The sequence below is a fragment of the Acidobacteriota bacterium genome (assembly GCA_016208495.1).
Taxonomy (GTDB): Bacteria; Acidobacteriota; Blastocatellia; order Chloracidobacteriales; family Chloracidobacteriaceae; genus JACQXX01.
Genome location: JACQXX010000048.1, coordinates 1 through 57,671, shown reverse-complemented (window position 1 = coordinate 57,671; position 57,671 = coordinate 1). Strand labels below are relative to the sequence as shown.

At 50.3% G+C, this 57,671-nt stretch carries 36 protein-coding genes and 1 pseudogene (1 of these 37 running past the window's edge); 23 read left to right on the top strand and 14 right to left on the bottom strand.

Going from position 1 to position 57,671, the window contains the following annotated elements; translation table 11 throughout:
- The 4 genes from HY774_08280 to HY774_08265 form a co-directional block, all read right to left on the bottom strand.
- Positions 1–151 carry the 5' end (the start) of an EAL domain-containing protein gene (locus tag HY774_08280; GenBank protein MBI4748473.1) on the bottom strand. 674 nt of this gene lie to the left of the window's left edge, so only the first 151 of its 825 coding nucleotides appear in the window; it begins with the start codon at positions 149–151; the stop codon falls past the left edge of the window.
- The gene (locus HY774_08275; protein MBI4748472.1) at positions 129–527 is read right to left on the bottom strand and encodes a response regulator; all 399 of its coding nucleotides are present in this window, start codon (positions 525–527) and stop codon (positions 129–131) included. The genes HY774_08280 and HY774_08275 overlap by 23 nt, the downstream gene beginning before the upstream one ends.
- 554 nt (positions 528–1,081) lie before the next feature.
- Positions 1,082–2,428: a sigma-54-dependent Fis family transcriptional regulator gene (locus tag HY774_08270; protein MBI4748471.1), complete on the bottom strand. Its 1,347-nt coding sequence runs from the start codon at positions 2,426–2,428 to the stop codon at positions 1,082–1,084.
- A 535-nt stretch (positions 2,429–2,963) separates the two neighbouring features.
- Positions 2,964–6,566 carry a PAS domain S-box protein gene (locus HY774_08265; protein MBI4748470.1) on the bottom strand — a complete coding sequence of 1,201 codons (3,603 nt, stop codon included), beginning with the start codon at positions 6,564–6,566 and terminating at the stop codon, positions 2,964–2,966.
- Between the two features lie 316 nt (positions 6,567–6,882).
- Between HY774_08265 and HY774_08260 the strand changes: the two genes are divergently transcribed.
- The 3 genes and pseudogenes from HY774_08260 (at position 6,883) to HY774_08250 (ending at position 11,547) form a co-directional block, all read left to right on the top strand.
- The gene (locus tag HY774_08260; protein ID MBI4748469.1) at positions 6,883–9,954 is read left to right on the top strand and encodes a hypothetical protein; all 3,072 of its coding nucleotides are present in this window, start codon (positions 6,883–6,885) and stop codon (positions 9,952–9,954) included.
- A gap of 209 nt (positions 9,955–10,163) precedes the next feature.
- Positions 10,164–10,862, top strand: a complete 699-nt coding sequence (locus HY774_08255) for a hypothetical protein (GenBank protein ID MBI4748468.1) — start codon at positions 10,164–10,166, stop codon at positions 10,860–10,862.
- A gap of 361 nt (positions 10,863–11,223) precedes the next feature.
- Positions 11,224–11,547 (top strand): annotated as a pseudogene (locus HY774_08250) (ankyrin repeat domain-containing protein).
- Positions 11,548–11,656: 109 nt separating this feature from the next.
- Here HY774_08250 and HY774_08245 read toward each other — a convergent pair.
- Together HY774_08245 and HY774_08240 are read right to left on the bottom strand one after the other, a co-directional pair.
- Positions 11,657–12,499: a hypothetical protein gene (locus tag HY774_08245; GenBank protein MBI4748467.1), complete on the bottom strand. Its 843-nt coding sequence runs from the start codon at positions 12,497–12,499 to the stop codon at positions 11,657–11,659.
- Positions 12,500–12,665: 166 nt separating this feature from the next.
- Entirely contained in the window at positions 12,666–13,469 is an 804-nt protein-coding gene (locus HY774_08240; GenBank protein ID MBI4748466.1) for a hypothetical protein, read from the bottom strand.
- A gap of 296 nt (positions 13,470–13,765) precedes the next feature.
- Between HY774_08240 and HY774_08235 the strand changes: the two genes are divergently transcribed.
- The 5 genes from HY774_08235 (at position 13,766) to HY774_08215 (ending at position 20,919) form a co-directional block, all read left to right on the top strand.
- The gene (locus tag HY774_08235; protein MBI4748465.1) at positions 13,766–14,191 is read left to right on the top strand and encodes a PTS sugar transporter subunit IIA; all 426 of its coding nucleotides are present in this window, start codon (positions 13,766–13,768) and stop codon (positions 14,189–14,191) included.
- Between the two features lie 260 nt (positions 14,192–14,451).
- Positions 14,452–14,739, top strand: coding sequence for an HPr family phosphocarrier protein (locus tag HY774_08230; GenBank protein ID MBI4748464.1), 288 nt, complete (start codon positions 14,452–14,454; stop codon positions 14,737–14,739).
- Positions 14,729–16,507: a phosphoenolpyruvate--protein phosphotransferase gene (ptsP, locus tag HY774_08225; GenBank protein ID MBI4748463.1), complete on the top strand. Its 1,779-nt coding sequence runs from the start codon at positions 14,729–14,731 to the stop codon at positions 16,505–16,507. The genes HY774_08230 and ptsP overlap by 11 nt, the downstream gene beginning before the upstream one ends.
- A 488-nt stretch (positions 16,508–16,995) precedes the next feature.
- A complete protein-coding gene (locus tag HY774_08220; protein MBI4748462.1) occupies positions 16,996–18,087 on the top strand; it encodes a phytase in 1,092 nt (363 codons plus the stop codon).
- A 132-nt stretch (positions 18,088–18,219) separates the two neighbouring features.
- Positions 18,220–20,919 (top strand): TonB-dependent receptor, encoded by a 2,700-nt coding sequence (locus tag HY774_08215; protein MBI4748461.1) that lies wholly within the window; start codon positions 18,220–18,222, stop codon positions 20,917–20,919.
- Here the strand turns inward: HY774_08215 and HY774_08210 are convergent.
- The 3 genes from HY774_08210 to HY774_08200 form a co-directional block, all read right to left on the bottom strand.
- Positions 20,903–21,337, bottom strand: a complete 435-nt coding sequence (locus HY774_08210) for a YraN family protein (protein ID MBI4748460.1) — start codon at positions 21,335–21,337, stop codon at positions 20,903–20,905. The two genes, HY774_08215 and HY774_08210, sit on opposite strands and share 17 nt — an antisense overlap.
- A gap of 93 nt (positions 21,338–21,430) precedes the next feature.
- Complete coding sequence (locus HY774_08205) at positions 21,431–22,102, bottom strand: DUF4276 family protein (GenBank protein ID MBI4748459.1); 672 nt, start codon at positions 22,100–22,102, stop codon at positions 21,431–21,433.
- Positions 22,099–23,490: an AAA family ATPase gene (locus tag HY774_08200; GenBank protein MBI4748458.1), complete on the bottom strand. Its 1,392-nt coding sequence runs from the start codon at positions 23,488–23,490 to the stop codon at positions 22,099–22,101. Before HY774_08200 ends, HY774_08205 begins: the two co-directional genes overlap by 4 nt.
- Positions 23,491–23,719: 229 nt before the next feature.
- Here HY774_08200 and HY774_08195 point away from each other — a divergent pair, with 229 nt between their 5' ends.
- The 7 genes from HY774_08195 (at position 23,720) to HY774_08165 (ending at position 30,499) form a co-directional block, all read left to right on the top strand.
- Positions 23,720–24,385, top strand: coding sequence for a 1-acyl-sn-glycerol-3-phosphate acyltransferase (locus HY774_08195; GenBank protein MBI4748457.1), 666 nt, complete (start codon positions 23,720–23,722; stop codon positions 24,383–24,385).
- A 152-nt stretch (positions 24,386–24,537) separates the two neighbouring features.
- Complete coding sequence (locus HY774_08190; GenBank protein ID MBI4748456.1) at positions 24,538–24,972, top strand: cytidine deaminase; 435 nt, start codon at positions 24,538–24,540, stop codon at positions 24,970–24,972.
- Positions 24,973–25,264: 292 nt separating this feature from the next.
- Positions 25,265–25,723: an acyl-CoA thioesterase gene (locus HY774_08185; protein MBI4748455.1), complete on the top strand. Its 459-nt coding sequence runs from the start codon at positions 25,265–25,267 to the stop codon at positions 25,721–25,723.
- A gap of 130 nt (positions 25,724–25,853) precedes the next feature.
- On the top strand, positions 25,854–26,363 hold the full coding sequence (locus tag HY774_08180; GenBank protein MBI4748454.1) for an HNH endonuclease: 510 nt from the start codon (positions 25,854–25,856) through the stop codon (positions 26,361–26,363).
- A 58-nt stretch (positions 26,364–26,421) separates the two neighbouring features.
- Positions 26,422–26,613: a hypothetical protein gene (locus tag HY774_08175; GenBank protein MBI4748453.1), complete on the top strand. Its 192-nt coding sequence runs from the start codon at positions 26,422–26,424 to the stop codon at positions 26,611–26,613.
- An 84-nt stretch (positions 26,614–26,697) separates the two neighbouring features.
- Positions 26,698–27,198 carry a DUF4126 domain-containing protein gene (locus HY774_08170; protein MBI4748452.1) on the top strand — a complete coding sequence of 167 codons (501 nt, stop codon included), beginning with the start codon at positions 26,698–26,700 and terminating at the stop codon, positions 27,196–27,198.
- 379 nt (positions 27,199–27,577) lie between these two features.
- Positions 27,578–30,499, top strand: coding sequence for a CHAT domain-containing protein (locus tag HY774_08165; GenBank protein ID MBI4748451.1), 2,922 nt, complete (start codon positions 27,578–27,580; stop codon positions 30,497–30,499).
- An 81-nt stretch (positions 30,500–30,580) separates the two neighbouring features.
- Here HY774_08165 and HY774_08160 read toward each other — a convergent pair whose 3' ends face one another.
- A complete protein-coding gene (locus tag HY774_08160; protein MBI4748450.1) occupies positions 30,581–31,297 on the bottom strand; it encodes a hypothetical protein in 717 nt (238 codons plus the stop codon).
- An 846-nt stretch (positions 31,298–32,143) separates the two neighbouring features.
- Between HY774_08160 and HY774_08155 the strand changes: the two genes are divergently transcribed.
- The 3 genes from HY774_08155 to HY774_08145 all read left to right on the top strand — a co-directional run bounded on the left by HY774_08155 (position 32,144) and on the right by HY774_08145 (position 39,312).
- Entirely contained in the window at positions 32,144–32,704 is a 561-nt protein-coding gene (locus HY774_08155; GenBank protein ID MBI4748449.1) for a non-canonical purine NTP pyrophosphatase, read from the top strand.
- Positions 32,705–33,011: 307 nt separating this feature from the next.
- Complete coding sequence (locus HY774_08150) at positions 33,012–35,825, top strand: M48 family metalloprotease (GenBank protein ID MBI4748448.1); 2,814 nt, start codon at positions 33,012–33,014, stop codon at positions 35,823–35,825.
- Positions 35,826–36,411: 586 nt separating this feature from the next.
- Positions 36,412–39,312 (top strand): caspase family protein, encoded by a 2,901-nt coding sequence (locus HY774_08145; protein ID MBI4748447.1) that lies wholly within the window; start codon positions 36,412–36,414, stop codon positions 39,310–39,312.
- Between the two features lie 408 nt (positions 39,313–39,720).
- On the opposite strand, the gene HY774_08140 is transcribed toward HY774_08145, so the two are convergent.
- Both HY774_08140 and HY774_08135 read right to left on the bottom strand, forming a co-directional pair.
- Positions 39,721–40,257, bottom strand: a complete 537-nt coding sequence (locus tag HY774_08140) for a hypothetical protein (GenBank protein ID MBI4748446.1) — start codon at positions 40,255–40,257, stop codon at positions 39,721–39,723.
- 173 nt (positions 40,258–40,430) lie between these two features.
- Positions 40,431–40,667 (bottom strand): hypothetical protein, encoded by a 237-nt coding sequence (locus HY774_08135; protein MBI4748445.1) that lies wholly within the window; start codon positions 40,665–40,667, stop codon positions 40,431–40,433.
- Positions 40,668–40,829: 162 nt separating this feature from the next.
- Here HY774_08135 and HY774_08130 point away from each other — a divergent pair, with 162 nt between their 5' ends.
- Positions 40,830–44,189, top strand: coding sequence for a CHAT domain-containing protein (locus HY774_08130; GenBank protein MBI4748444.1), 3,360 nt, complete (start codon positions 40,830–40,832; stop codon positions 44,187–44,189).
- A gap of 132 nt (positions 44,190–44,321) precedes the next feature.
- On the opposite strand, the gene HY774_08125 is transcribed toward HY774_08130, so the two are convergent.
- Positions 44,322–46,235: a hypothetical protein gene (locus HY774_08125; protein ID MBI4748443.1), complete on the bottom strand. Its 1,914-nt coding sequence runs from the start codon at positions 46,233–46,235 to the stop codon at positions 44,322–44,324.
- A gap of 195 nt (positions 46,236–46,430) precedes the next feature.
- Between HY774_08125 and HY774_08120 the strand changes: the two genes are divergently transcribed.
- The 3 genes from HY774_08120 (at position 46,431) to HY774_08110 (ending at position 53,041) form a co-directional block, all read left to right on the top strand.
- Entirely contained in the window at positions 46,431–50,963 is a 4,533-nt protein-coding gene (locus HY774_08120; GenBank protein ID MBI4748442.1) for a choice-of-anchor D domain-containing protein, read from the top strand.
- 379 nt (positions 50,964–51,342) lie between these two features.
- Complete coding sequence (locus HY774_08115) at positions 51,343–51,951, top strand: hypothetical protein (protein ID MBI4748441.1); 609 nt, start codon at positions 51,343–51,345, stop codon at positions 51,949–51,951.
- 304 nt (positions 51,952–52,255) lie between these two features.
- On the top strand, positions 52,256–53,041 hold the full coding sequence (locus HY774_08110) for a hypothetical protein (protein MBI4748440.1): 786 nt from the start codon (positions 52,256–52,258) through the stop codon (positions 53,039–53,041).
- 411 nt (positions 53,042–53,452) lie between these two features.
- Here the strand turns inward: HY774_08110 and HY774_08105 are convergent, their stop codons facing one another.
- On the bottom strand, positions 53,453–54,001 hold the full coding sequence (locus tag HY774_08105; protein MBI4748439.1) for a hypothetical protein: 549 nt from the start codon (positions 53,999–54,001) through the stop codon (positions 53,453–53,455).
- A gap of 240 nt (positions 54,002–54,241) precedes the next feature.
- Here HY774_08105 and HY774_08100 point away from each other — a divergent pair, with 240 nt between their 5' ends.
- Positions 54,242–57,646 carry a CHAT domain-containing protein gene (locus HY774_08100; protein ID MBI4748438.1) on the top strand — a complete coding sequence of 1,135 codons (3,405 nt, stop codon included), beginning with the start codon at positions 54,242–54,244 and terminating at the stop codon, positions 57,644–57,646.
- Positions 57,647–57,671 lie beyond the last annotated feature (25 nt).

Here is a 57,671-nt window from a genome sequence, read left to right as displayed (position 1 = left end):
CCAGATTGGTACCCGGGGGACCATAACTGAAGCACTCAAGTGAGTGGATCTGTGGAAGCTTGGTCTCTAGTTGAACCTCAAAGATCCCATCAACCGCGAGCGAAAGCCCGCCGGGACATAGAATTGAGTCAAAGAGTGACGGGGTTCCCATTGGTATCTCCAAGGAGTGCGATCACAGACTGTAAAATCTCGGCCAGTGGTTTGGGTTTGTGCAAAAAGAGGTTGACGCCACGTTTGAGCGCTTCCAGTTCAAGTTCTGGCGACCCATACCCGGTCATCACGAGAATCCGCATCCAGGGGCAGTTTTCGCGGGTGAACCGGATGAGTTCCAGACCTTCCAGCCCCTGGGCCCCAGTCAGGCATAAATCAGTCACCAGAACCGAATAAGAGCCTGTGATCAACAGGGCTTCGGCTTCTTCCAGTTCCTGAGCGTAATCCACCTGAATCCCGCAGGTTTCAAAGTAGTTACTCACAGCAAACAGGATGGTTTCTTCATCGTCCACAACAAGGATTTTATTTGAACCCATGAGTTTATTCTGGAACGAGAACAGGTCTCAAAAGTGGGTATCGAAAGGGATGATCTTCAGGAGTGCCGTTTCGTCGTGACTTTCTCAAAGGCAAGCTGTGTGCCACAATGACCAGACTGGCCGCTTTGAGTCTTAAGATCTTTAAATATACTACCAGTTTGGAGTCAGTAGTCAGTGGTCAGTAGTTCGCTAAGCTCATTTGATTGAGTTACTTGATTGTTTCCTAACACAAGGTGTTCCTTGCAAAATAGTATAAGGATTTGTCGGGGTTGGATCCGTTGAGATCATCCTTGATGCTCAGGCCGTATTTCCGATTTCCGGAGAGCCGAGTTCGATTTCCGGAGAAGGACCAGGAAGAATGAAGAAACCATTTAGTGATTAGTGGTTAGTGGTTAGTGGTTAGTGGTTAGTGGTTAGTGGTTAGTGGTTAGAAATCAACACTTTCGAATTGGTCGAATTTCTTCAGCCCGATGTCTTCAGCCCCGAGCTTGCGAGTCTTCAGCCCGATATCTTCAGCCCGATATCTTCAGCCCGATATCTTCAGCCCAACGTCTTCAGTTTTGATATTTCTTAATCTTTTCATAGAGGGTGCTCTTGGAAATGCCAAGCCGTTTGGCGGCTGAGTCAATCCGGTTATTTTCAAGCTGGAGAATCTTCTCAATGTAGCGTTGCTCCAGTTCGTGCAGGGTCAGATGGGTATCCAGAAAGAAAGGTGATGGGTCCTCGTCATCAACGAGCGACATGGTGAAATGCAAATCTTTTCGATCAAGGGTTGAACTGGTACTGAGCAGGACCGCCCGTTCCAGCACATTGCGCAACTCGCGCACATTCCCAGGCCAACGATATTCCTTGAGGGCCTTCATGGCGTCTGGTGTTAATTCAACTGGTCGCCGGCCAAGATCCCCGACAATTTTTTCAAGCAGATACTGAACCAGCAATGGAATATCCTCGACCCGTTCGTGTAGCGGCGGTACGGTCAGAACAATGGTGCTGATGCGAAAGAAAAGGTCGCTCCGAAACTGTTTTTCCCGGACGGAAACAGCCAGGTTCTGGTGGGTTGCGGCGATCAGTCGAATATCAATCTGGCGGTCGCGTACGTCGCCCAGCCGCCGGAACCGCTTTTCTTCGAGTACTTTGAGCAATTTAGGCTGGATTTGCAGGTCCAAATCACCCATTTCATCCAAAAAGACCGTGCCCTGATGCGCTATTTCAAAGAGGCCAGTTTTGTTGGCGATGGCGCCGGTAAAGGCGCCTTTTTGATGTCCAAACAGTTCGGATTCAAGCAGGTCTTTCGAAAGGCCAGCACAATTCAAATCCACGAAAGCTTCCTCGGAGCGAGGGCCGTTCTGGTGCAACCATTTGGCCAGAACTCCTTTTCCAACACCGGTTTCACCCTGGATCAGAACCGGGCTATCCGTGACTAAAACCCTGTGAGCCTGATCGGCCAGGTTTTGAATCGCTGGACTGTCACCCAAAAATGGGTTGACCGCATCCCGTGCCTGGCGGGATTTGCCCGCCGCCTGTTTGCGCCGTAACCGCAGATCATCCAGCAGGCGTTGAATGATAATGAGTAAGGCTGGAAGCTCAATCGGCTTGGTTAAAAACTGTTCCGCCCCTTCTTTGATGGCTCGAACCGCCGATGCAATCGAACCATGGGCCGTAAGAATCAAAATCGGCACTGAGGGGTCAATTTCCTTCAAGCGCGGCAGAAGCTCAAGCGCATCGCCATCAGGAAGTAAATAATCGAGAATAACCACATCTGGCCGAATTGCCTGAAAGATCTCCTGGGCTGCCTGACAACTATCGGCTTCTTCGACCTGGAAGCGGTTAAGTTCCAGGAAATCGCGAATTCCAAATCGAATCTCTGGTTCATCATCAACAATCAATACTTTGCTTTTCATTTTTTATCTCTCGATAGAAAGGATAAAAAGGACGTCAAGGCGCCTGGGGTTTGGTGCTTGGTTAGTGGTTAGTGGTTAGTGGTTAGTGGTTAGTGGTTAGTGGTTAGAAATCAATACTTTCGAAGTAGAACCACTAAGGGACTGTAAAAAATCAACTTCCCGTTTTCGTTTGGGAATCAGGCATTTGGATTGAGCATCCTGAAAGGCTGCCGTTCGGATAGCCGGTGGTTGCGAGGCTTTGTGAGCTACCACCGGGAACAGGTTCGTCATCTCCAGTGCTCTCCCGCTTCGCCCGCGCCCCGCAGGGGCGCGGGCGAAGCGGGAGAGCAACAAGGGGTGGTCTTTGGATCCGGTGGTAGGCCCAAAGCGGCCAACCGACCGGCTATCCGAACGGCAACGCTTCGCGGTGCAAAACCAAAACCTGCACGTGGCAGAACGTGCCCCAGGAACTTATTTTTTAACGCTCCCTAACCACTAACCACTAACCACTAACCACTAACCACTAACCACTAACCACTTTCTTCACTCTTCATTCTCAATTCTTCAAGAGCGGAATTCTGACTTTCATGGCGCCGCCGCCGTGAACACGGTTGCTGGCCAGAACTTTTCCGCCATGATCTTCAACGATCCGCTGCACAATGGAAAGCCCAAGTCCGGTTCCACCCCGCCGGCGAGTAAAAAAAGGATCAAAGAGTTTCGGCAGGTCTTCAGAACGAAACCCCGGTCCCCGGTCCTTGATGACACATTCGAGCCAGGGAAGATCGTTGAGGTGGATTTTTTTTGCTTCGACCAGGACGACACTCCCGGCGGGAGCGTGCTGGATGGCGTTTTCGATCAGGTTATGAAAGACCTGGGCCAGTCGTCTGCGGTCCAATCGAAAGGCCGGAAAATCAGCGTCTACAGTAACTTGAAGTTCGATTTTCAACGTTTCAGCCGTCGGTTTGCAGGACTGGATGGCCTGGGTCAGGACATCCTGAATCGCACATTCGGCAAACGTGAGGTTGGTTGGCCGGCCAAATTCAAGCAGTTCTTCCATCAAATTGATCATGCGGGTGAGTTCTTTGCGCAGCGATTGGATATAGCGCTGGTATTCTTCGCGCACGCCAAATCGAGCTTCGAAGGCGTCGAGGACGGCTGTGATGCTAAAGAGCGGGTTCCGCACTTCGTGAGCGACGCCGCCAACAACCGCCCCCATTTTTGACATGATCTCACTTCGGCGGAGCGATTCCTGTAACTCAACCAGATGCGTGATATTACGGAGAATCAGAATCACCATTGGATGAAACTCTTCATTTCCAGGCGAGGTTGTGACGGGGTTAACGGTCAGATCCCAGGTTTGGCCAGTTTGTTCAGTGTGGACCTGAGATGCGGTCGGGGAAGTGGTCTGGGCAGCAGTTTTGACCAGGGAAACTGCTTTTTTCCAGAGCTGACCGGTCGCAATCTGTTCGAGAACGGACCCGAGAGCGGCTTCAACGCTGATTTCCAAAAGAACCTGGGCTGCCTGGTTCAAACGGGTGACGCGGCCTTCCATATCCAGAATGACAATTGGAAACTCAATGGTATTAAACGTCAGTTGCCATTGTTGCGCGACCTGATTGACCGTGGTTTGGAGGCGGCGTTGGGCTTCGGCAATCCGTTCGCGCTCGGTAATATCACGCGAATTGATAATGACCCCAGGCATGGCCATATCATCCAGCTTTCGATTGGAGATGGCTTCCAGTGTCCGCCAGGACCCGTCCTGGTGTTGATGGCGATAGTGGAAGGTCACCGGGGTCGTCTCTCCGGTGTCCTGGGCCGGTTCATCGTAAAAGAGCAGGTAGAAAACTTCTTCAGCATCATCGGGGTGAAACACCTGGCTGATCTTTTTACCGAGCAAGTCCTGAGGTTTAAAGCCCAAAACCCGTTCAACCGCCGGGCTTTCATACACAATCGTTCCATCAGGGCTCAGAACCGTAATCACATCCAGCGCATTTTCAATCAATGATCGGAAGTGCTGTTCGTTGTGGCGGAGGATATCGTCTGTCCGCTTGCGTTCGACCGCAATGCCGATCAAATACGATGCCACTTCCAGCAGGTGTAACTCATAGGTGCCAGGGCTGCGGTGCTCGTGAAAGTACAGCGTCACCGTACCGAGTACCTCCTGGGTCGAGGAAAGTACGGGAACCGACCAGCAGGCTTTAATCTCATTGCGAAATGCCAGTTCGGAAAAATCCTCCCACAGTGGGCTGCGAGAAATATCTGACACGATGACCGTCTTTTTATGAAATGCAGCGGTGCCGCACGATTGCGCATTGGGCCCGATACGGATGTTATCCCCAGAGACCATATAGTCCTGCGGTAGCCGGGGAGTTCCTGCAAAGCATAACCGGTTGCCTTTTTCCAGAAACTGAATCGTACCAATGGCACCATCAACCTGGGTTTCAACAATCTGAGTAATGGTATCAAGGATTTTGGAAAGCTGGGTGCCTTTGGCAATCAATTCCAACACCAGCTTTTCACCAGCCAGAAAGGTATCAGCTCGTTTTCGCTGGGTGATATCCGTCGCAATGATAACCGTGCCGTTCATCTCGCCTCCGGCATTATGGAGCGCGGCGACGGAAATGCTCAAATCAATCGAGGATCCGTCCTTTCGTTGTCCAAGGGATTCCACACCCCGGAGCGACTGGGCCAGCAGCGGTTGCCCTTGTTTGATTTCTCGTTTGAGCGGTTGATTGTGGGGAATGATTGGATTGGGAGACCCTAAAACCTCTTCTTCGCCCCAGCCAAACATGTACTTTGCCGAGCGATTCCACAGTTTCACTTTGTCTTCCAGATCGAGGGCGATGATGGCCAGTGGGGAAGCCTGTATCAGCGCCATCAGGTTTTGGTGAGTTTCACGCAAGGCGTCTTCCGCCTGTTTGCGCTGGATGATCGTTCCAAGCTGGGCGGCAATGCTGGAAATCAGTTCAATCAATCGTCGGTCTTGTTCGCGGGGTTCAAAGGCAAAAAAGAGAAAAATAGCCACGACATCCTGATCAACCAGGATTGGGACTCCAAAGCCAGCTTTCAATCCTGGATCCTCCGGCCCAAAACAACCCGAAAAGTGAGCGTCTTGTGAAATATCCTCGAACCAGACGGGTTGTTTCGTCGCCCAAATCTGCCCCGGCAGACCTTCACCGGGGAGAAACTGGCGGTTCTGACATTTTTGGCGGAGCGGTTCGAGGCTGGATTCACTTCCATACCAGGCTGGGCTACAGGTGAGTGTTCCTCGATTGTGGTCTGGTATCCATGCCTCCCCGAGCGCCCAGCCAGTAACGACACAAATTAAACACAGCGTCTCACCCATCAATGAATTGAGGTCCTGGACTTCGAGGGCGACACGGGTGACAGATTGGAGGAGGTGGCTTTCTTCTTCGGCTCGTTTGCGTTTGGTGATGTCCCGCACAATGACCGTAAAGCCTGGCTGATGGTTGGCGACAAATTCACTCAGGGAAAATTCCACCGGAAAGGTCTCGCCGTTTTTTCGAGCGCCGCTGGTTTCTCCCTGGAGGAGTTTGATACCTTCATCGAGAAAGGCGCCAATCGGCATAATCACGTCAATTGACTGGCCGATAATGTCGGCTGCCGAATAACCGAAAATACGTTCTGCCGCCGGGTTAAACCCGTCAATGTTTTTATGCTGGTCAAATGTAATGATCGCATCCAGGGCATATCGAACGAGCGATTCCATCCGGGCTTCAGTTGTGTTCAGAGCATTTTCAACCTGGCTGGCCTGGAGCAAATAGCGGATCCGTTTTTGCAAAACCGTATAATTAAATGGTTTTGTAATAAAATCAGTGGCGCCGACGGCAAAGGCGTCATCAATTGCCTGCTGGTCATTCATCGTTGTTATAATTAAGACGGGAATTTGCTCGCCACCGGGCATTTGTCGCAGTCTCGAACAGGTCTGAAACCCATCAAGCACTGGCATCATCAGATCTAACAGCACCATATCAGGCCGGTGTGCTTCAAATATTTCGAGTGCTTCCTGGCCATGCCGCGCTTCGAGTACGCCATAGCCCTCACGTTTCAGAAAGGACTTGAGCATAAACCGAATTAAATTATCGTCTTCGACAATCAAAATCGAAGGAGCGGATGAAGGATGCGGTATATGTGCCATGCAGATGTCGGTGAAGAAAGAGGAAAGTTCAGATTGGCGTGACGCTGACGCATTTTATCGGAAATCGGTCAAAAACACAGAACGTCATTTCCTTTTTCCATCTGGAGTCATTCTGAGGCAAATCACATTGACGGGTGAACTGGTTCTGTCTTCCAATGCCACATTGAGCTGATTGGCTGATTTTTCATCCGTTTTCTCTCATTCTTCCCTTTAGGGCTGATACCATTTTACAATGAATCCCTCGTGTAAAGAAATTATTAAATATCTGAAACTAATGGATTTAACTCATTTTTCATTGGTATTCCCTGGTTTTCCGATGCGCATATTTTTTCTGATGATCTGTTGTAGTCTGGTTGGGAATATTTTGATGGCCGGCAGACCCGTGCAGGCTCAGTCTCCGCCTGAACCGCTGTCTATCTCGTCACTCAACCAGCATCAGTGGGGAGCGGTGGCACTCTTTCACGGGTTGCCTTCCGATCAGGTGCGGGCGATTGCCCAGGATCAGGAAGGCGTGTTGTGGTTTGGGACCGACAACGGACTGGCCCGGTTTGATGGACGGCGAACCCAGAAAATTACGGCTTCGGGCGTTCCTACGTCACGCGTGTCCTGTTTGCAACCAGATCCGGACGGGAGCCTGTGGATTGGCAGTGAATCCGGGGTGTATTGGTTTCAGGAAGACCGCTGCGAACTGGTGGCCAGATCGGCTGGTTTGACGATTCGTGCGATTCGTCTGCTGAAAAACGGTCAGGTGGCGGTGGCCTGTGAGCAGGGCACGCTCCTGCAGATTGGCAAGCGAGGGAATTCCGAATTTGAAGTGACCTCATTTTCGGCCACGACCCATCCGCTCCTGCATCGGGAACGCGATCCACATTCCCCATTGCCGTTGACTTCACTTGGCGAAGTGGAGGGAAAGCTGGTCATCGGCACTGGTGGGCGAGGGGTACTGCTGGTGTCAGGAACGCAATTGCAACCGCTGACCAATCAGCCGCGGGCGTATTTTGTCAACGCGGTTGGTCAGGATTTATCTGGGGTTTGCTGGTTTGGCGGCGAGTCGCCGGCACGGGACAGCGGGCTGCTGGAAGGACCGGATTTTAAACAGGCGCAACGGGTTCCGCTCCAAACCGGGCCCGTGACCTCACTGGCTTTTGGAGCGACCGGGGAAACCTGGGTTGGAACGGAAACTCAGGGAGTCTTTCACCTGAGAGGCCGCGACCTGATCGAACACCTCACCTTTGAAAACACCGCCGGGGGACTGCGGTCCAATCGTGTCAATGCGGTGTTTATTGACCGTGAAGGCGTGGCCTGGTTTGGAACTGACCGTGGCATTTGCCGCTATGATCGGTTTAGCCCGGCGGTTGAGGCGATTTCAAGCGACCCGGAAAGCAACTTTATTCGCGTCGTTTTGCAGGCTACGGATGGCCGGGTCTGGTGCGGCACCAATCGCGGCCTGTTTGTGCGCCGTCCGGATCAGACCACCTGGCAATCGGTTGAAGCCTGCCGAAATCGGGCCATTCATGCCCTGTCACAAGACTCGCCCAGGGTGATACTGGTCGGGACATCGTCAGGGTTGTTTCAGTTTGATGCCCAGTCGCTGGCATTGATTCCGGTTGAAGCCGTTCGTGACGAATTGCCTGCCGTTCCGGGAACTGAAAGTTGCCGTGCCATGGGCCGATTTCGTGGAAAGCTGTACCTTGCGATGTATGGTCGAGGTGTGGAACTCATCGAAGACACTCATCGAAGACTCATTTGGCCCAGGCCAGGCGACTCCGAAGCCTTTCGAAAAGTGACCAGCCTGCTGGTTGATAGCGAGGAGCGACTCCTGATTGGAACGGCTGAATCCGGGATGTTTGAATATGACGGCACTGCTGTCAAACCCCTGACCAATGCGAAATCTTTGCTGGGAAAAGCAATCTGGGAACTGATACGGGACCGGCGGGGAATCTTATGGGCGGCAACCGAAAAAGGGCTGTTTGTGGCTGGGGATTCCGAATTTCTCCGGGTCGGAGCGGAAATTGACGTTCGCAGCATGATTGCGGATCCAGCCGGGTTGGGTCTGTGGTGTGCCACGGTCGGGAGCGGCGTGTTGTACTGGAAAAAGAAGACCGCAGGAGAGGTGGTTTACTCTCCGCTGGATCGTGAACGCGGCCTGCCTTCAGACAACGTATTTGCACTGCATTTGGCCCGGCAACCGGATGGAACCCAACTGATCTGGGTCGGAACCAACCGGGGGCTGGCACGCTATACGCCGCTTGACCAGTCACCGGTGCTGCGGGTCGTCAGGGCATTGGGAGCGAAAACCTACACGGCGAGCGAAGTCCTGGCCGGAATCAAGCTGGAATACCCGCAAAACAGTCTGTTAATTGAGGTTGGAGCTTCAAGCAGCCGGACGTTTCCTGAGCAGTTTCAGTATGAATTTGTCGCCCGTGATGCCGCCGGGCGGGTGATTCAAACCGGCCAGTCTTCAGATGGGCAACTCTCGCTGGTCAATCTGACCCCAGGAAAATATTCCCTCGACGTGGTGGCCATTGGCAATGACCGGGTGGCGTCGGGGCCGTTCCCGCTGGCATTTGAAGTGATGAAAGCGCCGTTTCCGCTGGTGACGGTTTCGCTTGGCATTTTGTTATTGCTCTCGATTGGAGCGCTCTGGTGGGGTTATCGCCAAAACCGGCAACTGGTCCAAACCAACCAGGCCGTGGCCAATGCCAACCAGCAACTGGCGGAAACCCGGCTGCAGCTTGTGACCGAAACCGAAGCCGAACGCCGCCGGATTGCGCGTGATTTGCACGACCAAACCCTGGCTGATTTGCGCCGGCTGCAGTTGATGACTGATAAATTGCCGGTACCCGCCCAGGAAACTGGTGATGAACAGGTGGTTCCACGGATGTTCCGCCACGAGATCGAATCCATTTCAATGGAAATCCGCCGGATTTGCGAAGATTTGAGCCCGTCGGTGTTGAGCAATGTCGGGCTGGCTGCCGCACTGGAGTGGGCGTTGGGAAACGCAGCGGCCCAACTCCCGGAAAATGCACGCTTTCGATATGAGTTTCACTGCCCAGAAGATTTGGAAGATCATCTGCACCTGGATGCAAATGTTCAGATTCAGATTTACCGGATTGTTCAGGAAGGGCTGAATAACATCTGCCGCCATGCCCAGGCCAAAAATGTAGCCCTGACGGTTGAACTGGCGCCAGGCCATCAGCAGCTTGTGATTCGGCTGGAAGATGATGGCCTCGGGTTTGACCCGGAGCCAGCCCGTCACCAAACCGGACGCGGCCTGGCCAATATCCGTTCCCGCGCCAGTTTGATTTCAGCCCAGGTTGCCTGGACGCAAAAAGAGCCGGGAGGAACGGTGGTTGAGTTCAAGATGAATCAAAATCACACAATCTGAGGTTTGGGTAGTTAAGAATTTGGAAATAAAGAGTTTGATTGACAGATCCATAAGAATTTGAAGCTGGATCCTGGAACGATATTGTCAACAGCTATGAGAACCGGCTAAAAAGAATCAGCACAATTGTTCAACCGGTTTCATCAACAAATCAATATTGGAATGAGGAACAGATAGTCTGGCTACCTGAACCTGAATCAAAGGAAGAAGTTATGCTTAAAATGGTATGGCTGGTGTATGCTTCCTGGCTTGCTTTTGTGATGTTGAATCCAACCTTCCTGATGCTCAAATTCGCCACACGAACAGCAGCCCAGGAAATAAAAAGTGAGTCTGCAGACTCAAAACCGAATCTAAAAGAACTACTTTCAGCTCAACCTGATTTCCATGGGTGTTTGGTGATTGATGAGGGCGTAGCGTTTTTACTGGTTTATGAATGGGCGCGGAAAGGTGAGAAATCAAGAGTCGGGCGAATCAAGTGTGCCATTCAACCTGACTGCAAGCTTGAAAATCTCCCGTCTCCGGAACGTGTAGAAATCCGCCTTCCAACTGAACCATTGATTGAGCTTTGGCCAGAATCAAAAGAATTTTTGAAACATACGAATCAAAGAAAGACGGCCTTTCCCACGTGGGAAGCGCCGTATAGGGAGATGGATTTCATCGAAACCAGAACAGAGGACAGATTCTTTGAGAATCACAACTGTACCGTGATCACTGCGCTCAATAAAAGAACCCACACTCCGTTTACTTTTTATTTTGCAAATGATCTCAATGGGTTACTTATTCGGGTTGAACGGAAATCGCCAAAAAGTACGGCGGTCTATTCCCTACAACTGGTTTCACTGGATGTTTCTGATCGCCTTTTTGAAGTTCCCTCGGACTACAAGGAGTTGAAACCAAAACGGAAAAGATGAGGTCGCCGGGTCTCAAAAACAGGACTTCAATGATTGAAATTGGGATTGAGCCTGCTGATGTGTGGCATTTTCCATCGTAATTTTGAGTTTTAAAACTGAAGAAAGAAATGAAATCAATATCACTATTAAATCAAGTGAAAATCTTGGTAGTAACTATCATCTTTGCATTTGGAATATTTCTGCTTCTACCGGATTTTGTGTTGGGCCAGGCTGGTGTTGGAAATAAAGGACTTGTCAGTACCACCTGCGTGAGCGGGTGGGGATGGAAGCAAGCCGGCCCACCCACTGACGCGGGTGGTACTGACTCAGTGGTTTCGGTTGACTCGTCTCCAACACAAAATCCGGTAGAAGCAGGAATACCCAGTGTGATGATGGAGCTTCTGTTTTAAATCATGCTGCTTTCGGTAAACCTGAGATTGTTAAAATCTTGCTGGCCGCTAGAGCAAATCCAAACCTAAAAAGAACAAGGCCATCTGTTGATTGGGTAGGTGATACGGCTTTAATTACAGCCGTTCGGCAGGGGCGCGGTGAAAGTGTTAAGTTGCTCCTCCAGGCAGGTGCTGACCCCGCAATTCTTTCAAATGAAGGAAAATCCATTTTCCAATATGTAAAAGAGAGAGGAAATCCAAGAATAGATGCGATTTTAAAGCCGATTGAAGAAAAATGGACACCAGAAAAGCCTTAAAATAGCGTGATTGGGAAATAAACCGCCCTGCTGAGTTCAGGAAACCCCAATCGTTCCAAAAGTTAACCGCTCACTTGAAAAAGAACTGGTCTCAAGCTGGCTTGTTTTTTTAGGACTTTTCTGATGAACCTGAATCTGAATGGTCGAGCAACTTCTTCAAATAGGCTTGAATGTCCCCAACCGACAATCGCTTCAAGAGTTCATCTGATGGTAAGCCTTTGAGCCGTTCTTCAGGTGGCAACCCTTTGAGGCGTTCTTCAGCCGGTAAGCCTTTGAGGCGTTCTTCAGGTGTCAGACTCTTGAGAAATTCTTCTTTCGCATCGCGTTTGAAATCCTCCATCGTGTACGGCATGGGTAATCCCTCCATTTGGTAATACCGGAACAACTGGTTGAGAATTGTGCTGGCTTCGCCATATCTGGCTTGAAATTCCTGGGCGGCGACCTGGATGTGGTCCGGCCTGGTGCTGAACAACTCCCAGATTCGATTTTGCCTGGCATCCTGAATCTCGCTCAACACAATCAGCCGAATCCGGTCCGATCCCCGATAAATGTCATAAACGCCACCCAGCACCCGATACATATCAACCTGACCGGTGAGATGGCTGGGAAACCGGGTACAGATGCCGTAGAGCCGAAATTGGTCCTCTGGCAACAGGTCATTGAGTGATGGACTGACCTGCTTGCGGTAGTTGACGTAGTGCCCGGTCAATTCCTTGAGTGTCCAATCATCGAATGGTTCCCGCAACGACTTGTAGCTAATCAGGTTATGATCCGCCAGGTTGTCAAATCCATCCGGTAACGGATGATCCCACTGACCCTCAGTCCGGCGAATGATGACGATATCGAGCAACTGCTTTTTCTGGGACAGGTCTTTTTCCAGTTCGACCACAAAGGGCGAACCGTTGAAGAATTCCGTCAAGGCAATGCCGAAGAGCCGATGCCAGTTGATCATCCAGGGGAACTCCTTCAAGCAGTGATCGGTCAATTTGTAGCTTTGAGGCGGAATTGTACTTCACCTGGATCACGGTATCCAGATTGAACCAAATCCTCTTTCGGAGTGCGGCCCACTTGACGCCGCTTTCATACCGAAAAGCGGTGTCAAGCCACCGCACTCCACACTATCTTGAAAGAGCTTCGATCAAGGCTTCAATCTCTGCCCGGAGTGGCTCGTTTGATTTCTGCTTGAGCGCCTGGTTCAAAAAGGGAAGGCTGGATTTTTCTTTCAGGAAGGCAAGCGCCGGCAATACCGTGTATCTTCTGTCAGAAGCTCCCGTTTTTGGATTGACCAGCGCGGCTCCGTAATAGCTGCCCAGGTCGTTCAGTTTTGGGTCAAGCGGCGTAACCTGGCCGGTTTTTAAGTCCATCCGGAACTTTTTCAGCTTCAACAAGGCAAGTTCCGAGGGCGCTATCAGTGCATGTTCTCCTTGAACCCGCCGATGCATGGCCCAATCGCTTTCAAAATACAGGAATGACTGATCGAGCGACGTGACATAGACTCCACCGGGATAGGGGTTGATTTCCTGCACCACGACATATTTGGACTCATCTGCCAGGAGTGCTTGCAAATCCAGCACATAGAGCCAGAGGTGGCCTTCGCCGTGATGGGTGACCGCCAGGTATTTCCCATCGGGTGAAATATCAAGCGCGTCAACTGAAGAAGATGGATGCACTTCGGAAGCCGTGATAGCTTTCGAGTTGAGGTATGAACCCCCAGTCAAAAACCAGTAGGCGCCCTCATTGGTGTTGATGGCACACAGCGAAGTGCCAGGTTCAATGGCGACACAACACGTTGTGTCGTGGAGAGGTTTGAACGGATCCGGCTTCTTTTTTTGAATGGAGTGGTGTCCGAAACTGAGTGAATCCAATCCGAACATCATCAGCAAAAACACTCCGCAGAGACAGCAAAAAGTGGGGAAGCGCATAAAGTGGGAAATTCCTTTGTGATGGTGAATATATGCGGCGTGGACCGAGAGTCCTGATGGCGGCGATAAGATCAAAATTCTGAAGAAGGCGTTGGTTGTTCTATATTTAGAATGAATTTGCTGAATTGAAAAAGAAAAATTCAGCCAGAGAAACGATTGGTCCAGAGGTGGCGAAAAAATCATGGCGAAAACGGTTGATGCCCAGAAAGGGCGGCTAGCATTCTTCGGCGAAGTTATGATATTGGTTCAGTTTGATCACACACGATTTACATATTAGAAAAGGGAGCTATGCCACTATGCCACATGTTGGAGGTGTTGTTGTGACGCACGGTCAGTTGGCCAATGAATTGCTGAGTGCGGCTGAAATGGTGGTTGGGGAAATCAACCATATTCAGGCGGTCTCAATTGGCTGGCATGACGATGTGGAACAGGCCCGAAGCACGATTGCGAAGGCTGTTGATGACACCAATCGTGGGGCTGGCGTTGTAGTTTTAACCGATATGTTTGGCGGAACGCCAACCAATTTGGTGATGACTTACAGCGGGTCAACCCCCATCGAAATCATTACCGGCGTGAATTTGCCGATGGTTATCAAGCTGGCGGCGCAAGAAGGGGACGAGTCCCTGGTTGATATCGCCCGCAAAGTGCGTGACCAGGGGCAAAAAAACATCTACCTGGCCAGTGAACTGATGGGAAAAAAGACGGCTGAAAAAGAAAAATAGTCACCCTTCATCCTTTTGTCGCCATTAAGTGGTGGCGGCGTCCAGATGACTTTCTTTGAAATATTAACCAATGTCCGAGCGGAATCATGACTGAAGCATGAAGCAGTATGACCTGAAGCCATTTGAGAACAAATGAAATGGCATCTGGTCGGATCATTCATCATCCATCATTCCCATCGGCGGTTGTCTCAAGGGGAACCACCCGGATGTGCTGGAGCGAAAACTTTTTGTAGCTTTGGTGCCGGCTGGCTAAAGAAACCGTGTCAAAAGAACTTCGAGTGCTCATTGTCAATCGACTTGGGCTGCACGCCCGCGCGGCTGCCCGACTTGTCAACCTCGCCAACCAGTTCAAGAGTGCAATTACCGTGACCCGGACCGATACCGGAAATAGTGCCGACGGTAAAAGTATCCTGAGCGTCATTTTCTTAGCGGCTCCCATGGGAACTGAGCTGTCAATCACGGCGTCAGGCGAAGATGAAGCCGTGGCGGTGCATGCTCTGGCCAAACTCGTGTGGGATAAGTTTGGAGAAGAAACCGATGTCTACTAGCCGCCCGGAGCAAATCGAACAGCGTGTTCAGGGACTGGGTGTTTCGGTTGGCATCGCGATTGGGACAGCCGTGCGGATGGATGCCCATGGGCGGCAGGCGCTCTTTGTCCGAATTCTTCCCAATCGGATCCCTCACGAAATCAAGCGGTTGCATCGCGCCGTCCAGGTAGCCCGCCATCATCTGGAACGGATCAAACAGCGCATGCAGCGTGAGTTTGGCGTCAGTCACGGCTACATCCTCGACCCGCATATTCTCATGCTTGAAGATCCACTCCTGGTCAAAAGCATCGAGGAACAAATCAACGAAAATCAGGTCAACGCCGAGTGGGGCGTCAAACTGGCGGTCTCAAAGTGGCTTTCGGCCTATGAGTCAATCCAGGATGAATACCTGCGCGAGCGTACCAGCGATATCGAAGACGTCGCCAATCGGCTGATTGATGTCCTCTCTGGTCGTCGCACCAGCAACCTGCACCTGACTCAGCCGTCGGTGGTGGTGGCCGAAGATTTGCTGCCGACTGTGCTTGCCGAACTTGATTTGACCAATGTGCTGGGGATTGCGACCGATGCCGGAGGCTGGACGTCACACACGGCGATCATTGCCCGCAGCCTCGGCGTTCCGTCAGTGCTTGGATTGGGGAGTTTTGCCGCCCAGGTACACACTGGCGACCCGATCATTGTGGATGGCACCCACGATTGCGTTATTTTGAATCCGACAGATGCCACGCACCGCCATTATCAAAACCGATTGGATCAGGATGAGCGACAAAAACGGGATGCGCTCGAACATGCCGGCTTGCCGGCGGTGACGCTTGATAGTGAAACCTGTGTGTTACGGGCTAACCTGGAACTGGTCTCAGAGTTACCTTCGCTGCAAAAGTCTGGCGCGCATGGCATCGGGTTATTTCGATCCGAGTTTATCTTTTTGAATGAACTTCCCCGGTTGATTTCCGAAGAGGAACAGTTTCAGGTTTACCGCCAACTGGTTGAATCAACTGGACCCGAAGGGGTTGTCATTCGAACCATTGACCTGGGGAGCGACAAAATCAAAGCCAGTGATTTGTTTGGAGACGAACGCAATCCGGCGTTGGGGCTGCAGGGCATTCGGTTTACACTGAAATCCCAGGATATTTTTCGCGATCAGTTGCGGGCCATTTACCGTGCCGGGGCCTTTGGTCGGTTGAGTGTGATGTTGCCGAAGGTTTCCTGTGTGAGTGAAGTTCGGGCTGCGCGCCAGTTGATTGCCCAGGTGAAAGCCGAACTGGAACAGGCGCGAATCCCCCACGCGGCGCACCTCCCGGTTGGCGTGATGGTTGAAATTCCCTCGGCGGTCATGATTATTGACCTGCTGGCTCGGGAAGCCGATTTTCTCAGTATCGGCAGCAATGACCTGATTCAACATACGCTGGCGGTTGATCGTGCCAATCCACAAGTCGCCCACCTCTATGAACCACTCCACCCGGCGGTCATTCGCAGCCTGAAACAGGTGGTTGACGCTGGAAAAGTTGCCGGAACGCTGGTGCAAATCTGCGGTGAAATGGCTGCTAACCCGACCTGTGCCGTGGTGTTGCTGGGCCTGGGGTTGCGCAATTTCAGCATGTCGCCGTCAGCGATTCCGAATATCAAGCGGCTGGTACGCAGCGTTCGAATTTCAGAGGTCGAACGACTGGTCACTCGGGTGATGGAACTCGATACCCCGCGGGCCATCGAACTCTTTCTGGAAGGGGAGCTTTCAAAATCGGTGCCGCATTTTTTCCCGAATTCCCACTGATGTGAGCCCAGAACTGGGCGGCTGGCCAGGCGGGGAAAAGGTGGGGAATGACCCGCATCCGGTGGTGGCGCGTCCAAAGCGACGCTGACCACCGGCTAACCTGGCTCCATCCCAACGGGGATGAGGACCAACAACCACTCCAACCCTTCATTCGCATTCTTGACTACTGACTACTCACTACTGACTACAAACTGGCATGACTTGTTACTTTCTTGTAACTCTCCTGTAACTTTGTAATGGAATGATGCTCCCCCATTAACCTCATTATACCATTTTGGAATGAAGTGATCGTATTAGAGAACAGTCAAGTAATTCAATCAATTGAAGTTAGTGAACTACTGACTACGATCTACTGACTACAAACTGGTATTACTTTTTGATCCTGCTCATTTTCTCCTCCTTGGAAATACCTGATCTGATTGCAGTAATAGACTGATTTTACCTTCAAGGACAGTAAAATTGGGCTGGAATGTTATAGGAGTATAATAATGTTTCGTTCTGTAAACTGGCCCAGATTCCCGCGCACGGGAATGTGGGCCGTGGTTGGAATGCTGATGTTCGGTGGGCCGATCTGGGCCCAGAATGCTGCATCTTCACCCGGTGTGAACCTACCCAAAGACCCGATCCACGAGGTTTTAGCCACGGTCGAGACCGCACCAATTCAGAAGGCTGGGGATTCGGCTGACGATCCGGCGATTTGGGTCAACCCTCACGATGCTGCCCAAAGTTTAGTGATCGGCACCAATAAAAAAGGCGGACTGGTGGTGTATGACCTGTCCGGCAAAGAGTTGCAGTACCTCAAAGATGGGCGGATGAACAATGTTGATGTCCGGTCCGGGTTCAAGCTTGGGACTGAAACCGTAGCGCTGGTGACCGCCGGAAATCGCTCAAACGATTCAATTGCCATCTATGTGATTGACTCCGCCACCCGACGGCTGAAATCGGTTGCCGCCCGAAAGATCCAGACCCATACCGTATACGGCTCCTGTATGTATCGCAGTGCCAGAACCGGTAAGTTTTACTATATCTTAACCTGCAAAGACGGCCTGGTTGAGCAATATGAACTGCTCGATACCGGCAAAGGAAAAGTAGACGCCAGACTGGTTCGCCGGTTTGACGTGGGTACGGTTGCCGAAGGCTGCGTGGCCGACGATGAACTCGGGAATCTCTATATTTCTGAAGAAAATGTCGGCATCTGGAAGTATGGTGCCGAACCCAATGCTGGTATTGACCGGATACTGGTTGATAAATCAGATGGCAGTGGTCACCTGATGGCTGACGTCGAAGGGGTGACACTCGCCTGTGGTCCGGATGGCAGCGGGTATTTGATCGCCTCAAGTCAAGGCAACAATACCTATGTAATGTATCGGCGTGACGGCCAAAACGCCTACGTCAAGACATTTCGAATTGTGGCTGGAAACGGCATTGATGAGACCTCGGAAACCGATGGAATCGATGTTTCAACCGCCAATTTGGGACCCCAGTTTCCCAATGGTTTGTTTGTTGCCCAGGATGGAACCAACGATCAGGGGAATCAGAACTTCAAGTTTGTGCCGTGGCACCTGATTGATCGGAAATAGGTTCCGGATTCCGGAATTGCGATTTGAAAAACACCTCGCCGCAATCTGTTCCAGGGCTGATGAGGGCGCTTCAGGTTGAGCATCGCAATTCTTCATTCTTCATTCTGCATTCTTCATTCATTTGGGGGACTTATGTTTTCTCAACGTGGGGTGTGGCGGCTGGTACAGGTTGCACTCATCGTCATTTTATTCAGTTTGTATACCCAGGCTCAGTCTGGGCAAACCGGTGTGATTACCGGGAAGGTCATTGACGAAACGACCTTGAACCCGTTACCCAACACCAAAGTGGTGGTTTCTGGCACCTCAATCGGCGGCGTAACCGACCGAACAGGTGCTTTTCGAATTGAGCGAGTGCCAGCGGGCACCCAAACACTGGAGTTTTCCTATCTTGGGTATGACCTGTTGAACCGGGAAGTGACCGTACCGGAAGGCAATTCGCTGGTGCTCGAAATCTCGTTGAAACAAAGCGTGCAGGAAGTGATTACCGTCTATGGTGAACCCATCTTGCAGGGGCAGGCGAGGGCGCTCAACCAGCAGAAAAACGCTGAGACCATCCAAAATGTCGTTTCGGCGGACCAGATTGGCCGGTTTCCCGATCCCAATGCGGCTGAGGCGACGCAACGCATTCCCGGTATCACGATCCAGCGCGACCAGGGTGAAGGGCGCTATGTGCTGGTGCGTGGGACGGAAGCCCGGCTCAATGCCATGATGATCAACGGCCAGCGGGTTCCATCTCCGGAGGGCGATATCCGTCAGGTGGCGCTGGATGTCATTCCGGCTGATTTGCTTGAAACCATCGAAGTGACCAAAGCCCTGACCCCGGATATGGATGCCGATTCGATTGGCGGGTCCGTCAATCTGGTCACCAAACAGGCACCGGAACGCCGAATCTTTTCAATTACTTATGGTGCCGGATTGAACAACATCGTTCAGGGGGCCATTCAAAACGGAAACGTGACTTTTGGCCAGCGGTTTTTTGAGAACAAGCTGGGGCTGGTGGCATCCGGCAGTTTCTTTAACACGAACCGGGGCTCGCAGAATTTTGAAACTTCATATGATGACGGTGAAATCGAGGATTTTGAGTTGCGGGATTATTCGATCAATCGCAAACGCAACGCCACCAATCTGGCGCTGGATTATAAGCCCAACGCCAACCATACCTTCTTTTTCAATGGCATTTACAATTACTACAGCGACCAGGAATATCGTCGCCGGGTTACCAACAAGGTCCAGGACAATGAAATCGAGCGCGAACTCAAGGACCGGTTCGAAGTCCAGCGGATTGCTCAGTTTTCAATCGGCGGGAAACATTTTCTCCCTCACAACTGGCAGGTGGACTATCGGTTTAGCTATGGCTATGCCGAAGAAGATGAACCCAACGCGCTCAATACGGTTTTCTTACAGGAAGATATTGAATTCAGGCCAAATGTGACGCCGACTTCGATTGACCCGGACAATATTCGGGTCAATGTGCTCAATGAAGATGTGAGCAAGTTTGTGCTTGATGAAATTTCCAATGATTTCAATTTCACCTCGGATCGTGATGTGTCGTTTTGGGGCAACATCGCGCATGCGTTTCTGGTGAGCGATGGCATCAGCGGGTCATTCAAAGCCGGAGGAAAATTCTGGCGCAAACGCAAGTTTCGCAACAACGAAACCACCATTTTCAAACCGGAAGATGATGTCTTCTTAAAGGACAATCTGGACCGGCAGTTTTTTGCCCAGAAAAGCATCATTGATGGCCGCTATGTGATTGGTCAGCATGTGAATGCCGCCGCCGCCCGAGCCTTTCTTACCTCACTGAATTTGGAACGAGAAACTGATTTCGAAGCCGACGCGGCTGATTTCCTGGCGACTGAGCGGATTGGGGCCGGCTATGCCATGGCGACATTTTACTTTGGCCAGCGCTTCAGTCTGCTGCCGGGTTTCCGCTATGAGCATACTTCATATGATTACAAAGGGTTTGATGTTCTTTTCAACCCTGATGGGGACTATGTTTCGACCACACCCGTCACCGGAAAGAGTTCAACCGGAATCTTTCTGCCGGCGCTTCATGCCAAATATCGGCTCGGAGAAAACACCAATGTGAGAGCGGCCTTTACGCGTTCGCTCGCCCGTCCCAACTATGTTGATTTGGTGCCAACCCAGCTCATCATTGAAGAGGACGAAGAAATCACCCGTGGAAACCCCAATCTGGAATTGACCCGCTCCTGGAATGTGGATGTGCTGGCCGAACACTATTTCAACACAGTCGGTGTGGTGTCAGGCGGGTTTTTCTACAAGAAAATTGATGATTTCATCTTCCCATTCCAGTTTCGCGAGCAGCGCAACGGTGATTCCTTTGATGTCACCCAACCCCAGAATGGAAAGAGTGCCGATCTGTACGGGCTGGAGTTTGCCTTTCAAAATAAATTGCGATTTCTGCCCGGACCATTGGATGGATTTGGGCTGTACTTCAATTACACCTACACCAATTCCAGCGCCAAACTCCAGGATGGTCGAGTGATCACCCTGCCCGGACAGAACAAGCACACCGGGAACGCCTCGATCAATTATGAAAAGAAAGGTTTTTCCGGAAGTCTTTCGTGGAACTACCAGGGGAAATACCTGAACGAAGTCGGCGCCGAACCCAATCGGGATATTTTCCTCGATGACCGGTTGCAGCTTGATTTATCAGTCAGTCAGGCGATTACGCCGAAAATTCGCGTGTTTGGCCAGTTAATCAACCTGACCAATTCACCCTTCCGTCGGTTTGAGGGCATCAACGTGCGACCGGTTCAGGAAGAGTACTATTCATTCTGGGGAACGTTTGGCGTCAAGTTTGATTTTTAACCGAATCTTGAAAGAAGTCTTTGAGCAGTCGAATTTGGGGTTCATTTTGACCTGAAGCCACGATACTGACGACATCAAAGCGATACGGCATGTCAACTGGCCCGATCAGCCGGCGATAGCGTCTGGCGGTTCGGGCCAGTTTGCGTTGTTTGGCAGGAGTGACGGCGGCTTCCGGGAGCGCAAGTTCGTCTGACGAGCGGGTTTTGACTTCGACAAACACCAGGGTCTGACCATCGAGGGCAACGATGTCGAGTTCACCGGTGATGGGTTTTCCCTCTGGTGTCCGACCTAGTGGAAGCGTGACGTTGCGGGCGATAATCTGGTAACCATGCTGTTTGAGGTGGCTGGTCGCTAGTTGTTCTCCGTAAGCGCCTAATTCTAAAAAGGTCATTAACCCTGGTGATGGTGGACGATTCATAATTCTTCTCAGCCTTTATTTAAATTCAATTCAATAACAGACTGGAGAGCAAAACCTATGCACAAGTCATATTTCAATAAGTTTTGAGTGGAGTTACCACATGTAATTGAGTTGCTGAAATACCTCTCGAATGGCATCCCTAAACTTTTGAAATGACGATAGCTGAGAGAGTTTTTCCAGGCTGATTCGTTGACCTACAGGTTGATACAGGTCAGAGATATGAACCTGATAGCGTCTTTGCCTGCGTCCGACGTGGTCAGTTGCAATTCGAATTGCCTGCGCAATAACATCTTTGGGGTCAGCGATTGACTCTGGTGGTTTGTGAATTCCAAGCTCGAAATCAGTTTTGGTCGTGTTGAGTTCTTTTTTGAAGAGTTCTGTATCGGCAAGCATCCAGGCTTCAGTCATTTGAACGGGAACGATTGCGACTGGGAGTTTACACGCTTCCTCAGTTGATTGGTGAATTCGTTCAAAAGCTGGCTGGATCTTAGATTGAAAAGCGCGGTGGTCATTTTCGGCATCAGCATCCGTGTGGACGCACAAAACAGTTACTCCACGTTGCTGAGCCTGACGGGCAGCCGCAAGGACTTTTTCAGCGAAAGTGTGAGGAACGTGAAGATCATCAATCACCTCGGGTTCGAGAATGTCAATTTGCTGGCGGCACGTCCAGGCCACTTCCTCAAAGGTGCGTTTGACAACTGGCGGGAGAAACCGGTTGTCGGTTGGCCCTTCGGCAAAAATACCAATCTTGATCAGTGGACTCATATGGCACCAAGGTGATGAAGTGTTTTTTCAAAATTCGCGGATTTGAGATAGTCAATGGCCTGGCTCAATGACAGTTTTTCTTCAGCCGGTGAGTGAAACAAATTCGGTTGGTGTACTTTGGCCACAGGCAAAACATAGGTGATATTCAATTTTTGTCTTCTCCCACCAATCTCATCTATGCGGGTGACAAGTTGCGAAAACCAGCAGGAAGCAAAAGGACTCTCAAGTTTAAAGACTTCATCAAAAATGATTGGAGAATGCGTGTTCGCAATAATTTGTCGCAATGGCAGGTCTGGTTCCTGGAAATCAGTGGTCAAATCTTTGAGGAGATTGACCATCGCTTTCATTCGATAGGGGTGGATTCCATTCTCAGGTTCTTCAAAACAAATCACTCCGCGAAACAGGTCGTCATATTCCAGAATACACAGCGTCAGCAGGCGGAGTGTTCCTTCGGAAAGGACCCGCGAGGTGAACTCTCGGCCATCCTCACTGCGCATGGTCAGAATATATTGTTGACCAGGTTTATCATCATAAACATCCACTGTAATGAAGTGAGGAAGGAGATTTGATAATTTTCGCGAAATAAATTGAAGCGACCCTGGGTCCTGAGTTTTGATCCGGTGAAGGGCTGCCGCCAGATTCGCACCCTCTGGTGTAATCACATCCCTGGCCAGATACGGGCTTGGTTTGCGCAACGCTTCCGGGCTAAGTTGGAGAAAACGCCAGCTTCGCATTTCTTCTTTCACTGCAAATGCATGGGGAAAGTCTACCGAATTGATACCGCTGAGCACTGTCTGAGCAACCGCATTCGCTGGAGTTTCTTTTCCACCGCGCCTTCCATCCTGCGGAAGCTTGATCGTGGGAATGCCATTTTCGTCTTGGGTATAAATGAATGGCTTGGATCTTCCTGCTTTCACAATGGGTTGCCAGTTATGCGTTGTATCTGCTGGAAGATACCTTTTTACCCATTCATCACTGGCGCGTTTGATTGGTTCTAAGTGCTCATATTTGACAAGCAAATTTTCCAACCCTTTTTCATTCTCTACCCGCTGGAGAATCAATTTATATCGGAGTCGGGTAAACTTGAGTGTTGCTGCACCACCCCAGTTATCCCGAACCTCTTTGTCTACCAGCATTTCAACGGTGAGCGTGATTTCATTGGCATACGTGCCGTCACTGTATTGGGTAAAGAGTTCGATTGCTTCACCCCGCTGATTGCTGAAGGCAGTTTTCAGGTCGAATTCTGCCAGGCGTGACAAGAGTTGAAACGCATCAAACAGATTACTTTTCCCAGACGCATTCGTTCCGGCGATAACTGTCAGCGGAGTAAACTCCATCTGGAAGTTGGAAAAGGTTTTAAATCCATTAAGTTCAATTTTGGTGATCATATCTTGCCTGTTCCGCAAAAGCTGAAATGAATCCTGGGTCATTTGAAGCCACTATGGTGGTTCATCTTCATTGAGAGAACAAGTTTTTTTCTCCAGGAGGCGGTCAACCTTGATTGGAGCAAGGGGGAGTTGTTGCCCTGGCAACATTTCGCTACAATTCCGCCTCGTTTCTTTCATCGCCGCGTTCAATTCCAACTCAATTTTGAAAACCGCAGGAGAATTCGCCATCGTGAGAGTCCGCTCGCTTCTCATCCAGCATTGTCTCCGACCTGCTTTCCGGGCGATGTTTCACCCGTTTTTCCAAATTGAATTTTATGGCATTGAAAATATCCCCAAAACAGGACCGGTGATTTTGACGCCAAATCACGTGGCCTACCTGGATCCCTTCTGGATTGGATGCGGCGTGCCGCGAGTGCTCCACTACATGACCTGGAGCGAGGTCTTTCGGTACCCGTATCTGCGCCCGATGCTCTGGTTTTTTAACTGTTTTCCAGTGGACCAGGACACGCCGGTTGATAAATCAGCTTTTCGGCGGGCGCAGCAACTCCTTGCCGCCGGTGAAGCCCTCATGATCTTTCCCGAAGGGGGACGCTGCGTTTCAGGCACCATTGACGAATTCAAATCCGGCGCGTTTCGGCTGGCGATTCGAATGAAGGTGCCGGTTGTCCCGGTAACGCTCAGCGGTGCCCACGAAGTCTGGCCGATCAACCGGACATTGCCTCGACCGGGCAAGCTCCGGGTTTACTTTCACGAGCCACAGGTCTTTACGGCGCCACCCAAAGAAGTAAAGGTGAAATCGTATGAGGCCGCTCACCTTGTCCGCTCTAAAATCAGCACCCGGCTTGACCCGCAACGCCGCCCACGGGATGTGGTTTTGGAACCAGCCGCAGAATGACAGGGTGACAGGGTGACATCTGACAAGGTGACAAGATGACAAGGTGACAAGATGATGGTGTAAGCGCGTTAAAATGGTTTGGATTGCCGTGCCCACCAGGTCCTAAGAACCAAGAACCAAGAACCAAGCACCGACTGGAGAATTGAAACTCAGTGACTACTTTGCAACAAACCGACGAACGGTACGCCGACTTGATTGAAGCCGCCAAACTGGCACGCACTTTTGCCCGGGCCGATCATTCCTGTTTTAAGGTTGGTTCAGCTTTGCTGGGACAATCTGGGAAGATTTATACCGGATGTAACATCGAGACGGTAACGTTCACCTCCACTTGCGCCGAACGGGTTGCGTTGTTGAAAGCCATTTCCGAAGGCGAAAGTGAATATACCTGTATTGCCATTGTCGCCGATACCAACCGCTTAACGCCTCCGTGCGGCACCTGTCGCCAGCACCTGTGGGAGTTTTGTGGTGACATCCCGGTGATTCTGGCTAACCTGAATGGTGATCGCCTGTATTTTCAAATGAGTGCCCTGTTGCCGGTCCCATTTGACAAATCGCTCATTGCCGATCAGTGCAACACAAATGAATGAAGAATGAAAAAAACAGGGTTCAGGGTTCAGGGTTCAGGGTTTTCAAAGAAAAAAGGCAATTTTGAAATTATAAAGCATGCGGTGACAAGTAGAGTTTTCAAGCCCGAAGGATCGTTGTCAGGTAGCCGTGGTAAACCCTGAACCCTGAACCCTGAACCCTGAACCCTGAACCCTGAACCCTGAACCCTGAACCCTGAACCCTGAACCCTGAACCCTGAACCCTGAACCCTGAACCCTGAACCCTGAACCCTATAGTCTCCACTCTCTTGAAAGAAAGGAATCCGTGCCTGACGTGACTGACTCACATTTTTACAGCACCTGGGAAACAACACCTGTTCGCTGGGGAGATATGGACGCCTTTGGCCATATCAACCATGCTACCTACTTCACTTATCTGGAAACCGCACGGATGCAGTATTTCATCAAAATTGACCTTGACCGTCATTGCCGAAACCACGAGTTTGGACCGGTTGTGGCCAGCGCGACCTGCAATTTCCGCCGTCAGGTTCGGTTCCCGGCGACCTTGCAGGTAGGTGTTCGAACATCTGACATCCGTACGCGCAGCTTTGTGCTTGAATATGTGGTCTTGCAACAGGTCGGCAAACAGTTTGAGGTCGTTGCCGACGGCACCACCGCCGTGGTCTGGATTGACATCACCACCGGAAAAGCCGTCGCACTCCCTGAAGAATTGCAACAGGTAATACACCAATTAGAAGCCCAACGCACAGGCCCCGTCTCAACCGAAACCTGAATAAAGAATGAAGAAGGAAGAATGAAGAATTGAGTGCCGGCTGATTTTTCAGACCATAAGACGATTCATCACTTGAATGATTCAGTTCTGATCAGGTGTCAAAAGAACAACACTCTTGAACGGAGGTGGCATGAACACTCGTGTCCTGGTTCTGAACGCATCTTTCGAGCCGATTAATATTTGCACGGTTCGAAGAGCCGTGGTCTTAATTCTCAAAGGAGTAGCTCGAGTTGAGGAACACGCTGAACAGTACCTGCACTCGCCGACGGCTGCGGTGAAGGCGCCATCGGTGATCCGTCTGCTGGAATACATTCACATTCCATTTGAGCGAAAAAGCCTGTCCCGCCGCAATATTTTGCTCCGCGACCACAACCGCTGCCAGTATTGTGGCCATATCTTCCCGCCCATTGAATTGACCCTCGATCACGTAGTGCCTCGTTCCCGAGGCGGCGGCAGCACCTGGGATAATCTCGTCGCCTGCTGCCGAAGGTGCAATAATCGCAAGGGAAGCCGCACACCGGAGGAAGCCTCAATGAAGCTTCTGAAAAAACCACAGTCGTTCAACCTGCACGTCAATCGCCAGATTATCCGCTACCTGGGCAGCACTGACGAAGCCTGGCGCAAGTACCTCTATTTTTGAATGAAGAATGTGGTTGGTGGTTAGTGATACCAGTGAAGAGTTGAAAAAATGAGCGGATTTGAACCCGCGAAGCGGGTGGCAGGCTCGTAGCCCAGGGTGCAACCCTGGGAAAACGTTGCCTCCTCACCCCGCCCGGCCAGCCGCCGCCTACGGCGGCTGGCCGGGCGGGGAAAAGGTGGGAAATGACCCGAATTCCCAGGGCTCGAAGACTCGCCCTGGGCTACGAGCCGGCGCCCACTTCGTGGGCTGAGAACCAAAACCAATTCAACCCTTAATTGGCATCACTAACCACTAACCACCAACCACACTCTTCATCCGGTTTTCCATTCTTCCTATGAACATTCTTTTTAGCATTTGTGTTGGGGTTGCGCTGAGTGCCGCCTGTGGTTTTCGGGTATTTGTTCCGATGCTGGTGATGAGCATCGCCGCCAAAAGCGGTCAGTTAGGGTTAAATCCAGAGTTTCAATGGATTGGGACCTGGTATGCCTTGACGGCATTTGCCGTTGCAACTGGACTTGAAATTGCCGGGTACTACATCCCCTGGGTAGACAATATGTTGGACTGGATTATGACTCCCGTGGCGGTTATTGCCGGGATTTTGGCGAGTGCATCGTTAATGGTTGATGCCACACCGTTCTTCAAATGGTCGGTGGCGATTATCGCTGGCGGCGGCGCGGCGGGTGCCGTTCAGGGAACAACGGTTGTGCTGCGGGGCGCTTCGACGGCAACCACGGCGGGGTTGGGAAACCCGGCACTGGCCACGGTGGAATGGGTTGTCTCAACTGTGATTTCGATTCTGGCGGTTCTGATTCCAATAGCCATGCTGGCATTTTAGGATGCCAGTTTCAAAGAATTCTAACCCTCGAACCCTGAAAAGGTGACAGGTTGGCAAAGGGACAGGGAGAGCAAAAGGAAAAGGTGATTTTTTCATCTCTCATTCTTCATAGGCGATGAAGCAACGGGTTCCGCTCAAGATGAGTACCAGGAAACCGGCGGTTACGGCTCAAGTTGGATTAGCCTACCCTGAACCCTGAACCCTGAACCCTGAACCCTGGTGGTATGATATTTCCATCCGACTCCCTAAAACCCCTGAACTCCGAATTCGATTTGAGAAACCAGAGGCATCCTCGCTACACTGGGCCTGTTTCATCCAACCTCCGAACCATCCAACGCTGTATTCCGATCACATTTCATTCCGACTTTTTTTGAAAATCATGGCTTATCGTTGCTTGCTTGTTCTGGTGGCCCTTGGTGTCCTGGGGGGATCCACTTTTCTGAGTATTGATCCAGGGGAAGTCCTGGTTGCTGCCCAAACTGACCTTCGCGGACAGGCCCAGCGTGCCTTTGCCGATGGTGAAGCCGAGCGCCGAAAAGGGACTCAGGAATCCCTGATCAAATCTATTGAGCCGTATCAGGAGGCCCTTTCTGCCTACCGCAAGCTCAAAGACCAGCGTGGCGAGGCCCTTTCCATTTCAACGATTGGTCTGGTTTTTGCCCGCCTTGGGGCCAGTCAGCAGGCCATTGATGCCTATACCCAGGCGTTGGAACTGTGTCGAACACTCAAAGATAAACCCGGTGAAGCCCGCAACCTGATCGCGCTCAGCGATGCCTGTGACGACATTGGCGAGAAACAAAAGGCGATTGAAGCGCAGGCTGCCGCGCTCAAACTCTGGCGCGAGCAGCAAAACCAGTTTGGCGAGGCCACTTCACTGACCAGCATTGGATTACTCTATGCCCGGGTGGATCAGCCGAAAACCGCGCTCGATTTTTTTACCCTGGCGCTGACAAGCTGGCGGGCACAACAAAACCGTCAAGGCGAAGCCCGAACGTTGAGCTATCTGGCGGGAGTTTCGCACGCGCTGGATGACGTTCCCAAAACACTCGAACAATACACCGACGCCCTGTCAATTTTTCGAAGCATTGGCGATAAAGCCGGAGAAGCCCAGGTATTGACCAGCTTGAGCTGGCTTTATCGTGACCTGGGCGAACAAAACCGTGCCGGGGAACTGCTCACTCAAGCGCTTGTTGCTCGCAAAGCCGCCAGTGATCGCCCCGGAACGATTGACGCGCTGACCAAACTGGCGGTGCTGGCCTTTGAAAATCGGGATCGAGCGAAAAGTCTGAGCTATTTACAGGAAGCCTTCACACTGGCGAAAGAAAGTGGTGACGAATTACCCGTCCAGTTGTTGATCGGAACGGTGAAAGGTGCCAACGGAAACTTTCGCGAAGCTTCAGCCGATTTTACCAACGTCGCCCGAACGGCTGAGAAGCAGAAACGCCGCGACCTTCAGGCCCAGGCGCTGAGTTTGCTTGGGATAACCTGTTCGAATCTGGGTGAACTTCCAGCGGCGGCGCAGGCGCTGGAACAAAGTCAAACCGTGGTCAAGGAAACGGCGGACCGCGTGACGGAAGCCAGCACGCTTTTCTGGCTGGCGCAGGTCAAAATCAAGCAAAACCAGATCGAAGCCGCCAAACCGCTTTTGGAACAGGCGCTTGGAATGTATGAACGGCTGCCGGTTGATTTTGCCAAACCCGTATTTCAAAGCGTGTATGCACCGACGGCTCAGGATGTTTTTGAACTCTACATTGACGTCACGATGCAGCTTCACAAAGCGCGTCCGACGGTTGGCCTGGCCAGTCAGGCATTTGAAGCCAACGAGCGCCGCATCCAGCGCAACTGGCTGGAGTGGCTCGACCGCAGCCAGACCGAAGTCCGGCAAGGACTTGACCTGGCACTGGTTGATAAACTCAAAGCCGGACGTCGGAAATTGCGCGACAAACTCCACTATCAGCAACGGCTGGCGCTTGGGTATTCAAACCAGGAGCCAGCCATCAAAGTGGCGAATGAAATCACGCAGCTTGAAGCCGAACTCCGCGAAGTGGAAAGCCAGCTTCGGCAAAAATCACCTCGATTCGCGGCCATCAGCCAATCAGGAGTCGGAACACTCAAGGACATTCAGCAACAGCTTGGCGGAACCACTGCGGCGCTGCTTGAAATTGCATTGGGGCGCGAACGGTCCTATGGCTGGCTGGTAACGGCGACTTCGGTTGATACCGTGCAGCTTCCGTCCCGGTCGGAAATCACCGGGCTGGCCCGGCAATTTTTCGAGCAGGCGAGCAATCCAGCGGCTTCGCAAACGCCACAGTTTGGGCAAACCGGTGAGTCTCTTTCGCGAGCGGTGTTTGGGTCGCTGGGGGAGAAGTTGACCCCGCCTATCCTCGCTGTTGTGGCGGACGAATGCCTGGAATACCTTCCCTGGAGCGCGCTTCCCAAACCAGGTTCAACCGCGCCGTTGATTGCCGTTCACGAAATCGTCCAGTTGCCATCAGCTTCGGCGCTGGCCTGGTTGCAACAGATATCGGCCAATCGTCCGGCGGCCACCAAAGCCCTGGCCGTTTTGGCCGATCCTGTCTATGACCGGGCCGATTCACGGGCTGGAAAAGTGAAGGGCACCCCACCTGCCCAGCCAGCCGCCAACGGGCAGTTTCGGAGCGTCAGTTTTTACCGGGCAGTTCAGGCATTGCGCGAAGTTGGCTTGAGTGGGCCGCAACTGGCGGTGCCGCGGCTCCAAACCGCCAAGAACGAAGCCAAAACCATCCTCAACGTTGCGCCCGATGGTTCGCGAATTGGCTGGTCTGACCTGCAAGCCAGCCGTGACACGCTGTTAAACGCCGATCTTTCGCCATTTCGGGTGCTCCACTTTGCCACGCAAGGGATGGTGAGCACCGAACAGCCGACAACTTCGGGCGTGGTGCTTTCGATGGTCAATCCGGTGGGACAGGCGCAGAACGGGTTTGTGCTCGGGCCGGATTTCTTCAATCTCAAGTTGAATTCGGATCTGGTGGTGTTTGGGAATATGCGCACGAACCTGAACGCCCAGCCGCAGTCAGGAGGCATCCACGGATTGCACCGGGCGCTGGGCTACGCCGGAGCGCCCCGGTTGCTGGTCGGAATGTGGCCGGTGACAGATCGTGCGGCGACAACATTCTGGACCGCCTTTTATCGAAATCTTCTGGTTGAGAAACAGCGTCCGGCGGCGGCGCTGCGTGCTGCCCAATTGCAGGTGATGAAGGAAAAAAAATGGGCCTCGCCGTACTACTGGGCGGCTTTTGGAATGTGCGGAGATTTTCGGTAGAGTGAAGAAGAGGTTTAGAATTCAAATCAAAGTGATATTTCAGAAAGTCAATTCATATTCCATTGATTCGGACAATCTCTTTTATTTCAAAGAGTTCCACGTCAGGACTCTTTTGTTGCTGGCTGTCTTTGTACTTTGAATTCCATTTGAGGTTACCCGTTGAACCCATTCATCAAAATGTTTCAGATGGACGCGTGCTTTACTTATGCTCAGGTTGTAACGAGTACAAATTTCTTTTGAAGGGTAAATACCACCTAACTGTTTGTAGCCTTCTTCTGCAAACTCATCGCCAATCTGGCAGGAATCCCACCCATCATACAAGTGTGGATGGAATTGATGAACCCAGGCATGAATGAGTTCATGAAGTAAGGTAAAGGTCAGGAATCCAAACGTGCAATGAAAGCAAGGATGAAGTGTAATCTCTCCGTAACTATATGTCCCATTTGTGACTGTGACACCTGGCGGGTGATGGACTTCTTTATAAACTTTGACAAAAAGCTGTTGATGGTTACGGTACATTCCAATTTCATCAATCAACCCACCAGGCAAAATCCCGTTTAATCGAAGGGAGGTGGCCAGCGATGTCCAAACACCTCTTGAAATATGCCGGGAGCTTAAATTTTGAACGAGCATGTAGTTTAGTTTGACCTTTCCAAAGCTATAGTTTCTTAGATGAATATTTTTGTGAGTGCTGCAACTTGTTGCAGCTTTGTTACTCAGCGACTTGTCGCTGGAACCTTTAGCGAGACAGAGACTTAGTTGACCACGACAAGTCGTGGCGTGAGAAAGCGGTGACAAGTCACCGCACTCCAAAGAATTCTTTTTCTAAAAGACTTATAGATTGGTTGACTGTTTTATGGGAAATAGGCTGGGGTTAGTATTAACCTTGAAGAACCATTTTGATCAAGTAAATTTTTCCAGTGGCCGGAAACAAATCCAGGTGTCAGTTTTTCAAAACCATCTGGACTGGTAGTTCAAACCATTGTGCTGTGGGAAGCTCTGATGGTAAAACCAAAATCTGCTATTGGTTTCTTCTTTCGCCGATTGGCGGCTTGGGTTGGTGGGGGCTGGGTTACTGTTTCACGTGTAGGTTTTTAGTTTTGCACCGCGAAGCGTTGCCGTTCGGATAGCCGGTCGGTTGGCCGCTTTGGGCCTACCACCGGTCACGAATGCCGTTCCCATATCTTCCTTCGGCGTTGCTTGCCCGCGCCCTGCGGGGCGCGGGCAAGCAGCGCCGAAGGGTGAGGGAACCGAACGCTTTTTCCGGTGGTAGCTCCCTGCAACCGAGCAACCGACCGGCTATCCGAACGGCAGCCTTTCAGGATGCTCAATCCAAATCTTAACCGACCTCGTCCCACTCCCGAGACAATCAAAAACCTGCACGTGAAAGGGGCCCATCCGGGCGAAAACCAACCTTCCTGGAACGAAGTAAAGGACAAAGTCCTTGCTGAAATCTTTTATTATCACTTCCTGACACCAATCGGGCTTGCACCAAGGAATGAGGAAATGCTTTGCTTGATCTCAAAGATCGTTCAGCCTTAAATCAGTGGCTGGAATCGCAAAAACAAAACCCTCGCCGTATGCGAAGGCTAAACCATTGAAAAAACTGTATTTCCCTGAACCCTGAACCCTAAACGGTATTATATGACATCTATCAACTATACCTTTGTCACCCAATCCGACAACAAACTCCGCGAAGCTGAACTGATTCTGCGCCGTTCGCTCCAGCGGTGTGATCTGGACTTGCCGGAACTCCAGGCGGTGGATGTCGAAGATGTTGTGGTTCATAAGGCGCTCCATGCCTATCAAGCCATTGGCCGCAAACCTGTCCTGATTGAAGACACCGGGCTGTATTTCGAAGCGTTCAATGGACTTCCGGGCGCGCTCGTCAAATGGTTCTTAAAACGGGCTGAGGTTGAGGGCATGTGCCGGATGCTTGACCCATTTCCGACGCGCAAAGCCTGGGCCAAAACGATTGTCGCTGTGTATGATGGGCAATTAAGTCTATTTGTCGGGCGGGTTGACGGTCAAATTGCGCTCCATCCCAAAGGTGATCAAGGATTTGGCTGGGATGTGATTTTTATTCCCGACGGAGAAACCCGCACTTTTGGTGAAATGTCTCCCGAAGAAAAAATGCAGTACTCAATGCGCCGCCGTGCCTTTCAAGCCATGGCCGAATTTGAATCAATGCGCCGGGAAGAATGAAGAACCCTTTTAGTGGTTAGTGATTAGTGGTTAGTTCTGGGTTCTTCGAAGGTATTGGTTCCAAAGCACTAAGTACCAGGTACCAATCAATTTCTTCATTCCATCCCCTATCCCATAAACGCCAGGATAAGGATTTTAGGCCCGAAGGGTCGTCGTTTAATAGCCGTGGTGCGAAGCCCACGGTCTCGGCCAGATCGAGGTTCAAGTCCGGCAAGGGGGCATAAAAAAATGACAAACAGTTTATTTTTCCCTTATCCTGGCGCATATACCCTGAACCCTGAACCCTGAACCCTGATTGGTATTATCTATGCTGAAATCCGCTTTCAACCGGTCCAACTGGCCGATAGTGCCGACTTTATTGATTTTGGTGTTGCTCCTTGGGGGCAGCTTTAGCTTGACTGGATGCGCTCCGACACGTCAGCAGCCGGAACTCCCTGATTTGGAAGAACTTCAGGATCAGGAATGGGAAGACTCAGCCTATACCAGTGACCCTGAATCAGCCTATGAAGGCGATGAGGAATATGAAGAAGACATCCCGGAAAACGAGCGGATTCCATCCGCGACGTTGACCGTCTATCAATCTTTTGGCGGACGTCAAACCTATGTTTCGCTCTATGTGAGTTTTCCTCCGGAAAAGGCACCGTCGCTGGTTGAACCGTTTCAACAGGTGTTTGGCGGGAAAATCGGGAAGGTCCACGAACGAGTTCAAAAATACTCAATTCACCTTTCAGCCAGAGGCGATGCGCTCCTTCAGCGTTCGGGGTTGACCAATCAGTATCAACTCGACCTCAATCCGCTGGTGACTGCCTGCCGGGCGATCAAATTAAAAACCCTGAATGTCTACCTGAGCCACAAGCCAATCAGCTTTTCCGAGGCGAAGGGCCTCGACTTACGGCAAGTCAGCCCGTATCTCACGGCCTACCAGAAGGAGTTCAATCTGGAAGCTCCATCCGTATTCATTCCACCGATTCAGCTCCGGTATGGATACCAGAAATGGGATATTCTGAAAGTATTGATACCACTGGTGTTGCTGATCTTGCTGCCCATTGGGTTTGTGATCTGGTCACTTCGGAAAGCAAAACGTGTGACGGAGAATCTGCCGCGTGCCGGAGCTGAACTCCAACGCCTCGTCGAATGGACAATGGCCGGGTACTGGTTGATCTGGCTGTCAGTGATGGATTCCGTTATTGACCGAAATCTGATTTCCTTTCTGACCGGAAGACCCCGCAATGACACATTGATGGTCATCATCACTCTGGTTGGTCCGCCCTTGCTAGTGGAACTCGGTTGCAAGCTCCTGACTATTCCAGTTGTGAGCCGAATGCGACAGCTCCAGGCGAGTCGGCGTGAAGTCGTTACTTTGGCCATTGTAAAAAGCGTCTTCTCCTTTGTAACGTGGGCCGGACTTGGCATAACCATAAGTTCATTGATAGCACGGAAATTCCTCTGGGCGTTGATGGCCGTCAGCGGGACACTGGTGTTTTGGTTCATCGGTCAACTGGTCCTCAATAGTTTGAAGCGACTCAAACAGGTCATTCTCACCCCTGGAGATTTGCGCAACCGGGTTTTTGAACTGGCGACGCAGGCCGGAGTGAAGGTGAAAGAAATTTTCATCTTGAGTTCGCCCAAAGAGCCGCTCATCAACGCGTTTGCTGTTGCCGGCGGGAACGTTTTATTGAGCGAAGATCTGGTTTCCCGACTCAGCCGCCGCGAAGTTGATGCCATTGTCGCCCATGAACTTGGACACTTGAAACATAAACATCCCAACTATCTGGTTGCCGGGCTGATGCTGGCGGTGGTGGCTTCGGTCTTCATCGGGAGTTTTATCAAACTTTCGGGCCCGCTGGCCGGCGCGCAAGGGGTTGTCAGGCCAGCCGTATTGCTTGTTTGTTTGATGGGGTATTTTTATCTCTCACGGCGATTTGAATTTACGGCTGATGCTGAAGCGGTCGAATTGACCAAAGATCCTCAGGCCATGATTACCGCGCTCAAGGAAATCACCCGTCATAATCTGATGCCGCTGGATTGGAATCAATTCGGAGAAAAGCTCCTGACGCATCCTTCGACCCGCAAACGTGCTGAAGCGATTGCCTGGAAAGGCGGCATCCCGCGCGAACACTTGCAGGAATTGCTGGCTGAATCCAATCGAGAGCCAGAAAACCGGTATGAATTGCCAGAAGTCTTTCATGCCGACACGAATGAACCGGCCAACCTGATTTTTTCATCAAGCCTGCGCAGGCAAAAATCACGCCGGGTTTTATGGATTCAACTGGGGATGATTTGGGGATTGCCGATGTTGATAGGGGGCATTGTGACCTATCGGGATCTGGCCTGGACGTCGGTTTTCCCAATGTATCTGATCAGTTTGGTGGTGATTCCGCTTTGTTTCGGAGTTGCGCTCAACCGACTGGCCTTGATCGGGTATCCACACATGGCTCGGTTGCTGGCTCAACGATTCAACCAGGAAAACAATGAGTGGCACACATACAAGGGAACATTTGTTGGACTTTCTCCTTCGGCGGACCGGCAGATCTATGATGGGGACTATTCGTGGGACATCGGCTTTGTCTTTTTGACCGAAGACCGGTTGATTTATGCGGGAGAACGAACACGGTTTGCTCTCAGACGTGATCAAATCTTGGAAATCAAATTCCATCCGTCCCAATTTCCCTGGCATTCCTCCGATCCGGTTTATATCACCTGGCACGATCCGGAGCTGGATCAGGGAGGGACGTTTTCAGTAACCACACTCAATGCCAGCTCCTATATTGAAGTAAATCAAGCGTTAGCTCATTTTATTGCACAACTCACGCAATGGCATCAGTTACCTGCATCTGCCACACAAAGCTCAGAATTGTTCCCTGATCTTGAATGTCCACAAATAGCACCGGTTGTCGGCCTGAAAGCCACTCAGATTGAACCCCGCGGAGTGATTGCGATTCTTGCCCTGAATTTTCTTCTGATGCTGGTGGTGTGTTACCCGACTGGTTTGGATTTTCTAGGTGAAACCAATGCGGCTGGATGGTTTGTCGTGCTGGCATCCAGCCTGTGCTGGCTGACGCTTTTCGTTCCGATTTTGATTTCAAACCGAAGGAAGCAAAGTCGCGAAAGAGCAAAATAGCGAAATAGTGAATCTCCGGTGTGGAAAGATTGGTTTTCGCCTGGATAGGCGCCGGATAATAGCCGGTGTGGAAGTCTGCTTTGAGGCGCACCCACCGGAATCCAGGCCGAGGCACGTTGTCAAACCAATCTTCCAGCGCCCATCCGGGCGCGAAAAGAATCGAACCGAGATCCGGTGGTGTGCCCAAAGCGGCAAACCACCGGCTACTTTCCGGCGCCCTCCGGGCGGGAGCTGTCAAGCCCAGGCGATCTTTCCGCAATGGAGTTTTTTCTACTTCGCTATTTGACTATTTCGCTTATATGTAAATTCAATCAATTGAAAATTTTTACAATTTCCTCGATTTTTTTGGAGTATGATTTTCGCTCACCCACTCCCTGCCATCAAAACGGTGTGAGGGAACATCACCTCTGATTGCCTCCCTCCCGCCAATCGCAACCACTTTCACTGAGTTTGTTCACACAATTTGTTTTGAGCCATCTTTGGAATGCTTCATTCCAAAGCGCTTGCCGTTGGCTCCTGGACCAGGCTTTTGACATTCGCGCTTGATGACCGAGGCGAATGCATCACGACACACAGGAGGCAGCTTATGACGCTTCGTTCCTGGCATATTTTGCGGGTCGCACGACTGGCGTGCGTTGCCGTTCTCATGTTGACTGGAACTGGTGATTTCGGCTGGGCACAAACACAGCCAGTTCAACCCGAACCGGTGCTTCGACTTGAAACCGGGATGCACACGGCGGCCATTCGAAGGATTGGCGTGGATGCCCAACAGCGCTACCTGGTGACGGGTTCGGACGACAAGACCGCGCGTGTCTGGGAACTGGCGACGGGGCGTCTCCTGCGAGTGCTTCAGGTACCGATTGGCGCGGAAAACGAAGGTCGGGTCTATGCCGTTGCGATGTCTCCAGATGGCGAACTGATTGCCGTCGGCGGCTGGACCGGTTTTTCCTGGGAGGCCCGCCATTCGGTGTATTTGTTTGAGCGAACAACTGGAAAACTCGTCACGCGGGTGACCGGGTTGCCGGATGTCGTGCATCACCTTGCATTTTCGCACAATGGCGACCGGCTGGCAGTCTTGATGGGGAGCGGCAGCGGGTTGCGTGTTTATCGAATGAGCGATGGCACCCGGTTACTCCGGGATATGGAGTATGGCGGAAGCGGCAACTGTGTCGAATTTGACCGAAGCGGCTGGCTGGCAACCAGTTGCGATGATGGCTTTATCCGGCTCTATGACGACAAACTGAAGCTCGTCACCAAAGCGGAAGCGCCTGGAGGAAAACGGCCTTTCAGCGTCAAATTTTCACCCGATTGCAAACGGCTGGCGGTTGGGTATACCGATTCGACCAGGGTGGATGTGCTGGCGGCAAGCGATTTGGCACTGCTCTATAACCCAGATACCAGTGGCGTCACCAATGGAAATCTGGGCCGGGTGGCGTGGTCCAACGACGGGTTACAGTTGTTTGCCGGAGGGAAGTGGAACAAAGGCGGTAAGTTCTGGCTTCGATGCTGGTCCGAACGCGGACGCGGAAGCTGGGTGGATGTCGCGGCGTGCGGGAATACGATTCTGGATCTGGCGCCACTTGGCCAAAACAGCGTGGCGTTCGGCGCCTTTGACCCGGCCTGGGGCGTTATTTCAGGCCAGGGAGAATGTGTCCGGCGAGTCACTGGCGAAACGGCTGATTTTCGCAGCAACTGGGAAGGTTTCCAGACGAATGCGACTGGAACCGTGGTGCAATTCAGTTTTGGGCAGCGAGGACAACTTCCAGCCGTCTATGATCTGACGAGCCGGGAACTGACACCTGGAATCTCGATCTCCAAACTGGCTGGACCGCGAACGACAGCGGCTGGACTGCCGGTCACCGATTGGAAAGACACGACAACGCCGAAATTAAATGGTGTTCCGCTCGAACTCAAACCCAATGACCGGTCACGGTCGCTGGCAATTACTCCCAATGGTAATCAGTTTTTGCTTGGCAGCGAATGGGCGCTGACCTGTTATTCACGAGAGGGTAAAGTGGAGTGGCAAACCCCAACACCGGGTGTTGTGTGGGCGGTCAATGTCAGCGGAAATGGGAAACTGGTGCTCACGGCGCTCAGTGATGGCACCATCCGCTGGTATCGAGCCAGCGACGGACAGGAATTGCTGGCATTTTATCCACACACTGACCGTTCGCGCTGGATTGCCTGGACGCCGTCAGGATTTTATGACGCGACTCCGGGGAGTGACACCCTGCTTGGCTGGCAGGTCAGTTCCGGATGTGATGTCGAAGGCGAATTTTATCCAATCGGACAATTCCGAACGGTCTATTATCGGCCTGATGTGGTGAATGCAATTGTTCGCACGCTCGACGAAGTCGCCGCCGTCAAAGAAGTCTTTTCAGACGGCGGGCAGATGGCGCGCTCGGTTGACCCGTTGAAGTTTCGTCCGCCAGTGGTTGAACTTCTGGCTGGAAATGATTCAATTCCAGCAACTTCCGCCACGGTTGGGCTGCGCTATAGCCTCCGGATGCCGTCCGGCGAGCCGGTCACCCAGGTCAAAGCCCTGGTGGATGGGCGTCCGGTGGTGATTGAACCGGTTTCAGACCTTCCACCAGGATCGGTAACCATCAATCGGGAAATCCAGATTCCGGTTCCAGCCCGCGATTGCGAAGTGTCGTTGATTGCTGAAAACCGGTTTGCTCCGAGCCAGCCGGTCTCCATCCAGGTGAACTGGAAAGGGAACGGTTTGGCCGCACCTGTGACGACCGAAGTAGTCAAGCCACGTTTGTGGATGCTTTCTGTCGGGGTGAGCGAGTATCCAAGCAAGAACTGGAAACTGGCCAACGCCGCCAAAGATGCCGGCGCCTTTGCCGAAACGCTGGCACGTCAGGAAGGCGGATATTATCGCGAAGTCCACACCAGAGTTTTGACCAACGAAGCCGCAACCGGCGAGACCATTCGTCAGGGATTGCAATGGCTCAAACAAAACGCCGTCACCGGAGACATCGCCGTGGTTTTTCTGGCTGGTCATAGTTTAAATGATCCGCTTCAACGGTATTTCTTTCTGCCGTTTGACGCCCGGCTTGACAAGCTGGCGACAACCGGAGTGCAGTTTTCTGATGTGAAAAATGTGATCGAAGTGCTGCCGTGCAAAGTCCTGTTTCTGGTTGATACCAGCCATAACGATGCGGCGCTTGGGACGAAAATCAAACGTGGAATGGCTGATCTGGCCGGAGTCGCCACCGAAATGGCGGGTGCCGACAGCGGGGGCGTGATGATTACTTCGGCAATGCAAACGACTGAAGAATCAGGTACGTCAAGTGTCTTTGTCAAAGCGCTGGTCGAAGGCTTAAACGGCAAAGCCAATGTGAACCGAAACGGAACGATTACGGTGAGTTCGTTGACGAGCTACATCATCGGGCGGGTGCAGGAACTGACCAACGGGAAACAAACCCCAACGGCGGCGCAACCGCAATCGGTGCCAGATTTTGCAATTGCCGCCAAATGACGGGTTTCGGGGTTCTTTTACATGTGGGCTTTTTGATTTTCTTCCGGCGGGGCCGGACAGATTGAGATTTGGATTGAGCATCCCGAAGGGCTGCAGTTCGGATAGCCGGTGTGTTGCGAGGTTTTGGGAGCTACCACCGGGAAACGGTTGCTCCCCCAATCCTCCACGCATCGCCCGCGCCCCGCAGATTTGGATTGAGCATCCCGAAGGGCTGCAGTTCGGATAGCCGGTCGGTTGCGAGGCTTTGCGAGCTACCACCGGGAAACGGTTGTTCCCCCAATCCTCCACGCATCGCCCGCGCCCCGCAGGGGCGCGGGCGATGCGTGGAAAAAAGAGGGGGTGGCTTAGGAGCCCGGGCTTCGCGGTGCAAAACCAAAATCCTATGGGTGAACGTCCCAATAACCAGATTCAACTCGTTGCACAGTAACCAGGATATCCAAAAAGTCCTCTCCCACCAGCAAAGTAAATGTAGATCAGACAAACCGTTGGGAAGAAATGCAAACAAGTGCCGAGGAAAAGCAGGCAGTATACTGTGTTCTCTGGGAAAAGCGCATTGGCAAGTCGAAACGAGGTTATTCCAATAAACCAGCTTATGGGAAAACTGGCCAGCAGTCCCATAAAGAACAACTCTGTGATCCACATCTCAAACAGGCTGTAATGCGAATGCAGATAAAAATGGACAAAATAGAACAGAACAATATGGGGTAGTGAAGACAACACCGTCCATTTTTGGATACCTGAAAAGCCAGTGAGGTCTTCATGGCGAATGTTCGCAAGCAGGTGGAACTGTGGAACCCATAGAACAGGTTTTGTTTCAGATAGGGTAAGCGAAAAGCTGGAGCCGACGCATCGCTGGCAGGAATTTGTCTCCGGGTCAAAACGGTCGCTTTGATGGCAGACTTCACAACGTTTGGGGTGGGATTCAGAGAGAATAATCAGGTGCATCAGGGACTCATTGGGGAGAAAAAACGTTTGCCTGGTGTTCAACTCAAAAAATGGTGATAGTTGATAGACCCCAGATAGAGAAAACTGGTTCCGCACATTTTCTTAATGGTGAATTTGTTAGTGAGAAAAAACCTGAGAGTTTTTTAGTTCCCGGAAGATAATTCACGATATAATCAGGCTTTGGCCATACTCCATTCTCTCCCTACAGTAGCCAGGGAAATTCCAAGAACCTCAGCGGTTTCATCAGTTTTTAGCCCCGCAAAGTACTGGAGTTCTACAAGCTGAACCTGCCGTGGATCAAACGTCTCCAACCGCTGCAGGGCATTATCCAGCACCAGCAAATCAACATTCTTCCTACTCAGATAAATATTTCTTTGGAGTGCTGCAACTTGCTGCAGCTTTGTCAGCATTTTTCCGTAGTTGACGGATGGTGGACAAGAGAAATGGTCAAATCCCTACATTACACCAACATTCCTGAACCCTGAATAGTATTATTTTTCATTATTGCAAATTATCCGGATCAGCAGTATGTTTTTTATACAGACTGACCCAGCTCTTTTGGAGGCAGTGTTATGAGCATCACATACTTGCTTCGGAAGGTGTTAACGCCGGCGATTTTGCCCCTGGTACTGTTTGGAATACTCCTGGTTTTCCCTCTCACGATAATAGGTTCCAGCCAACCAGTTTCCTTTCAACAACACGATGAATTGCCAATCCATATGCTTACCCCTGGAATGCCTGTAACCGGTATTCTCACAGGAGGCAAACCACAGGTGTACGGAATGGATTGTCTGGCCGGGCAGTTTGTCAAGGTGGTCGTTGACCAGAAGGGAGTCGATGCCCAAATCACGCTCTTTACCCCGGAAGGCAAACGCATCCTGATCATGAACCGAACCATAAATGGTGAAGAAACCGCCGTTTTTGTCACCGAGACACCAGGGATCCATCAAGTGCTTCTGTCTGGGAACCGTCGGAAATCGTCGAATTCGGATAGCTATGAACTAAAACTGCCGGAAATGCGGGGTGCAACCCCAGAGGAAATATCCTGGTTTAAAAATTTCTCCATGGCTGAGTTTTTGTCTCAGGACGCCGAACGGTTGTTCTCGGTCGAAGGGAAATGGCATGAAGCTATTGCCCAAAAACAGGAAGCCCTGGCAACGTTGTGTTTGATAGATGATCGGTATGGGGAGACGGAAACCTTATTGAGAATTGCTGGAATGTACGGTTTCAATGGGGAATATGGAAAAACCCTTGACTACTTTGAGAAAGCCTGGTTAGCGGCTGGGAATAATGAAAATCTCCACCAGCGCATTCTGTATCTTTGGGGTGATACCTGTTCCACACTGGGAAAGTATACCGAAGCGTTGGAAAAATTTTCACAAGCCCAGGCATTAAATCGAGGCGATTCCTACCTGAGTTGGAGAGAAGCTGAGGTCCTGACTTCCATGGGAGAGGTTTACCTCTATCAGGGAATCTATCAAAAAGCCCTCGATTGTCTGTTTCATGCCCACTCTCTGTGGGGGGAAACCGACGAAGTAGCTGGTGAAGGCTGGGCCTTGAATCAAATCGGGCAGGTGTATTTCGCGCTTGGGGATTATCAACAATCATTACGGTATGGCGAACGGTCATTGGACAAGTATCGTGAAGGGATCGAACGCGAAGGAGAACGTTTCCCGTTGACTAATATGGCCAAAGCCTATCTTGGCCTGGGGAAGCTCACTGGAAACCCTGCTTATTTTGAAAAGGCGTTGGCCTTGTTGGAACGGTCACTCCCGATTTGGGAAAAGTCGGCTGATCCAAGAGGCGAACCACGAGTAAAACTGTATCAGGGTCTTGCTTATCTGGGATTGGGGCATTTCACCCAGGCTCAAGGTGCCTTCCAGCGGGCGGTCGAACAGTTTCACGCCATCAACAACCTGTTTAGTGAGGCCACCGCCTTGCACCATCTTGGTCAAACCTGTGTCTTGCTTCAGCAACCGGAGGCTGCACATCAAACCTTGACCCAGGCGCTCCACCTTCGCCGACAGATTGGGGAATCTCGCGGTATTGCCGAAACTGTATACTGGTTGTCTCGTCTGGAGCTTGAACGTGGAAACCTGAGTCAAGCTCAACAGTTCCTTGAAGAGACACTTGAACTCAGCGAGTCGGTTCGATCCAGCATTGCCGAACCCACGTTACGCGCCATGCATCTGGCAAATACAAGAGACTATTATGAACTGTCAATAGATGTACTGATGCACCTCCAGGCGCTTCACCCTGAAAGAGGGTATGCGGCCCAAGCCTTCCAACGGGCTGAACAGGCCAGAGCCCGAAGTCTCTTTGATTTACTGAAAGAATCCCAGGTGGATCTGCGCAGCGGAGGCGATCCGCAACTGATTGCCAAAGAACAGGAGCTTGAAACCCAGTTGACCAGTAAGTTTGCCTTCCAGGCGCAACTGGTCAGCAAGCACCATAAACCAGAACAACTGGCTGAACTGAAAAAAGAGATTCAAGCCTTCATCGAGAATCTGAGGCAAGTGCAGGCCCAAATCAGAGCCAGCCATCCACGATATGCAGCCTTGACCCAAAACCGGATTCCAGGTCTTTCAGAGATGCAATCGGTGCTGGATAGGGAAACCGTGCTTTTGGAATATGCTCTTGGCCAAAAGCGGAGTTATCTCTGGCTCGTGACCCCAACCACAGTTACTGGCTATGAACTACCAGACCAGGCAACCATCGAAGCCTTATCCCAGCAGGTTTGCGAGCTTTTAACATTGAGAAATCAACCGAATCAAAAAAAATCAGCTCCCTCAATATCAAAGGCCGATACCCAGTTTATTCAAGTTGCTTCCCAACTGAGTCGGATTTTGTTGGGACCGGTTTATTCTCAGGTGAAAGACAAGCGATTACTGATCGTGACGGAAGGTGCTTTGCAATACGTGCCCTTTGCCGCTTTGCCGGTACCACAACCCATCTCAAGCAAGGAAAACTCAGGGAATTCCCCTCTTTTCCTTTCCAACCAAACTACAACCACGCCCAACCACCAAACCAAATCCAGGGAGAACAAGCAACCGGCAAAGAGTAATCCGGTCTATCTGCCGATTCTCATTGAGCATGAGATCGTTATGCTTCCATCCCTTTCAACCCTGTATGCTATTCGGCAGGAGGTGTCTGGTCGGAAATCTGCTCCCAAAGCAGTGTGTGTGCTGGCGGACCCGGTTTTCGAAGTTACTGATTCTCGTGTTCAGCCAACTCATACCCACAAAAATCGTCAGAGTGACCGAACTCAGCCTGAAAGGACAACCAGCCAGCCAGGTTCTGTCCTTGAACAGTCAATTCGAGATGTAAGATTAGGAGATGATCCGCTGAAAATCCCCCGAGTGGTTGCCTCCCGGCAGGAATCGGCCTCGATTATGGCGGCTATTGCCGGCTTTGATGGAAAACAGGTGCTGGATTTTGAAGCCAGTCGGGCCACAGCGCTCAGTTCCGAGCTGAAACAGTACCGGATTGTGCATTTCTCAACCCACAGCCTGGTCAATACGGTTCACCCGGAGTTGTCCGGTATCGTCCTGTCGCTTGTGGACCGGAATGGACAACCGCAAGATGGGTTTTTGCGACTTCACGACATTTACAAGATGAAGCTTCCTTCTGACCTGGTGGTCCTCAGTGCCTGCCAAACGGCTTTGGGAAAATCGGTCAAGGGTGAAGGGTTAATCGGGTTAACTCGTGGGTTTATGTATGCAGGCACCCCGAGAGTGGTAGCCAGTTTATGGGAAGTAAACGACAAAGCTACTGCTGAACTGATGAAACACTTTTATCGTGAAATGTTTGGGAATCATCATCTCAAACCGGGTGCCGCCTTGCGTGCCGCCCAGCTTTCCATGATGAAGCAACAACGCTGGAAAGCTCCATATTTTTGGGCGGCGTTTGTGTTACAGGGGGAGTATCAATAATGCGATTGACTCCAAACTGGTAAGTACTCTGTCATAAGTTTCCTGAGATATTAAATTTGGTAAGTGTTTGATTCTTTTCGTGTTTTTCGTATTTTTCGTGGTTAAAATGTCTTGGAATCTTTGGTGAAGTACTTATCTCAGATTTTTCATCCTTTCAACCTGAGTCACAAAAGTTCCCGCCAGGTTTTGAGAAGCGGCAAGAACCATTTCTTCAGAAACAGGTTGAGTCAAGGATTGTTCCCCTCGCCACAGTATCTTCCCCTGAACGTTGACCAATCGGGCGCTGATAACCAGGTTGTTTTTGGATGAACGGATTGTAACTTCATATCTGGTATCAGCCTTGTTACTTTCTGGAACCAGAAGCACATACGGGCTTTGATTCAAATATTTCATCAGCCTGGATTGAATTGTTTGATCAAAAGAGGTTCCTGCGACACTAAGGTAGACCGATTGAAATGTACTCAGGTCTATGTCCTGATCTTCCAGACCTGATGACCGGGTGGTGAAATCCTCAGGGGAAGGGTGTTTTTCCCGCGTGTTTCTGGGTGAGGTGACAGGTTTGGGTGAATTCCTGGAGGGGTCTTTTTCAGAAGTCGTATTCTTTGATGGCGGTGGCGTCACAGGTGGTTCCGGAGGGAGCGGGCTTGTAGGCTGTGACGGAATGTGGTGGGCAACCGGCTCTGGACGCTTGACTTGAGCCAGCCAGATCCAGCCGAGCGTCAGAAGCACACATAGGGCTCCCAAACTGGTTGTCAGTACAAGTGGATTCCAGCCAGGATATCGAAATTGATCCAACCAGTGACTCCATTCCCATTTCCAGCCTGGAAGATGTCGAACCTCAATTTCAAACCGACCTTCTTCAGTTTCTGCATCCTCAACCAGGGTCGTCATGAGTTCAAGTCGGGTTCCAGTCCCAAGGAGAATCACAGACGGTTTGGGTGAAAGGCTCCACCGGGCAAAGAACTGAGACACCAGGAGCAGGTTGGTTTCAGTATCTCGGATTTCAAGCAACCGTGAAAATTCAGGGACGGCAAACCGAACGGTTGAAAATTCATTTAAATTGAGGGTTCTCACCACAACCCCATCCACCACCACCGACGCTGCAACGGGGTGGAGTTGTTTTCGCCGATCTTTTTTGTGTTCAAGGTCATTCAGAATCTGGTTCAACCTGGCTTCATCCCAACTCGGGGGCGGTTCCCTGTGTGGAGGGGAAGAAGGTGGTGACTGGTCGTGGTTGCTGGCAAGTTTGAAATCCGGAATCGAAAGCCGATCCCACGGCGAGCCAAAGTGGTTCAAATGAGTAAGTTTCATAAAGCAATCCGGATTGATCAAAATATGACAATACCCAGGGTCATCAAGGAACTCGAGTTTCAGCGATCCATGGCAATACTGACACCGGGCATCCCACGGAGCAAAGTACCGAAGTGATTGCCGAACCAGTTCGACGAACGGCGGTGTTGATTTGACCCGCGTGAAAAAGAGCTTTCCTCGTTCACCTGAACAAACCGTCACCAGTGACTCAAATCGCTGGTGAAGCGCCTTGAACAGCTTTTGTTTTTTCAATCGGCAATGATCTTCCTGTTTGGTTTTGCAATCGGAAGGATGAACCAGGTCATATAACTTCAGCAGATTGATTGAACTGCCGAAATCGAAGACAAATTCCCCAATTCCAATGGCTACGTGAAAAGGGTTATGGAGTAAGGTCAGGAGAATCACTGTCTTGAGGTAATGAACCGTAACATCGGCAGGGGTCAGGTCACGATCTGTTTTTTCCCGTTCCTGTTCAACCGATTCGGCTTTGACCAAAATGCTCAACTGGTAGAGTTGCCCCGGTTGGAGGTTCATTTTGTAATGCCGGGGTCTGCGGTTGAGCAGGGATTGTAGAAAATTGGCTTTGTCAGAACGATAGATCTGAGTTTGATTGAGGGTGTCGTAGGTTTCCCACGCCTGGGACGCCACTTCCCAGGCAAGTTCTGGATGCGGCAAGATCCAGTAAGCCAGATCCAACCCGCGACGAAAGAATTCAATTTGCAGTGACCGTAACATGGGATGTTCTCCGAAGGGCAGGATGTCTCCCAAGGTACTCCAATTTTTGTGAAATGCACGTTCATTCCTGGAACTCTGATACGCTGAACTGGAAGAAAGCGTCCTATGATGCTCTCGCCCCGAAATCACCTACAAATCGAAAATGGGTGAGATGCGTGTTCAAAATAGATTCGAGAGTTGGAAAGAGGAGATTATATGCCACTGCTGAAAACAAACAGGAATGCATTATTGAGAATGTTGCTTGTAATTGGGATGTTTGGAGGAATGATTTGGGGAACTTCGCCAAACCTACAATCAGCTACCAAAACACAACAATTACCATGTGTTTTTACAGCTTCCGGATACTTAGATTGCTTGAGTGAAGTGGATCCAAATGATCCATTAAATGAAAAAATCCCCTTAATTTTGATCCATGGAATAAATCCTGAAAGTGTTCCATCTCCGCCTGATTATACTTGTTGGGATAATTTTAGGTCGTATTTCAACCTTCTTAGTCCATCGTTGAAAAGCAAATATAAACTGTACAAGTTTGAGTACTACAGCAATGATGTAAGTATTTTTGATCTTGGGGGAAAATTGAGAGATGTATTGGATATTCAGAATTCCCGGGATCCAAATTTTAGTAATAAATCAATTGTAATTATTGGTCATAGCATGGGAGGGCTAGTCGCTAGATCGTTTATACAGCAACATTGGCAGCAGCAAGGGATTTTTGGTGGTAAACGAGGTGGGGAACGGGTACTCAAACTTATTACGTTAGGAACACCTCATCATGGGTCACCAATGTCAAATGGGGAGGCACGAGATCAAAAAGCTGGGTTTTCTTGGGGAAATATTTTGAATTTATTTGACAACTCTTACTACAGTCCAATTGGGCCAAAGTATTATCAGTTAAACAGATCGAATCTTTATTGGGATAACTATGATGGATTACTGAATTATTCTATTTATCCAAATGAGCGTAATGACTGGCTTGCAACCGAATTGAATAGCGACTCCACATTTGACAATAAAATCATAGCTTATGCAGGCAGTTTTCCAACTCCTTCATGTGTTTCTTGTTGTACCAATAAGTACTGTTTGGGAAATAGTATTTTGAGTGGAGTATTCAATTTACAAAGTGATGGTATTGTCCCTATTAGCAGTGCATTATTTCATACTCAAAATGGTGAACCGAGAGTTGTTTGGCGGTTTTTCTCAGAGTATAACCATAGTGAAATAGTTGCTGGTAAGGGAGACAATATTTTATTTGATAAGATCAAGCTTGACTTAGAAGCGATCCAACCTGCTACTCTCCCCTCTGCACCGGTTTTAAGTTCTCCTGGTACTTCTTCCTCCCCTGGACCGGTTATTTCTACTACAACCCCAACATTTCAATGGCAACCTGTACCGAGTGCACAAAACTATGGTCTTTACATTCGCCAGCTAAACTCAGATGGGTCACTCGGACCTTTAGTATTTGATTCGGAAGTTAACTGGGGGCCAATCAGTGGATCAATATTTTCTTTACCGAGTAGTTTTGCTTTGGTTGACGGGAGGCGTTATCGATGGGATATGAGGTCAAGGAATACTGCTGGTTGGGGAAATTTAACTTCAGAGTTTTATTTTCAAATCAATACAGGAACTGGTAACGGTGGTTGTTTGGTGACTCCGTTGACCGTGCCGACGACGATCCCAGGTTCGTTAAGTTCAAGTGATTGTTCATTCAGCAGCGGTCGTGCGCCTGGAAGTTATTATGATCAATATTCATTCAATGGAGTGAGTGGACAGCAAGTGACGATTTCGCTCAATGCAGGTTGGGACACGTTTCTCATTCTCAATGGACCAAATGCGACAGAAGTTGCCTACAATGACGATAGCAATGAAACCTTGAATTCGCGGATAACAGTGGGGCTGACGTTGACCGGAACATATACGATCCAGGCAACATCGTATAATTCAGCCACCACTGGTTCATATACGTTGAGCATTTCCACTTCAGGAAGCGGTGGAGGATGCAATTACTCTCTATCCCCGACGAATTCCAGTATTGGATCAGGCGGTGGAACCGGAAGTATTTCGGTGACCGCCGGAACTGGGTGCAACTGGACGGCATCAAGCAATGTCGGTTGGATGACCGTAACATCTGGGTTCAGTGGCTCAGGAAATGGAAGTGTGACGTATTCGGTCAGTGGTAATTCAAGTAGTGCCCGAACTGGAACATTAACCATTGCTGGACAGATTTTTACTGTGCAGCAAAATGGAAACAGCAACGGCGGAGTCGGGATTGAATTCAATCGAACATCGGTCAATTTTGGCACTGTGCCAGTAGGGAACACACCAACTGAATCAATTCTTATTACAAATCCACTTTCATCAACTGGAACGTTGACAGTAACTGTCGGCACGCTTTCACCTCCCTTTGCAGTCGGACTCAACAGCGGTATACACACCTTGGGGCCGGGGCAATCGCTGCCAGTGAACATAACTTTTACTCCAACCTCTTCAGCAAACTTTAGTGGGAATTTAGTTGTGACACATAATGCGCCAGGCGGTTCAACAAATGTTCCCATAAGCGGCACCGGACAAGCTTTGACAGTTGGAATCTCCGTCAGCCCGAACCCTGTTGTTTTCTCAAATGTTTCCATTGGGGATGCACAGACAATCACGCTTACGATCAGCAATCCATCGACTTCATCCGGAAATCTCAACGGGACTGTCAGCAACCTTTCAGCGCCATTCCAGGTTTGTTGCAATACCACGTTTGCCATTGGTCCAGGTGGCAGCTTCCCTATTTCCATTCGATTTCTGCCAACCATTGCAGGCACGTTCAATCAAACATTGGCCATTACCCACAATGCAACCAATCAACCACAACCTCTGCAAATTCCAGTGTCTGGAACGGGAGTTTCATCTCAAGGCGGCGGATGCCCTCCAATCCCGCTGAATATGTCGCAAACTGTGAACGGGGTACTCAGCCCTACTGACTGTGTGTTTTCCGGAACTACACAGTATCTTGATATCTACAGTTTTAGTGGTTCTGTCGGTCAACAGATAACTATCACACTTACTTCGAGTGCGTTTGATGCTTACTTATATTTGCTGCCCGCTGTAAATGGAATGGTTTTGGCACAAGACGACGATAGTGCAGGCGAGGGTGGAGCGCGCATCATCTACACGTTGTCGTCAACCGGCACATTTGTGATTTATGCAACTTCTTATAGTGCCAATCAACTTGGAAATTACACTTTAAGTTTGACGAATTCAGGTGGGGGTGGAGGGTGCAATTACTCAATCTCACCGACAAGTTCCAGCATTGGAGCAGGCGGCGGCACTGGCACCCTTTCAGTAACAACCGGTGCTGGATGCAGTTGGTCGGCATCAAGCAATGTGAGTTGGATCACCATCACGTCCGGATTCAGCGGTTCAGGAAATGGAAGCGTGGCGTATTCGGTCAGCAATAATTCAAGCAGTAGTCGTACCGGAACACTGATCATTGCGGGGAGGACATTTACATTATCGCAATTGGCAGGGGCATCCGGCGAAAACGGATGTGAAGTTCCTGTGACAATTTCCATCGAACAGACCGTAACCACAACCTTGAATTCCGACTGTGTTTACACCAATACGCATCAAAATATTGATACATATCGATTTTCCGGTTCAGGCGGTCAAACGGTGACAATCACGATGTCTTCATCAGCCTTTGATACTTATCTGTATCTGCTGGATGGAAGTCGGAACACGTTGCAATCCAATGATGATGCCAATGGGACGACGAATTCACAAATTACCTACACGTTGCCGTACAGCGGGACATTCAACATTGATGCAACATCACTCAACGAATATGCGACCGGACAGTATACATTGACGTTGACAAGTGGAGGTGGAGGTGAGTGTTCATATTCGATTTCGCCTGCCAGTCGGTCACACGGTTCAGGAAATGAAACTGGCTCGGTAACTGTTTCTGCTGGTACAAACTGCAGTTGGACGGCATCCGCCAATGTCAATTGGATCACGGTCACTTCCGGGTTCAGTGGTTTAGGGAACGGATCCGTTACGTATCAGGTCAGCAGCAACAGCGGAAGCGCTCGAACCGGAATACTGACGATTGCTGCACGGACTTTTACGGTATCGCAAAGCGCCGGAAGTACTGGAGAAGATGGTTGTGGGGACAATGGTTTCACCATTGCTATTGGGCAAACAGTCAATCGGGGTTTGGATACAAGTTGCTACTACATAGATGAACCAGGCAGGTATGTCGATGAATACCGATTTTACGCTTCGGCTGGAACACAGGTGACAATCACGTTATCTTCCTCGGTTTTTGACGCGTATCTTTTCTTGATCGATCCGAACTTTTATCTTCTTGCTCAAGATGACGATTCAGGGGGAGGGACAAACTCAAGGATTTCCTATACCCTTCCGTACAGTGGAACTTACCGTATTCAGGCAACTTCCTATACAAGTGGACAAACCGGCCCATATACCCTGACATTATCGAATGGATATACACAAAAGCCATTGCTGAGCAACCAGTTTGAAATAAAAACTGTATCTTCTTTAGAAAATGAATTTGTTGATACGGTAATCAAACCAGTGGGAATTGTTGAATTTCCTGATCTGAAAGTAAAAAAAGGGATAAAACCGGCACAAAAAGAACTTCTTCAAATCGAAGGGTTACCATCCTTGCAAAAACCTTCAACAGGAAATCCAGATTTCTTCTTCTCTCAAGAAAGAAAATAAAAAATTCTTTGCCCTGACGAAATTGAAAAGCCCGCGAAGTGGCCTCCCAGAACCTGGGATAAATCTTGCCTGTCAACAGACAAGTGAAGCACAATCCGCAGCTTTTGGCTTTTAGCTTGATTTGCAAGTTTGAGTAGTGTTCTAAAACCGTTGAAATTTAAAAAGCCGCAGTTGGGTAACTCTTCTGAATAGCAATACAATCAACCGCTTGCAGTCAACACTGACAAATTGGAAAAGACGTTTTCAACACAATCAGAACACTACCAAAAATCAACGGGTCCTGGTACATCACCGGACAACAGGATCTGCAAACCTATTATGTTGAAACCCGACCCAATCCAGATATTCCTCAATTTTCTTCACCGGAGAACTCATTGCGATGACCCCGACCGAACTTTTCTTTGTGGGGGAAGACGACTTTCTGCACCTACAAAACCTAGCAGGTGAGCAACTCACCTGCGTAACATCAAGAGGAACTATGAAAGATGATAAGCTTGGAAGTCAGCTTCTTCTCTGGATTCTAGCTATTGTTTTGGCAGGCTGTTCTGGCAAGCTAAACAATAATAGTACCGATAAGGTAAATGAGGCAAAAGTAAACAGGGAATACAAGATCAATAAAACTTGTGATACCTGTAAGGACATAAATATAACTAAAGTTGCAGTCAAAGATAATGAAACCATCATCACCCTGAAATGTGAAAACACGAACAGGCAGCCGCAATTTTTTGGAGTTTATCCACCAGGGCACAAAGAAGCATTCTATCTAATCAAAGTCGATAACTCGCAGAAATTTCAGTTGCTCAATATTGATGGAGTTGGGATACGACCACAATGGAGTACCATCAGACCGCAAGAAACACTTAACTTCACACTCACTTTCGAAAGAATAGAAGACTCGATGAGGCGATTTCATCTTATTGAAGGCGAAATTGAAGGTGATCAGAGTACGGTGAACTGCCATTTCTTAAATGTAGAGCTCAAACCTTAATTCAGAATGGTCATTTTGAGATGAGATTTTGAGTTTTCTCTCCCCACCTTATCAGCTTGTCTTTGTAACAGCAACCATTTGGAATCAATGAATTATGTTATCTCTCGTTGCAACAACTCTCATGAACCTTACCCTTCGACAAGGTTTCTCAGAAGTCTGATACGGTCAGCCTGGCATTCTGAAAGTATGATTCTGACCACTGAAACAAATCTGGTTTGATTGCCCCGAAGATTCCAGAGAACTGTCTCCAGATCCGAATGATCTGGTGAGGTCAAATTGCTTCAACCAACCGAGGATTCAGCTTATGAAAAAGGTACTTTTTTGTATTGTAACTATCTGGCTCATGGTGTTTTCAACCCTGGTTTTTGCTCAGGAAGCGTTGACCAATGAGGCCATTGTGAAACTGGTCAAAGGTGAGTTTGGTGAAGAACTCATCATCAACATGATAAACACTCAAGCAGGAAATTACCGGGTGACTCCGGATGACATTCTCAGTCTGAAAGAACAAGGTGTTTCAGAAAAAATACTCAACGCCATGGTCAATAAAGGAGTTGCCCCGGCTCCGAGCAAACCTGGTGGGTCTGAAGGGAGTGGTGCTTCGAATAAGTATCCAATGGAAGTTGGTTTGTATATTAAAAAGGAGAATGAGTGGGTTGAAATCCAACCCGAAATTGTCAACTGGAAAACTGGAGGTGTACTCAAAAATTTGGCGACGGCTGGGATTGTCAAAGGAGATATCAACGGCAATCTTTCCGGTAATAAAAGCCGAAATCGGGTCGGAACTCCACTTGAATTCCTGATTTATGCTCCAGAAGGTGTGGCCATCACCGAATATCAACTGCTCAAGCTCCGGGAAAATAAAGAATACCGGGAATTCCGGACCGTGACTGGAGGTGTATTTCACATCAAAGGCGGTGCCACCCGCGATTTAGTTCCATTTGAAGGAAAGAAGGTCGCCACCCGCACCTTTACGGTGAACCTCACGGCTCTTGCCCCTGGAGAATACGGGTTTCTCCCACCAGGCGCCTTTTCCTCGGCAGCATCGTCCTCCACATTGGGTAAAATCTACACATTTAGCTTTACAGAATAGGCACGCAGGAGGTTTATGAGAAAGCGATGTGCCTTCAATCCGAAGGGTGACTTTCAGATACTCCGCCGGGAAAACATTGGTTGAGCCGTTCCCCCATATGCGCCAGGATAAGGAAATGTGAGCCTGTTTGAGACAAGGAGCTGGGGAAACAAGGAGACAAGGAGATCATCCTCCCGACGTTGGGAGCGGGAGAATGTTTTTCTCTCCGTGTCCCCGTGTCCCTGTGTCCCCATGTCCAGATCGGGCTCTGTTTCCTTATCCTGGCACTTATGCCCTGACCACCTCCCTGGCTTCCTGATTGCAATCTGAGCACCTTTCTCTTTCAATTCAACGAATATCAGTTCATTTGGGTGGTATCAGGTGCAATGCCTCTTATGTGGCCGAAATTTGTGTAGTTGAGGGGCATAAGATTCAACAAAAGCATTCAAAGTCATCTGAACCCAAAAGCCCAACGCCGCCCTCGACAAAGATGATTACCAGGTGAATGGTTGGCCAAAAGCAGACCAACCCAGCAAAGAAAAAAATTCGATACTCTTTGTAATTTGGGTATAGGTCCCAGGCTGTCCGAAAACAAATCAGGCCCAGAATCCAGGCGCCAAAAAAACTCAAAAACAGGGCAAATTCAAAGCCTCCAAAGAGCCAGGACCGGAACAGGTATTGTTTGTAAGTTATTGGCAATACCATCAGGCAATAGTTCAAATAAAAAAGAAGCAGATGCAGAAATGACAATACAGCGGATACTTGTGCAACTGTGGGCAGGTCTTCGATCTCATCCGGGGTCATGTCAGAAAGCAGGCAAAACTGGGGTACAGGAACTGAAACTGAAGTGACAATATTCTTCAACGGCATTTCAACCGGGGTGCATCGGTCACAAATATTAGCCGCCGGGTCAAAACAGTCGCTTTGATGGCAGACTTCGCAACGTTTTGGATGGGATTCAGAGAGAATAGTGAGTTTCATACATCATGGAATGAACTATGAATAATGTAACTGGTTGTTATGAAAAGAGATGGGAATCTCACCCTTCCGTGATGAGAATTTAGACTCCGATTACCTGGGAGATGTTCCAAAGAAATCAATGGCTTACCAGGAGCAACAGGCTAATTTCAGCAATTGAATCTTCATTCTCCATTCCGGCATACTGCACAGGTCACGATTTCCTGCCCGCGATTTCTTTGGTTCATCAGTTCACAAAATCTTATGAAGAAGCATCTGTTTCGTCCCCTCGCGTTGACAGGTGGTGTTGTACTGACGGCATGGTTGATAGCCACCTCGATGGATTTTCCCGTTGCACAGGGAGATTCCCAAACTTCTAATGTTGCCGCATCCACTGATTTGACCCAGGGAAGCGTGGTCAAAGCCGAGTTCACAGGTGGTGAAAAGAAAGTTTTTTACCTTCGACTGCAAGCCAATCAGTATCTGAATTTGACGGTTGACCAGCAGGGAATTGACGTCGTGGTTCGCTTGAAAACTCCTGATGGCAAAGTACTGATCGAAGTTGACAGTCCAAATGGCACCAAGGGATTAGAAGAACTCTGGTTTGTGAGCGATACGGCAGACACGTACCAGATCGAAGTCGAATCACCTGATCCAAATGTTGTTCCCGGTCAGATTGAGTTGACGGTGAAAACGCTCCGGGCGGCAACGGCCACGGATCGGGTTGAAGCCGAACTCAACCAGTCATTAAGTCAAATCCAGGTGCTCTCTGCCTCCAATCGGATCCCGGATGCGCTGAAAACGGCTGAAACTGCCATCAAACGTGGCGAGGCTGCCTTACCCCCTGATCATCAGTTAATTGCTCTGGCCTACCAGGAGCTTGGAAACCTTCACCGCATCATGGGCAAACCCAAAGAAGCTGAAGCCGCTGTGCTCAAAGCCTTAGCCATTTTTGAAAAGACGCTTGGCCCAACCCATGAAGATCTGGTCCTGACTTTAAATCTTTTGGGATTGCTGGCCGATGGAGCCGGGAATTATGCGAAGGCTGAAACCTATTTATTACGGGCATTGGACATCCTTGACCACCATCCGCAGATTCCCGAAGCCACTCGGGCGACCACCTATAACAATGTCGCCCTGGTCAATGATCATAAAGGCAATGTTCAACAAGCAGAGGCCATGTACCTCAAAGCGCTGGCAGGCTTTGAAAAAGCAAACGGGGCTGACAGTTTGAACTGTGCGCCAGTATTGAACAACCTGGGGCTGTTGTTCCATCAGCAAGGCGATTTCCTGAAAGCCGAGCCGTTCTATGCCCGGAGCATTGCCATCCGCAAGAAATATCTGGCGCCGGGCCATCCAAGTATTGCGTTTATTCTCAATAATTTGGCTGATATGTATTCGTTGCGGTCAGATCTCAAACAGGCCATTCGCTACCAGACAGAAGCCGTTTCGATCCTGGAGAAAGCTTTTGGTGAGAAACACCCCCAAACCATTTTGTTCCATATCAATGTGGGGGAAATGCTTCTTCGCTCTGGCGAATATGAGGCAGCCGGTTTGTATTACCGAAAGGCAAGCGCCAACGCCGAGAGCGTCCTGGGACCAACACATCCCTATTCTTTGTTCGGACTGGTCGGGCTGGCCGGGTTCCAACTCAAAACCAGTCAGCTATCCCAGGCTGAGGCCACGTTGACGAAAGTGCTGCCATTGATGGAAAAAGCATTTGGGCCCACCCACCCGCGATTGATGGTTCCGCTCTCTTTACTGGCACAACTCAACCAGACCCAGCGGAAATACAGGGAAGCTGAAGCGGCCATGCTACGAGTTATTTCGATCCAGGAGAAACATACAAATGTTCGATTTGCCGAACCAGGAATGTATTTCAGTAACCTGTCACATATTTACCAGATGGGTGGCAAGATTGAGCAGGCGCTGGCCTTTGAAATGAAAAGTAATGAAGTGGTCGAACAAGATTTTCTCAAAAACATCAGTCTTGGTTCCGAGCGGCAGAAGGTATTATATCTGAATCGGACCAGATGGGGTGCCAATCATCTGCTTGTCCTGCACGCTCAGTTTGCCCCGCACAATCAGGTTGCCATCAACGCGGCAGTGACTTCAGTCTTGAGACGCAAAGGCAGAGCCCTGGATGTAATGGCTGATACACTCAAGCTGATTCAGGCACGGGCTACGGCACAAGATCAGGCCGTATTTGAAAAACTGATTGAAGCCCAAACCCGGCTGTCAAACCTGACGGTGAAAGGGCCTGGAAATACCAAACCTGAGCGGTTTCAGATGCTGGTTCAAGGATTGGAAGCCGAGGTTGATGAACTTGAGGCTGAAGTCAGCCGGCGGAGCGCCGAATATCGGGTTCAAACCCAACCCGTGACGCTGCAAAATATACAGGCCGCCATTCCTGAAAACACAGCACTGGTTGAATTTACCAGGTACCAGCCTGTGCAAAATGCCGAAAGCTCACTGAATGGACCTCCACGGTATCTGGCCTATATCATTGAACCGAAAGGTGATCCGAAATGGGTTGACCTGGAGGAAGTCGAAAAGATTGATGCCATCACGAAAGCATTTCGGGCGCTGCTCCAACTTTCTCCTGGCACTCGGAGCCGGTTGATCAAGGCTGAATCCCGAAATATCAAGAAATCGAACAGTGGATCGGTGGTTTTGCCAGATCAGCAACTCAGAGTGCTGGCTCAGAGTTTGCACCAGGCAGTCATCAAACCAATTTTAAAAACGGTGAAGCCCGGTACCGCACTGTTTCTTGCTCCAGAAGGGGAACTCAACCTGGTACCGTTTGGGGCGTTGATGGACGAAAATGGGAAGTTTCTGATTGAAAACCAGCCGATCCATTATTTAACCAGCGGTCGGGATTTGTTGCGGCGACAGGTGAAGACACACAGCCAGGAACCGCCGCTGGTAATGGCGGATCCGGACTACGCTGCCGGAACCGGGCCCCAAATTGCCGGTATCCAACTGGTTCAGCTTAAACGCTTGTTTGAAACGGCTCAGGAAGGCATCGAGGTGGCTAAAGTATTTCCCGATGCCCGATTAAAAGTCCGTGCTGAAGCAACCGAACAGGCACTCAAACAGGTGAAAGGGCCGCAGGTCCTGCATATCGCCACGCATGGGTATTTTCTGGATAAACCTGCTGAGGTGGTGGGATCAGTTGATCCAGTTGCCGGCGAAGAACAGCGTGACATTCAACTCAAGGGATCCGGTCCCGCCAGTGATCAAACCTTTTTCCAATCAGGAATTTTTCTGGCCGGTGCCAACCGTGGCGAAAGCGGCGCCGATGATGGCACGCTCACTGCCCTTGAAGCCGCCCAACTGGATTTGCGCGGGACCAAACTGGTGGTGCTCTCGGCCTGCAACACCGGCGTTGGCGAAGTCCGAACCGGTGAAGGGGTGTATGGTCTGCGCCGGGCGATGGTGCTGGCTGGGAGTGAAACGCAGGTGCTGAGTCTGTGGCCAGTGTCGGATCTGGGAACCCGAAAACTGATGGTGGATTATTACACCCGACTCAAAGCCGGTGAAGGCCGGGCCGAAGCACTTCGTCAGGTTCAGCTTGAAATGCTCAAGAGCCAGCGGTTTCGGCATCCGTATTACTGGGCCAGTTTTGTGGTCTCCGGCGAATGGTCAAGTCTGGCTGGGAAAGAATAGGGGATGGGGCCATAAGCGCCAGGAT

What these genes read in the sequence shown, in the direction of transcription:
- HY774_08275 (MBI4748472.1), bottom strand. Translation starts at nt 527, where the DNA reads ATGGGTTCAAATAAAATCCTTGTTGTGGACGATGAAGAAACCATCCTG.
- HY774_08270 (MBI4748471.1), bottom strand. Translation starts at nt 2,428, where the DNA reads ATGAAAAGCAAAGTATTGATTGTTGATGATGAACCAGAGATTCGATTT.
- HY774_08265 (MBI4748470.1), bottom strand. Translation starts at nt 6,566, where the DNA reads ATGGCACATATACCGCATCCTTCATCCGCTCCTTCGATTTTGATTGTC.
- HY774_08260 (MBI4748469.1), top strand. Translation starts at nt 6,883, where the DNA reads ATGCGCATATTTTTTCTGATGATCTGTTGTAGTCTGGTTGGGAATATT.
- HY774_08255 (MBI4748468.1), top strand. Translation starts at nt 10,164, where the DNA reads ATGCTTAAAATGGTATGGCTGGTGTATGCTTCCTGGCTTGCTTTTGTG.
- HY774_08245 (MBI4748467.1), bottom strand. Translation starts at nt 12,499, where the DNA reads ATGATCAACTGGCATCGGCTCTTCGGCATTGCCTTGACGGAATTCTTC.
- HY774_08240 (MBI4748466.1), bottom strand. Translation starts at nt 13,469, where the DNA reads ATGCGCTTCCCCACTTTTTGCTGTCTCTGCGGAGTGTTTTTGCTGATG.
- HY774_08235 (MBI4748465.1), top strand. Translation starts at nt 13,766, where the DNA reads ATGCCACATGTTGGAGGTGTTGTTGTGACGCACGGTCAGTTGGCCAAT.
- ptsP (MBI4748463.1), top strand. Translation starts at nt 14,729, where the DNA reads ATGTCTACTAGCCGCCCGGAGCAAATCGAACAGCGTGTTCAGGGACTG.
- HY774_08220 (MBI4748462.1), top strand. Translation starts at nt 16,996, where the DNA reads ATGTTTCGTTCTGTAAACTGGCCCAGATTCCCGCGCACGGGAATGTGG.
- HY774_08215 (MBI4748461.1), top strand. Translation starts at nt 18,220, where the DNA reads ATGTTTTCTCAACGTGGGGTGTGGCGGCTGGTACAGGTTGCACTCATC.
- HY774_08210 (MBI4748460.1), bottom strand. Translation starts at nt 21,337, where the DNA reads ATGAATCGTCCACCATCACCAGGGTTAATGACCTTTTTAGAATTAGGC.
- HY774_08205 (MBI4748459.1), bottom strand. Translation starts at nt 22,102, where the DNA reads ATGAGTCCACTGATCAAGATTGGTATTTTTGCCGAAGGGCCAACCGAC.
- HY774_08200 (MBI4748458.1), bottom strand. Translation starts at nt 23,490, where the DNA reads ATGATCACCAAAATTGAACTTAATGGATTTAAAACCTTTTCCAACTTC.
- HY774_08180 (MBI4748454.1), top strand. Translation starts at nt 25,854, where the DNA reads ATGAACACTCGTGTCCTGGTTCTGAACGCATCTTTCGAGCCGATTAAT.
- HY774_08170 (MBI4748452.1), top strand. Translation starts at nt 26,698, where the DNA reads ATGAACATTCTTTTTAGCATTTGTGTTGGGGTTGCGCTGAGTGCCGCC.
- HY774_08165 (MBI4748451.1), top strand. Translation starts at nt 27,578, where the DNA reads ATGGCTTATCGTTGCTTGCTTGTTCTGGTGGCCCTTGGTGTCCTGGGG.
- HY774_08155 (MBI4748449.1), top strand. Translation starts at nt 32,144, where the DNA reads ATGACATCTATCAACTATACCTTTGTCACCCAATCCGACAACAAACTC.
- HY774_08150 (MBI4748448.1), top strand. Translation starts at nt 33,012, where the DNA reads ATGCTGAAATCCGCTTTCAACCGGTCCAACTGGCCGATAGTGCCGACT.
- HY774_08145 (MBI4748447.1), top strand. Translation starts at nt 36,412, where the DNA reads ATGACGCTTCGTTCCTGGCATATTTTGCGGGTCGCACGACTGGCGTGC.
- HY774_08140 (MBI4748446.1), bottom strand. Translation starts at nt 40,257, where the DNA reads ATGCACCTGATTATTCTCTCTGAATCCCACCCCAAACGTTGTGAAGTC.
- HY774_08135 (MBI4748445.1), bottom strand. Translation starts at nt 40,667, where the DNA reads ATGCTGACAAAGCTGCAGCAAGTTGCAGCACTCCAAAGAAATATTTAT.
- HY774_08130 (MBI4748444.1), top strand. Translation starts at nt 40,830, where the DNA reads ATGAGCATCACATACTTGCTTCGGAAGGTGTTAACGCCGGCGATTTTG.
- HY774_08125 (MBI4748443.1), bottom strand. Translation starts at nt 46,235, where the DNA reads ATGTTACGGTCACTGCAAATTGAATTCTTTCGTCGCGGGTTGGATCTG.
- HY774_08120 (MBI4748442.1), top strand. Translation starts at nt 46,431, where the DNA reads ATGCCACTGCTGAAAACAAACAGGAATGCATTATTGAGAATGTTGCTT.
- HY774_08115 (MBI4748441.1), top strand. Translation starts at nt 51,343, where the DNA reads ATGACCCCGACCGAACTTTTCTTTGTGGGGGAAGACGACTTTCTGCAC.
- HY774_08110 (MBI4748440.1), top strand. Translation starts at nt 52,256, where the DNA reads ATGAAAAAGGTACTTTTTTGTATTGTAACTATCTGGCTCATGGTGTTT.
- HY774_08105 (MBI4748439.1), bottom strand. Translation starts at nt 54,001, where the DNA reads ATGAAACTCACTATTCTCTCTGAATCCCATCCAAAACGTTGCGAAGTC.
- HY774_08100 (MBI4748438.1), top strand. Translation starts at nt 54,242, where the DNA reads ATGAAGAAGCATCTGTTTCGTCCCCTCGCGTTGACAGGTGGTGTTGTA.